Source organism: Martelella sp. FOR1707 (assembly GCF_053484265.1).
Genome location: NZ_JBAKFP010000003.1, coordinates 574,564 through 632,234 on the forward strand (window position 1 = coordinate 574,564; position 57,671 = coordinate 632,234).

General features: G+C 62.5%; 46 protein-coding genes and 1 tRNA gene (1 of these 47 running past the window's edge). 20 read left to right on the forward strand and 27 right to left on the reverse strand.

Annotated features, from left to right (window positions below):
- From V6765_RS10555 to V6765_RS10570, 4 genes are all read left to right on the forward strand, one after another.
- Nucleotides 1-18, forward strand: partial view of a tyramine oxidase subunit B gene (locus V6765_RS10555; protein WP_448428474.1) — the end only. The gene continues 1,122 nt to the left of window position 1, outside the view; only the last 18 of its 1,140 coding nucleotides appear in the window; its start codon lies beyond the left edge, outside the window; the stop codon is at nucleotides 16-18.
- Nucleotides 19-98: 80 nt separating this feature from the next.
- Nucleotides 99-521, forward strand: a complete 423-nt coding sequence (locus tag V6765_RS10560) for a Rid family hydrolase (RefSeq protein ID WP_448428476.1) — start codon at nucleotides 99-101, stop codon at nucleotides 519-521.
- Nucleotides 522-581: 60 nt separating this feature from the next.
- On the forward strand, nucleotides 582-1,877 hold the full coding sequence (locus tag V6765_RS10565; RefSeq protein WP_448428478.1) for an NAD(P)/FAD-dependent oxidoreductase: 1,296 nt from the start codon (nucleotides 582-584) through the stop codon (nucleotides 1,875-1,877).
- A gap of 102 nt (nucleotides 1,878-1,979) precedes the next feature.
- Nucleotides 1,980-3,488: an aldehyde dehydrogenase family protein gene (locus V6765_RS10570; protein WP_448428480.1), complete on the forward strand. Its 1,509-nt coding sequence runs from the start codon at nucleotides 1,980-1,982 to the stop codon at nucleotides 3,486-3,488.
- A gap of 39 nt (nucleotides 3,489-3,527) precedes the next feature.
- Here V6765_RS10570 and V6765_RS10575 read toward each other — a convergent pair whose 3' ends face one another.
- From V6765_RS10575 to V6765_RS10600, 6 genes are all read right to left on the reverse strand, one after another.
- The gene (locus V6765_RS10575) at nucleotides 3,528-4,565 is read right to left on the reverse strand and encodes a zinc-dependent alcohol dehydrogenase family protein (RefSeq protein WP_448428482.1); all 1,038 of its coding nucleotides are present in this window, start codon (nucleotides 4,563-4,565) and stop codon (nucleotides 3,528-3,530) included.
- Nucleotides 4,566-4,744: 179 nt separating this feature from the next.
- Nucleotides 4,745-5,248 carry an acetone carboxylase subunit gamma gene (locus V6765_RS10580; RefSeq protein ID WP_448428484.1) on the reverse strand — a complete coding sequence of 168 codons (504 nt, stop codon included), beginning with the start codon at nucleotides 5,246-5,248 and terminating at the stop codon, nucleotides 4,745-4,747.
- Nucleotides 5,249-5,315: 67 nt separating this feature from the next.
- Entirely contained in the window at nucleotides 5,316-7,625 is a 2,310-nt protein-coding gene (locus tag V6765_RS10585) for a hydantoinase B/oxoprolinase family protein (RefSeq protein ID WP_448428486.1), read from the reverse strand.
- Nucleotides 7,626-7,647: 22 nt separating this feature from the next.
- Entirely contained in the window at nucleotides 7,648-9,801 is a 2,154-nt protein-coding gene (locus V6765_RS10590) for a hydantoinase/oxoprolinase family protein (protein ID WP_448428488.1), read from the reverse strand.
- Nucleotides 9,802-9,928: 127 nt separating this feature from the next.
- Complete coding sequence (locus V6765_RS10595; RefSeq protein ID WP_448428490.1) at nucleotides 9,929-11,686, reverse strand: sigma-54-dependent Fis family transcriptional regulator; 1,758 nt, start codon at nucleotides 11,684-11,686, stop codon at nucleotides 9,929-9,931.
- Between the two features lie 214 nt (nucleotides 11,687-11,900).
- Nucleotides 11,901-12,464, reverse strand: a complete 564-nt coding sequence (locus V6765_RS10600) for a LuxR C-terminal-related transcriptional regulator (protein ID WP_448428492.1) — start codon at nucleotides 12,462-12,464, stop codon at nucleotides 11,901-11,903.
- Nucleotides 12,465-12,546: 82 nt separating this feature from the next.
- Between V6765_RS10600 and V6765_RS10605 the strand changes: the two genes are divergently transcribed.
- Genes V6765_RS10605 through V6765_RS10615 form a run of 3 tightly spaced genes read left to right on the forward strand, consistent with a single transcriptional unit; the run spans nucleotide 12,547 to nucleotide 15,091 of the window.
- The gene (locus tag V6765_RS10605; protein ID WP_448428494.1) at nucleotides 12,547-13,260 is read left to right on the forward strand and encodes a CoA transferase subunit A; all 714 of its coding nucleotides are present in this window, start codon (nucleotides 12,547-12,549) and stop codon (nucleotides 13,258-13,260) included.
- Nucleotides 13,260-13,919: a 3-oxoacid CoA-transferase subunit B gene (locus V6765_RS10610; protein WP_448428496.1), complete on the forward strand. Its 660-nt coding sequence runs from the start codon at nucleotides 13,260-13,262 to the stop codon at nucleotides 13,917-13,919. The genes V6765_RS10605 and V6765_RS10610 overlap by 1 nt, the downstream gene beginning before the upstream one ends.
- Entirely contained in the window at nucleotides 13,916-15,091 is a 1,176-nt protein-coding gene (locus tag V6765_RS10615; RefSeq protein ID WP_448428498.1) for an acetyl-CoA C-acetyltransferase, read from the forward strand. The genes V6765_RS10610 and V6765_RS10615 overlap by 4 nt, the downstream gene beginning before the upstream one ends.
- A gap of 130 nt (nucleotides 15,092-15,221) precedes the next feature.
- On the opposite strand, the gene V6765_RS10620 is transcribed toward V6765_RS10615, so the two are convergent.
- The 4 genes from V6765_RS10620 to V6765_RS10635 form a co-directional block, all read right to left on the reverse strand.
- Nucleotides 15,222-16,097, reverse strand: a complete 876-nt coding sequence (locus V6765_RS10620) for an NAD(P)-dependent oxidoreductase (protein ID WP_448428500.1) — start codon at nucleotides 16,095-16,097, stop codon at nucleotides 15,222-15,224.
- Nucleotides 16,098-16,256: 159 nt separating this feature from the next.
- Entirely contained in the window at nucleotides 16,257-17,021 is a 765-nt protein-coding gene (locus tag V6765_RS10625) for an ABC transporter ATP-binding protein (protein ID WP_448428502.1), read from the reverse strand.
- Nucleotides 17,018-18,055 carry a FecCD family ABC transporter permease gene (locus V6765_RS10630; protein ID WP_448428504.1) on the reverse strand — a complete coding sequence of 346 codons (1,038 nt, stop codon included), beginning with the start codon at nucleotides 18,053-18,055 and terminating at the stop codon, nucleotides 17,018-17,020. The genes V6765_RS10625 and V6765_RS10630 overlap by 4 nt, the downstream gene beginning before the upstream one ends.
- A complete protein-coding gene (locus V6765_RS10635; protein WP_448428506.1) occupies nucleotides 18,052-19,068 on the reverse strand; it encodes an ABC transporter substrate-binding protein in 1,017 nt (338 codons plus the stop codon). The genes V6765_RS10630 and V6765_RS10635 overlap by 4 nt, the downstream gene beginning before the upstream one ends.
- A 227-nt stretch (nucleotides 19,069-19,295) precedes the next feature.
- Here V6765_RS10635 and V6765_RS10640 point away from each other — a divergent pair, with 227 nt between their 5' ends.
- The 9 genes from V6765_RS10640 to V6765_RS10680 all read left to right on the forward strand — a co-directional run bounded on the left by V6765_RS10640 (nucleotide 19,296) and on the right by V6765_RS10680 (nucleotide 28,832).
- The gene (locus tag V6765_RS10640; protein ID WP_448428508.1) at nucleotides 19,296-20,450 is read left to right on the forward strand and encodes a Gfo/Idh/MocA family protein; all 1,155 of its coding nucleotides are present in this window, start codon (nucleotides 19,296-19,298) and stop codon (nucleotides 20,448-20,450) included.
- Nucleotides 20,451-20,452: 2 nt separating this feature from the next.
- Complete coding sequence (locus V6765_RS10645) at nucleotides 20,453-21,610, forward strand: dihydrodipicolinate synthase family protein (RefSeq protein ID WP_448428510.1); 1,158 nt, start codon at nucleotides 20,453-20,455, stop codon at nucleotides 21,608-21,610.
- Between the two features lie 13 nt (nucleotides 21,611-21,623).
- Entirely contained in the window at nucleotides 21,624-22,442 is an 819-nt protein-coding gene (locus V6765_RS10650) for a sugar phosphate isomerase/epimerase family protein (RefSeq protein WP_448428800.1), read from the forward strand.
- A 161-nt stretch (nucleotides 22,443-22,603) separates the two neighbouring features.
- A complete protein-coding gene (locus V6765_RS10655) occupies nucleotides 22,604-23,614 on the forward strand; it encodes a Bug family tripartite tricarboxylate transporter substrate binding protein (RefSeq protein ID WP_448428512.1) in 1,011 nt (336 codons plus the stop codon).
- A 316-nt stretch (nucleotides 23,615-23,930) separates the two neighbouring features.
- Entirely contained in the window at nucleotides 23,931-24,431 is a 501-nt protein-coding gene (locus V6765_RS10660) for a tripartite tricarboxylate transporter TctB family protein (protein ID WP_448428514.1), read from the forward strand.
- Entirely contained in the window at nucleotides 24,428-25,966 is a 1,539-nt protein-coding gene (locus tag V6765_RS10665) for a tripartite tricarboxylate transporter permease (protein WP_448428516.1), read from the forward strand. Before V6765_RS10660 ends, V6765_RS10665 begins: the two co-directional genes overlap by 4 nt.
- 12 nt (nucleotides 25,967-25,978) lie before the next feature.
- On the forward strand, nucleotides 25,979-26,635 hold the full coding sequence (locus V6765_RS10670) for a TetR/AcrR family transcriptional regulator (RefSeq protein WP_448428518.1): 657 nt from the start codon (nucleotides 25,979-25,981) through the stop codon (nucleotides 26,633-26,635).
- Nucleotides 26,635-27,480 carry a sugar phosphate isomerase/epimerase family protein gene (locus tag V6765_RS10675; protein WP_448428520.1) on the forward strand — a complete coding sequence of 282 codons (846 nt, stop codon included), beginning with the start codon at nucleotides 26,635-26,637 and terminating at the stop codon, nucleotides 27,478-27,480. The genes V6765_RS10670 and V6765_RS10675 overlap by 1 nt, the downstream gene beginning before the upstream one ends.
- Nucleotides 27,477-28,832 carry an enolase C-terminal domain-like protein gene (locus V6765_RS10680; RefSeq protein WP_448428522.1) on the forward strand — a complete coding sequence of 452 codons (1,356 nt, stop codon included), beginning with the start codon at nucleotides 27,477-27,479 and terminating at the stop codon, nucleotides 28,830-28,832. Before V6765_RS10675 ends, V6765_RS10680 begins: the two co-directional genes overlap by 4 nt.
- A 93-nt stretch (nucleotides 28,833-28,925) precedes the next feature.
- On the opposite strand, the gene V6765_RS10685 is transcribed toward V6765_RS10680, so the two are convergent.
- The 15 genes from V6765_RS10685 to V6765_RS10755 all read right to left on the reverse strand — a co-directional run bounded on the left by V6765_RS10685 (nucleotide 28,926) and on the right by V6765_RS10755 (nucleotide 47,279).
- Nucleotides 28,926-30,011 (reverse strand): ABC transporter ATP-binding protein, encoded by a 1,086-nt coding sequence (locus V6765_RS10685; RefSeq protein WP_448428524.1) that lies wholly within the window; start codon nucleotides 30,009-30,011, stop codon nucleotides 28,926-28,928.
- A gap of 8 nt (nucleotides 30,012-30,019) precedes the next feature.
- Entirely contained in the window at nucleotides 30,020-32,254 is a 2,235-nt protein-coding gene (locus V6765_RS10690) for a glycoside hydrolase family 2 protein (RefSeq protein ID WP_448428526.1), read from the reverse strand.
- Between the two features lie 9 nt (nucleotides 32,255-32,263).
- Complete coding sequence (locus tag V6765_RS10695; protein ID WP_448428528.1) at nucleotides 32,264-33,088, reverse strand: carbohydrate ABC transporter permease; 825 nt, start codon at nucleotides 33,086-33,088, stop codon at nucleotides 32,264-32,266.
- Nucleotides 33,085-33,981 carry a carbohydrate ABC transporter permease gene (locus V6765_RS10700; RefSeq protein WP_448428530.1) on the reverse strand — a complete coding sequence of 299 codons (897 nt, stop codon included), beginning with the start codon at nucleotides 33,979-33,981 and terminating at the stop codon, nucleotides 33,085-33,087. The genes V6765_RS10695 and V6765_RS10700 overlap by 4 nt, the downstream gene beginning before the upstream one ends.
- Before the next feature lie 87 nt (nucleotides 33,982-34,068).
- Nucleotides 34,069-35,340: an ABC transporter substrate-binding protein gene (locus tag V6765_RS10705; protein WP_448428532.1), complete on the reverse strand. Its 1,272-nt coding sequence runs from the start codon at nucleotides 35,338-35,340 to the stop codon at nucleotides 34,069-34,071.
- A gap of 115 nt (nucleotides 35,341-35,455) precedes the next feature.
- Nucleotides 35,456-36,520, reverse strand: coding sequence for a LacI family DNA-binding transcriptional regulator (locus V6765_RS10710; protein ID WP_448428534.1), 1,065 nt, complete (start codon nucleotides 36,518-36,520; stop codon nucleotides 35,456-35,458).
- Nucleotides 36,521-36,638: 118 nt separating this feature from the next.
- Entirely contained in the window at nucleotides 36,639-38,039 is a 1,401-nt protein-coding gene (locus tag V6765_RS10715) for a sulfatase family protein (RefSeq protein WP_448428536.1), read from the reverse strand.
- Entirely contained in the window at nucleotides 38,018-38,980 is a 963-nt protein-coding gene (locus V6765_RS10720) for a carbohydrate kinase family protein (RefSeq protein WP_448428538.1), read from the reverse strand. Before V6765_RS10720 ends, V6765_RS10715 begins: the two co-directional genes overlap by 22 nt.
- 9 nt (nucleotides 38,981-38,989) lie before the next feature.
- Nucleotides 38,990-39,991, reverse strand: a complete 1,002-nt coding sequence (locus V6765_RS10725) for an ABC transporter ATP-binding protein (RefSeq protein ID WP_448428540.1) — start codon at nucleotides 39,989-39,991, stop codon at nucleotides 38,990-38,992.
- A 4-nt stretch (nucleotides 39,992-39,995) separates the two neighbouring features.
- Nucleotides 39,996-40,829 (reverse strand): carbohydrate ABC transporter permease, encoded by an 834-nt coding sequence (locus V6765_RS10730; RefSeq protein WP_448428542.1) that lies wholly within the window; start codon nucleotides 40,827-40,829, stop codon nucleotides 39,996-39,998.
- Nucleotides 40,826-41,770 carry a carbohydrate ABC transporter permease gene (locus V6765_RS10735; RefSeq protein WP_448428544.1) on the reverse strand — a complete coding sequence of 315 codons (945 nt, stop codon included), beginning with the start codon at nucleotides 41,768-41,770 and terminating at the stop codon, nucleotides 40,826-40,828. Before V6765_RS10735 ends, V6765_RS10730 begins: the two co-directional genes overlap by 4 nt.
- A gap of 67 nt (nucleotides 41,771-41,837) precedes the next feature.
- Entirely contained in the window at nucleotides 41,838-43,106 is a 1,269-nt protein-coding gene (locus tag V6765_RS10740; RefSeq protein WP_448428546.1) for an ABC transporter substrate-binding protein, read from the reverse strand.
- A 181-nt stretch (nucleotides 43,107-43,287) separates the two neighbouring features.
- A complete protein-coding gene (locus tag V6765_RS10745; protein ID WP_448428548.1) occupies nucleotides 43,288-44,847 on the reverse strand; it encodes a hypothetical protein in 1,560 nt (519 codons plus the stop codon).
- Nucleotides 44,844-46,109 (reverse strand): Gfo/Idh/MocA family protein, encoded by a 1,266-nt coding sequence (locus tag V6765_RS10750; protein WP_448428550.1) that lies wholly within the window; start codon nucleotides 46,107-46,109, stop codon nucleotides 44,844-44,846. The genes V6765_RS10745 and V6765_RS10750 overlap by 4 nt, the downstream gene beginning before the upstream one ends.
- A gap of 78 nt (nucleotides 46,110-46,187) precedes the next feature.
- Nucleotides 46,188-47,279, reverse strand: a complete 1,092-nt coding sequence (locus V6765_RS10755) for a GntR family transcriptional regulator (protein WP_448428552.1) — start codon at nucleotides 47,277-47,279, stop codon at nucleotides 46,188-46,190.
- Nucleotides 47,280-47,870: 591 nt separating this feature from the next.
- Between V6765_RS10755 and dnaE the strand changes: the two genes are divergently transcribed.
- Both dnaE and V6765_RS10765 read left to right on the forward strand, forming a co-directional pair.
- Nucleotides 47,871-51,338: a DNA polymerase III subunit alpha gene (dnaE, locus tag V6765_RS10760; RefSeq protein ID WP_448428554.1), complete on the forward strand. Its 3,468-nt coding sequence runs from the start codon at nucleotides 47,871-47,873 to the stop codon at nucleotides 51,336-51,338.
- A 424-nt stretch (nucleotides 51,339-51,762) separates the two neighbouring features.
- The gene (locus V6765_RS10765) at nucleotides 51,763-52,845 is read left to right on the forward strand and encodes a porin (protein WP_448428556.1); all 1,083 of its coding nucleotides are present in this window, start codon (nucleotides 51,763-51,765) and stop codon (nucleotides 52,843-52,845) included.
- A gap of 243 nt (nucleotides 52,846-53,088) precedes the next feature.
- Here the strand turns inward: V6765_RS10765 and V6765_RS10770 are convergent.
- Nucleotides 53,089-53,175, reverse strand: a tRNA-Leu gene (locus V6765_RS10770).
- Nucleotides 53,176-53,772: 597 nt separating this feature from the next.
- Between V6765_RS10770 and V6765_RS10775 the strand changes: the two genes are divergently transcribed.
- Entirely contained in the window at nucleotides 53,773-54,507 is a 735-nt protein-coding gene (locus tag V6765_RS10775) for a tetratricopeptide repeat protein (protein ID WP_448428802.1), read from the forward strand.
- Nucleotides 54,508-54,558: 51 nt separating this feature from the next.
- On the opposite strand, the gene xth is transcribed toward V6765_RS10775, so the two are convergent.
- Nucleotides 54,559-55,350, reverse strand: a complete 792-nt coding sequence (xth, locus tag V6765_RS10780; protein WP_448428558.1) for an exodeoxyribonuclease III — start codon at nucleotides 55,348-55,350, stop codon at nucleotides 54,559-54,561.
- Nucleotides 55,351-55,836: 486 nt separating this feature from the next.
- Here xth and V6765_RS10785 point away from each other — a divergent pair, with 486 nt between their 5' ends.
- On the forward strand, nucleotides 55,837-57,186 hold the full coding sequence (locus V6765_RS10785; protein ID WP_448428560.1) for a uracil-xanthine permease family protein: 1,350 nt from the start codon (nucleotides 55,837-55,839) through the stop codon (nucleotides 57,184-57,186).
- The last annotated feature ends 485 nt before the right edge of the window (nucleotides 57,187-57,671 follow it).

The following is a 57,671-nucleotide window of genomic DNA, read 5'->3' on the forward strand; positions in this document are numbered from 1 at the left end:
GTTCCGGTTCTGCGCTGAGTGCGTAAACGGCGGGCGCGCGCAATGCCGCCCGCCAAGACAGAAGCCCTCTAACGGAAAGCGCAATGACGGGAAACCACATGACCAAAGTTCTGAAAATCAAGACCGGATCGAAATTCGAGGAGCATGGCAGCTATTCGCGCCTGGTCGCCGTCGATAACTGGATTTTCGTGTCCAACACCGCCGGCCGCAACCCCGAGACAAAGCTGATACCCGAGGATGTCAGGGCGCAGACCGAACAGGTCTTCGCCAATATCGGCGCGGCGCTGGCGGCCGCCGGTTCCGGGCTCGAGGATGTCGTCGCCTCCCGCGTCTTCATCCAGGATCCGGCCGATACCGCAACGGTCATGACCATTGTCGGCGAGAAATTTCGCGGCGTCGACCCGGCCTCCACGGTCATATGTCCGCCGCTCGGCTCGGCCGTCTACAAGGTCGAGATCGAGGTGACCGCCTATCGCGGCGCGGGCGCTGCCGAAATCGAGCGCAAACAGATTTCTCTTTGACCCGACGCTGCGCGGTCGCCGCGCATCATACCTGTCTTTCAATTCCTTCAGGTGACCATCATGGCTCCCGCATTGCCGCCCGTGAATACCGCCGAAACATTTCCCGCCAGAACCACCGTCGTGATCATCGGCGCAGGCATTGTCGGCTTGAGCGCCGCGCTGACGCTTGCCGAACGCGGCGTTCCCGTCGTGGTGCTGGAAAAGGGACGCGTCGGCGCGGAACAGTCGTCCCGCAATCTCGGCTGGGTGCGCAAGATGGGGCGCGCAGCCCCGGATGTGCCGATGTCGCTTGCAGCGGACCGGCTCTGGGCCGGAATGCCGGAGCGCATCGGGGTTGATGTCGGCTACCGCCAGACCGGCATCATGTATCTCGCCCGCACCGAGGCAGAGATAGACATGCACCGGCAATGGCTGAAGACGGTCGACGGGTTGGCCCTCGATTCAAGGCTGTTGAGCAATCGCGAGATCGGCGATCTGGTGCCGGGCGGCAAGAACGACTGGGCCGGCGGGATCTACACCCCGTCCGACGGGCGCGCCGAACCGACGCTGGCGCCCTCCGCCATCGCCAATGCGGCGACCGCAAAGGGTGCGGTGATCGTGGAGAACTGCGCCGTGCGTACGCTCTCGCGCGCCGGCGGCCGTGTCTGTGGCGTCGTGACCGAGCGCGGCGAAATACGTTGCGAGGAAGTGCTTCTCGCGGGCGGGCTGTGGTCGCGGAAATTTCTCGGCAATCTCGGCATTTCGCTGCCGACCCTGCCGCTGCTCTCGTCCGTCATCCGCACGGAGCCGATGGAGGGACCGACGGAGATCGCGGTCGGCGGGCCGGATTTCTCGTTCCGCAAGCGCCATGACGGCGGCTACACCATCACCCAGCGCGGCGCGCTCGGCGCACCCTTAATGCTCGATCACCTGCTGATCGGCATGCGCTATCTGCCGATGCTGCGCGGCCAGCGGGGGCTGTTGCGCATCAGGCTCGGGAGGGATTTCATCCGCGATCTCCGCCTGCCGCGCCGCTGGGGGCCGAAGGGACCATCGCCGTTCGAGCGGGTCAGGACCATGGACCCGGACGCCGATGCCGCCATCAATGCCGAGGCGATGCGCAACATCACGGCCGCGTGGCCGGCCTTCTCCAACGCCGTCATTGCCGAGGTCTGGGCCGGGATGATGGATATCACGCCGGATTCGCTGCCGGTCATGGGGGCTGCGCCGAAACTGCCCGGCCTGACGCTGGCAACCGGCTTTTCCGGCCACGGCTTCGGCACGGGGCCGGCCGCCGGCGCTCTGGCCGCCGATCTGGTGACGGGCGCGCCGCCGATCATCGATCCCGCGCCCTATCGGCTGGAGCGTTTCTCGTGAGGATCAGGCGCAAGGTGCGACGAAACGAACTTCAGATTTCGTGACAGCGAAATTCGGGAGCGTTTTCGCAGGAGAAATTACCAAAAATGAGGAGGAGAACAGATGAAAATTGAGCAACCCGACACGATTGTCGAGGACGTATCGGCCGTCGTCACGGATTTCCTGGCGGCGCCAAAGGCCGTGATAGCCGGCAGGTCCGAACCCGCCGAAAGCGGCGAGACCTATCCCGTCTACAATCCCGCGACTGGCGGCGTCCTTGCCGCGGTTCCGGCCTGCGGCGAGGCTGATGTCGATCGCGCGGTGAAAGTGGCGCAGGCCGCGCTCCAAGGGCCATGGTCGAAAATGCTGCCCATCCAGCGGCAGGGCCTCTTGCTGAAGCTTGCGGACCTGATCGAGGAAAACGGCGAGGAACTCGCCCAGCTCGAAACGCTGAACCAGGGCAAGTCGATCATGCTGTCGCGGCTGGTCGAGGTGCAGTCTTCCGCGGAATATTTCCGTTACATGGCCGGCTGGGCGACCAAGATTGAGGGCTCGACGCTCGATGTGTCGATCGCGATCCCGCCGGGCATGCGCTATCAGGCCTATACCCGCAAGGAGCCGGTCGGCGTCGTCGCCGCGATCACGCCGTGGAATTTTCCCCTCAACATGGCGAGCTGGAAGATCGCGCCCGCGCTTGCCGCCGGCTGCACGGTCGTCCTGAAGCCCGCCGAGGAGACGCCGCTCACCTCCATCCGACTTGCCGAGCTCTGCCTTGAGGCGGGTTTCCCCGAGGGCGTCGTCAATGTCGTCACCGGCATGGGCGAAACCGCCGGCGCGGCGCTGGTCGCCCATCCCGGCGTCGCCAAGATCGGCTTCACCGGCTCGACCGAGACCGGCAAGCTGATCGGCATTCAGGCGATGAAGGACATGAAGCGGGTGACGCTGGAACTCGGCGGCAAGGCGCCGATGATCATGTTCGACGACATGGACCTCGATCTCCTGGGGGCTGCCGCCGGCATCGGAAGCTTCTTCAATACCGGACAGACCTGTTGCGCGGGCGTGCGCATCTATGCGCAGAAGGGCATTTACGAAAAGGCGCTGGAGGTGATCGCGAATGTGACGCGCAGCCTCGCCATCGGCTCGGGGTTTGATCCGCGCAACCAGATCAATCCGGTCGTTTCAGCCCGCCATCAGGCCCATGTTAAGGCCTGTATCGCCCGCGGTCTGGAAGACGGCGCAAAGCCGGTGATCGGCGCCGAGGCGCCGGCGGAAGGCTTTTTCGTCGCGCCGGAACTGTTCACAGACGTCCGTCAGGACATGGCGCTGATGCAGGACGAGGTGTTCGGGCCGGTGATCACCATGACGCCGTTCGGCGAGCCGGACGAGGCGATCGCCATGGCCAATGACAGCCGCTACGGGCTCGGCGCATCGCTGTGGACCAACGATCTCAACAAGGTCATGCGCTATGTGCCGAAGATCGAGGCCGGCACGGTGTGGGTCAACAGCCACAACATCCCCGACCAGAACATGCCCTTCGGCGGCATCAAGCAGTCGGGCATCGGTCGCGAACACGGGCGCGGCGCGCTCGACAACTACCTCGAAACCAAGTCGGTCTGCGTGGCCTATAGATAGGCCGGAAAGGGCGGCCGAGGGGCCGCCCTTTCGCGTCGATCACGCGTTGAGGATGACCTTCATCGCCTTTTCGCGGGCGGCATTGCCGAAGACCTCATAGGCGTCGATGATGTTGTCGAGGTCGAAGCGGTGGGTCACCAGCTTGCCCGGGTCCACCTTGCCGGCGCCCAGCGTCTTGAGCAGCATCGGCGTGGTGTTGGTGCTGACCAATCCCATCGAGATATTGATGTTCTTGATCCAAAGCTCCTCGATATGCAGCTCCACCGGCGTGCCGTGAACGCCGACATTGGCGACGTTGCCGCCGGCCGAAACGATCTTCTGGCAGATATCGAAGGTTGCCGGCACCCCGACCGCCTCGATTGCTACATCGACGCCATTTCCGTCGGTCATCGCCATGATCTTCTCGACCGCATCCTCGGAGCCGACCTGAACGGTATCCGTTGCGCCGAACTGCTTCGCCAGTTCGAGACGGGACGGGTCCATGTCGACCATGATGATCCGCCCCGGGGAATAGAACTGCGACGTCAGCAGCACCGACATGCCGACGGGACCGGCGCCGACGATCGCGATCGTGTCGCCCGGCTTCACGCCGCCATACTGAACGCCGATCTCGAGCCCCGTCGGCATGATGTCGGAGAGCATCACCAGCGCTTCTTCGTCGGCGCCCTCGGGGATCGGGTAGAGCGAGTTGTCGCCATGGGGTATGCGCACATATTCGGCCTGGGTGCCATCGATCAGATGCCCCAGAATCCAGCCGCCATCGGAACAATGGGCGTAAAGCTGGCGTTTGCAGTTGGCGCATTTGCCGCAGGAGGTCACGCAGGAAATCAGCACCGGATCGCCGGGCTTGAAATTGACCACGGCATTGCCGACTTCCTCGACAATGCCGACGCCCTCGTGCCCGAGCGTGCGGCCCGGGGTCACCGCCGGCACATCGCCCTTGAGGATGTGAAGATCGGTGCCGCAAATGGTCGTCTTGGTGATCTTGACGATGACATCGGTGGGCTTCTGGATGCCGGGTTTTTCCTTTTCGACCCAGTCCTTCTGTCCAGGACCGTTATAGACGAGCGCTTTCATCAAAATGCCTCCCTTGTTTTTCTTAAACGGTTGCAAAGCAACCTTCGAACGGGAGTCTACTCTCCGAAAGCGGGCTGGGCATGTCCGAATTTCGGACAGTTCCGGATAGTGCAAGCGACAAAACGCCGCGCGGAGACTAGCGCGCGGCGTGCTTGTTTATTGGTGTGCGACCTCGTCGGTCAGGCGGCGCGCTCCGGCACCTCAAGCCCCAGCCACTCGGTGTAGAAGGCATCGATATCCGGCTCGAAGTCATGGATCACCGGATACCAGGGCGTCGGCGCCTCGACGTCCAGAAGGTCGCCGGATTTCGGGCAGTAATATTCCCGGATGACCTGCCAGTCGGATGTGGGGGCCATCAGCCGGGGATAGATTTCCTCCATATCCGCCGCTGTTTCGCGCACGCGCATCAAGGCATGCAGTTTCCAGTTCTCGCGCCAATCGCAGAACTCGTGGCCGGCCTGGGATTTGACCACCCATTTCTTGTCCGAGGGGCGCTGCACGATATAGAGCTTCGGGCCGAGCGGCAGGATGATCCTGTCATCCCACGGCACCTGTTCCTGCAGGATTTCGATATATTTGACGAAGCGGTCGGCATCCTTGGGCGTCGAAAGCATCGTCTGCAGCGTGTCGCGGTCGATCTTGCCATCGACCAGGTCTTTGATCTTTGCCTTGGTGTAAGCCATTGTCTTTCTCCTGAATAAAAAGGGGCGCCGCGAAGAATGACGGGGTGTTTCGCGGCGCCCGGCGGGATCATTCCTCGACGAACTGAACGGTCTTCACATCCGGCAGATCGGAAAGATCCATCGAATATTCGCGACCATAGGACGGGATCGGCAGATCCGCCTCCTTCAGCTGCCAGTCGTCGGGCAGATCCCAGAACTTGCGGAAACCTTCCTCCCATTTCGGCCCGAGCTTGAAGCTCGCCGCGAACATCTGCTGGACATGAACGCCGGCATCCTTGGCGAGAATGCGCTTGCGCTCCGTCGCCATCCATTCGCGGGTCGGCTGGGCGTTGGCGAGGCGGTCTTTGCGGATCTTGGCCCGCAAGGCCTCAGAACCCGCCTCATCGGCGGTAAACAGGCCGTCAGCGCCTTTCTTCAGGACGACGCCATAGACCGTTTGGGCGAAGCGTTCGAGCAGGTAGCCGCCGTTGACATCGGCGGCCACGGCCTGTGGCTCGCGATCCAGCGGATCGCCGAAGCCGGGCCCGCCGCGCATGTAGTTGAGGTAGAGGTCGTAATCCTTGAACATCTCCTCGGTGGTGATCGCCTGCTTGTCGCGCTTGATGCCTTCGGGATTGACGAGCGTGTCATAGGTCGGGTGTTCCGGGTCGGTGTCGCCGCCGAAGGGGATCGGCTCGCCATTGGCGATCTTTTCCTTCAGCCCGGTATCGTGGGCGGCGAAGCGATAGCCGGACGCCGCCGGATAGCCGCCCATCAGGCCCCAGTCGGAGCTGATATGGCCGTTGCCCATGAAAAACATCGTCCAGTCCTTGGCGTTCCAGACCATGCGCAGAGACTCAAATCCGCAACCGCCGCGATATTTACCGGCGCCGCCCGACGACGCCTTGATCTGGCGTCCGAGATAGACCAGCGGTTCCGCCAGTTCCCAGATCTCCATGTCGCCCATGTCGCCTTCCGGGTTCCAGATGGCGGCGGCATGGCTGATGCCGTCGGCAATGGCCGAGGCGCCGACGCCGTTGGCCGCGCATTCGAACGAGTTCACCGCATGAATTTCGTCATACTGGTTGAACCCGCCGCCCTGCAGCCAGTTCGAGGTGTTGGCGTTGCCGGCATTGACCTCTTCCAGGTAGCCGCGCCCGAAATAGGATCGTGACAGGCCGCGCCACAGCGCCGTCCACGAACTGACGAGGAAGTGCCAGCTATAGGCAAATGCCACCCGCCGGTCGTCCGGGTTCATCCAGGTGCCCTTCGGCAGACGGAATTCCGTGCCGTAGGCCGCGCCGTCATTGATCATCTCGGTTGGGATCAGCGTCTGGGTCATCATCACCCAGATGCCGGAGGTGAACGAGACGGAATGGGCGTTGTAGGTATGCCAGCCCCACCGGCTCGATCCCTCGAAGTCGAGACGCCATGTGCCGTTCGGACGGATCGTCATTTCCGACGGCGTATGCATGATCGTGTCGACCTTGGCGAAGTCCGACGGCACGCGCACATCCTCATGCGCATAGGGCACGTCGACAAAGCCGACCTGACGGTAGACGCCGGGAATGGTCATCGCCTTGATGCGGTTCTGAAGGCCGACCCGGCCATGTTCGACCGCCTCATAGGCGAATTTCCAATAGGCATCGATGCCTTCCTCGGCGATCACTTCCTCAACCAGCTTGCGGATCATGTGGCAACCGGCGACGCGGGTGCGCTCATCCAGCATCCAGTAGCGCGTGGTGCGCACCGCGCGCTGGCTTTCATGCAGCCAGTCGCGCTTCAGCTCGTCGTTCTCGCCGATCTTGCGGCAGGTGACCGAATAGCCGTCGCCGAAGCGCTGTACCTGACCGGTGGTCATCGAACCCGGACCGACCGCGCCGGTATCGATGACGTGGGTAACCCCGCCGACCCAGCCGATCAGTTCGCCCTCATGAAAGATCGGGACGATGGTATGGATATCGCAGGGATGCACGTTGCCGATCAGGGAATCATTGTTGCAGAAGATATCCTTGTCCTTGATGCCCGGGTTACCCTCCCAGTCGTTCTCGATCATGTATTTGATCGCCGCACCCATGGTGCCGACATGGATGATGATGCCGGTCGACGTCAGGATGCTGTCGCCGGCGGCATTGTAGAGCGTGAAACACAGCTCGCCCTCCTGTTCCACAATCGGCGAGGCGGCGATCTTTTTTGCGGTTTCGCGGGCATCGACAACGCCGGCCCGCAGACGCGAGAACAGCTTGTTGTAAAGGATCGGGCTTTCCTTGTGGAGCGCCCTTTCCGTGAGGCCGGCGTAATGGCCGCTCGCCTTGGTCTTGGCCATGATCTCGTCGCGGTGCTGTTTCAGCGTCTGTCCGCCGCGGACGATGCCCTTGACTTTGCTTTGCATATTCATCGTATTTCTCCTCCCTTGGCGGTTACACTTCTTTCAGGTGGAACAGCCTGTGACCGTCGAGCCAGGTCTCGAAGCCGCCCGGTACGACGAAGGTCGTGGCGTCGGATTCGATGATGGCTGGACCGGTGATGCGGTTGCCGGGCGACAGACGCTCCATCTGATAGAGCTGGGCGTCGACCCACTTGCCCTTTCGGTAGAATTTGCGGGTCCCGAGCCTGGCCTCTTCTGCCGGCGTCGGGCTGCCTTCCTCCTCTTTGGGAATCCTGGGTTTCGGGATTGGCACCGTGCCACGCATGATCGCGCCGGTCACGGAATAGCCGAGCTCCGGCGAACGCGCCGAGGCGGCATAAACGCGGCCATAGGTGTCATTGAAGGCGTCGACCAGCCTGTCCCAGTCTTCGGCGGTTTTGGCCGAGCCGATGGGGCTGTCGATCTCCAGATCGTTGAGCTGACCGCGATACTGCATCCGGTAGCCCGGCTGCAGGCGCACCTGATCGCGCGAATAGCCGTTCAGCTCGAATTCCTCGAGCACCCGCTCGGCCAGTTCGCGCCAGGCGTCGTTCAAGGTTTTCGCCTCGATCACCTTGGCATCGTCCGACGCGGTCTCGCCGATATTGACGTCGAGCGACTTGTCGTAGCGATACTCGAAATCCGCCGCAGCGCAACCGAACGCGGAAAAACCCGCAGCCCAGGCCGGCACGATCACATCCTCGAAACCCAGTCCTTCGGTATATCCGTAGGTATGGACCGGACCCGCGCCGCCATAGCTGAAGCAGGTGAAGGAGGATGGCGAATAGCCCTTGCCGGAAATCATCGAGCGCAGATAGTCGCGCAGGTCGCTGTCCAGCAGTTCGATCACGCCAGCCGCGGCCTCTTCCACGGTCAGACCCAGCGGATCGGCGATCTGTTCCTTCATCGCGTTATAGGCGCGCTGCCGGTCGAGCTTCACCTGACCGCCGAGGAAGTTGTCGGGGTTCAGATAGCCGAGAATGACGTGGCAGTCGGAGATCGTCACCGTCTCTATGCCGGATTCCGCCCAGCAGACGCCGACGCGGTAGCCCGCCGAATCCGGCCCCAGCTTGATCGCCTTGGTATAGGGGTCGAGACGGATGAAGGAGCCTGCGCCGGCACCGACGGAATCGAGCCCGACCAGCGGAAGCGACAGAACGAGACGCGCCATGTCCGGGTCGTTCTGAATGGTCAGCTCGCCCTGAGTGATCAGAGCCACGTCGAACGACGTTCCGCCGATATCGGAGCAGGCGATGTTCTTGTAGCCCAGTACCTCGCCGAGATATTTGGCCCCGATCACACCGCCGATCGGGCCGGAGACGATGGTGCGCGCCAGTTCCTTGGCCTTCCAGGAAATCGTGCCGCCATGGGTGGCCATGACGCGGAAATCGAATCTGGAGCCATTATCCTTGAACTCCGTCGAGATTTTCCGAAGCGTCTGGCGCGACGGTTCGGCGGCGAAGGCCTCGAGGATCGTGGTATTGGTGCGGTGGGTTTCCTTGCGCACCGGATAATAGTCGGTCGAGGCGAAGACGGGGATGGTCTTGCCGGCCTTTTCGATCTCCTCGGCCACGATGTCGCGGACTCGGCGCTCATGTGCGGGGTTCTTGTAGCTGTGCAGAAGCGAAATCACGATGCCTTCGACATCCTGCGCAATGAGATCCTGCGCCGCCTGGCGTGCGGTTTCCTCGCGCAGCGGAATGACAACCGTGCCGAACATGTCGACCCGCTCCATCACGCCGCGCGTCAGGTGGCGGGGCACCAGCGGCTCGTCGTAATAGTGGGTGTTGAGGTGGATGCGGTCTTCATAGGCCATGCCCAGATAGGCCTGGCAGGCGCGCCCCATGCGGTGGAAGTCCTCCATCCCCGCATTGACGATCAGCCCTGTCCTCAGACCCTTGCGCTGGACCACGCGATTGAGCATGGCCGTGCCGGAATAAACCCCGGTCTGGATCGAACCGAGCGCCTCTTCAAGCGACAGGCCCCAGTGCTCCAGCCCCTCACGGCTTGATTCGAGCAGGCCGCGCGCCTCATTGTCCGGCGTCGACTGCGCCTTGCCGACCACAAAATCCCCGTCGGAATCGACGAAGAACGTATCGGTCATCGTTCCGCCCGCATCGATGCCAAGCACCTGCACGGAACGGCTGTTTTTCTCGATGATTGTCACGAAAAACTCCTCCCATTGTTCCGGCCATCCCGAGAGGGGACGGCCGCGATGGAGAGGATGCACCTTTTATGAATGCCGAAAGTGTCCGGTTTTCATCCGTCCGGACGGACATGTTGCGGACGCGTAATCAATCCCTTCGCTCGCGCGAAATGCCATAGCTGTCGAGCTTGAGATAGAGCGTCGAGCGGGCAATGCCGAGGCGTTTTGCCGCGCGGGAGAGATTGCCGTCTTCCGCCTTCACCGCGCCGAGGATTTCGACGCGTTCGACATCGCGGAGCGTCTCCGTGCGATTGATCTGAGCGGGCTGATGAAACTCGCGGGGAAGCGTGCGCTCGGAGATCAGCCCGCTTGGCGACAGCGCGTCGAGTGCGGTGATCAGATTGCGCATTTCGATCAGGTTGCCCGGCCAGGCATAGTTCTGCAATGCGGTCATGGCGCCGGATGTAAAACGCAGTTCGCGTCTGCCGGTCTCCGTCGCATGGCACTGGATGAGCCATCGTAGCAGCGGCCCGATTTCTTCCGGGCGTTCGCGAAGCGGGGGGATGTGGAGACGCGCACCGGCGATCCGATAGTAGAGGTCGCTGCGGAAATTGTTGGCGCGCATCTCGTCATAAAGCGAGCGGGCGGACAGGGCGATGATCCTGCCCCCGCCTTCGGACACCAGTTCCACGAGCGTGAACAGCAGTTTTTGTAGCGATGGCGAAACCGCGCCCGGGCTGGAAAGACACAGAATGCCGCCGCCCTCGGCGTCGCGGGCGGCGGCGATCAAGGCGCGCAAGCTTTCCTCGGTCAATTGGGCGCAGTCGATCACCTCGAAGGGGTCTTGCGACTGCCTGCTGGCATTATGGATCGCCTTGGCCAGAGAACTCTTTCCCGTTCCGGTCTCGCCTTCGATCAAGATCGGGATCGGCGTCTCTGCCAGTCTCTCGGCCTGCGCGCAGAGTTCGGCGGAAACCTGTCCGGCGCGCGCGATCTGCCGTAGCTCCATCCCGGTCCAGCTGCGGGCCTGCGGACGCGAACGGCGCAGAGAGACCATGACGCCGATCGCCTCGCCCTGATTTTCAATCACCTCGAAATCGGCGCCGTTCAGGCATTCGCCCAGAACCTCGCCAATCTGCTTGGCAGGTTGGTCTATCAGCGCGGGCAGGAGCTTCGGCAATTGTCGAAGGGCGTCGTCATCCTCGCAGAACCGGGCGAAGTCCTCGGTGGAGAACACGCTCGCGCCATTGCGATCCATGACAAGCGTTTGATCATTGCCGCGTCTGAGACGGCGAATATGAGAATATTCCAGCAGCCGTTCGCGCTCGCGGCCAAGCATCTGGGTCAGCTCGGTTTCAACCTGCAAGGCGAGCGCGGATGAAAGGGCGACGGCATTGGGCTGCATAATGCCGCCGGGCCAGGAAATGTCGAGCACGCCCATGACCCGCCCGGTTCCCGGTTCGATGATCGGCGTCGCCGCGCAGTTCCAGCGCTGGATCGCCTCGCAGAAATGCTCGGCATCGCGAATGAGCGTCGGCACGCCGAGATAAAGCGCGGTGCCGATGGCGTTGGTGCCGATCGCCTCCTCGACCCACTGGCCGCCCGTGTAGAGATGATTTTCCTGCGCCTCGGCAAGCGTATGCGGGTCGCCGGCCGCTTCGATAACGACGCCGGAATCATCGCTGAGCAGAAGAATGTCGCGAGTGCCGATCAGCAGGCTTCCGGCTCGGTTTATCGCTTTTTGCGAGGCAAGCTCAAGCCTGCGCGCCCGGGCGCGGCGACCCTCAAGGCGCTCCTCATCGAGCACCGGAGCGCGCGTGCGCTCGCCCACCGCGTGGCGCAGAGAGCGTCGCCAGCTTTCCAGAACGTCATGGCGCATGGCCGCGGGCGCCTGTCCCGTGGACATGAAATCTTCCCATTCCTTTTTCCGTGCAATGCGCTCCATCTTCTCCTCCCGAAAAGACAGCCCGCCAGAGAGCTGTAACCATTGAGGCTTACACTCTGATCGCGACCTCCATGAAACCATTAGAGCGAATTCCCGATAATACCAATTGCGCGCGTTCTGTAGTGTATGAATTTCGGACAGTCCAAGAGGAGGCCTTCCAGCCTTCTTCCGGCACCTACTGCTCGCTGTTCAGGAACCAGGCGAGGAGCTCGGCGCTGTTGGCGAGGCCGAGCGTACGGGTGAGCCGCAGCCGGTGGGCCTCGACGGTGCGCGGCGACAGGCCGATCTCGGCGGCGATCGCCGCATTGGTCTTGCCCTGGGACACCAGCGTCAGGATCTGGCGCTGGCGCCCGGTCAGCTTCATGGTCGCGCCGGTCACCGGCCGGGTCATCGGTTCGAAGCAGTAGAGCGCTGCGGCGAAGGGATCGGAAAGGTCGTAGGAGCGACCGCGCACCTGGCACCAGAAACGCCGTCCGCTGCTGTCCGCCATGATGCGCTCGTCGTAATAGACCGCGTGTTCCGGCAGGTTGAACCGCCACATTTCGCCAGTGCGGACGAAATCCTCCAGCCCCGGATAAAGGCGCGAGAAACTGCGGTCGATCAGGTCGTCCCGCTCGTAGCCGAACACGGCGGCGAATTCGTCGTTGCAGTCGCGAATGATGCGGTGCGTGGCATAGACCATGGGCACCGGAATATCGGCGAGCGGAAAGCGATGTGGCGGGTTTGACGGTGCAGACATATGGTAGAAATACGACTAACGCCCGCGAAATATCAAGCTTAACCTATGCCTCCAGAACGGTTGAGAACCGGGAGGAGATATCATGAAGAAGCAATTTTCGTCCGCAGCGGAAGCGCTTGCGGGCCAGTTGAAGGACGACATGGTGATCATGTCGGGCGGGTTTGGCCTTTGCGGCATTCCCGAGGCTCTGATCGAGGCGGTCGAGGCATCGGGCGCGCGCAATCTGACGGTGATTTCCAACAATGCCGGCGTCGATGGCATCGGCCTTGGCCGGCTGCTGGCGACCAAACAGATCGCCAAGATGATCTCGTCCTATGTCGGTGAGAACAAGCTGTTTGCCGAGCAGTATCTCTCCGGCGAACTGGAGCTGGAGTTCAATCCGCAGGGTACGCTGGCCGAGCGCATTCGCGCCGGCGGGGCGGGCATTCCGGCCTTCTTCACCAAGACCGGCGTCGGCACCATGATTGCCGAGGGCAAGGAGGTGCGCAGCTTTAACGGCGAGGACTACGTGATGGAAAGCGCGCTTGTTGCCGATGTCGCGCTGGTCCACGCCTTCAGGGGCGATACCGAGGGCAATCTCGTCTATCGCAAGACCGCGCGCAACTTCAATCCGATGATGGCGACGGCGGCGAAGCTGACGGTGGCCGAGGTCGAGCATCTGGTGCCGGCCGGCGAGATCGATCCCGATCACATCCACACGCCCGGCATCTTCGTCTCGCGCATCGTCGAGGTGAAGAACCCGAAGAAGCACATCGAGCAGCGCACCACCCGCAAGCGCGCAGAGGAGACCGTCTGATGGCCTGGACACGCGAACAGATGGCGGCCCGCGCGGCCCGCGAATTGCAGGACGGTTTCTACGTCAATCTCGGCATCGGCATTCCGACGCTGGTCGCCAATTACATTCCCGACGGCATGGATGTGCGCCTGCAGAGCGAGAACGGCATGATGTCGATGGGCCCGTTCCCCTTTGAGGGCGAAGAGGACGCCGACCTCATCAATGCCGGCAAGCAGACGGTGACCGAACTGCCGGAAACAAGCTATTTCTCCAGCGCCGACAGTTTTGGCATGATCCGCGGCGGCCATATCGACCTGTCGATCCTCGGCGCGATGCAGGTCGCCGAAAACGGCGATCTCGCCAACTGGATGATCCCCGGCAAGATGGTGAAGGGCATGGGCGGCGCGATGGACCTCGTCGCCGGCGTCAAGCGTGTCGTGGTGGTGATGGAACACGAGGCCAAGGGCAAGTCGAAGCTTCTGAAAGAGTGCGACCTGCCCTTGACCGGCAGCCGCGTCACCGATCTGGTGATCACCGATCTCGGCGTCTTCACCGTCGCGCGCACCGGGCCGGCAAAACTGATCCTGATCGAACTTGCCGACGGCGTCAGCCTTGACGAGATCCGCGCGAAGACGGAGGCCGACTTCGATGTCGCCCTCAAGACGGGAGAAACGGCATGAGCGATATCGTCATCGCCGGCGCCTGCCGCACGGCCGTCGGCGCCTTCATGAAATCGCTATCGACGGTGCCCGCCCATGATCTGGGGGCGGCCGTGATCCGCGAGGCGCTTGTCCGCGCGGGCGTTTCCGGCGACGAGGTGGACGAGGTCATTCTGGGCCAAGTCCTGACGGCCGGGCAGGGGCAGAATCCCGCCCGCCAGGCCGCGATGAAGGCCGGCATCGCCGAGGCCGCGACCGCTTTCATCGTCAACCAGGTCTGCGGCTCGGGGCTTCGCGCCGTCGCACTCGGCGCGCAGCAGATCGCCACCGGCGAGTCCCGCATCGTGGTCGCCGGCGGCCAGGAGAACATGTCGCTCTCGCCCCACTGCCAGAATGCGCGCGCCGGCACCAAGATGGGGCCGATCTCGCTGGTCGATACGATGGTGAATGACGGGCTGATGGATGCCTTCAACGGCTATCACATGGGCATCACGGCGGAAAACGTCGCCAGCCGCCATGAGATCAGCCGCGGCCAGCAGGATGCCTTCGCGCTTGCCAGCCACCGCAAGGCCGCCGCTGCGCAGGAGCAAGGTCGCTTCGCCGACGAGATCTTGCCAATCACCGTCAAGGACCGGCGCGGCGAAACGGTGTTCGACCGCGATGAGCAGATCCGCCCGGATGCAGATGAGTCGAGCCTTGCCAAGCTACGCCCGGCCTTCGACAAGGACGGCACGGTCACCGCCGGCAATGCTTCGGGGCTGAACGACGGGGCCGCCGCCATGGTGCTGATGTCTGCCGACGAGGCGACGCGGCGCGGTATCCAGCCGATGGCGCGCATCAAGGCGTTTGCGACGGCGGGCGTCGATCCGGCGATCATGGGGGTCGGCCCGGTGAATGCCTCGAAAAAGGCGCTGGAGCGGGCCGGCTGGTCCGTCGATGATCTCGATCTCGTCGAGGCCAATGAAGCCTTCGCCGCCCAGGCCTGCGCGGTCAATGGCGCTTTGGGTCTCGATCCCGACAAGGTCAATGTCAATGGCGGCGCGATCGCGCTCGGCCACCCGATCGGCGCATCGGGCGCGCGCGTGCTGGTGACCCTGCTCCACGAAATGAAGCGCCGCGTCGCCCGCAAGGGGCTGGCGACGCTCTGCATCGGCGGCGGCATGGGCGTCGCGATGTGCATCGAGAGAGATTGACCACGCGCAGGATGACGAGGATCCGGTCCGTGCAGCACTATGGCCGGATCGGCAGACGGACGGTCAGAAGGTCGTCCGTCATCGAAAGGATTAAACCGCACAGATCCCGTTCTTCTGACGGTTGCCAGTCTCACCGGGCCAGGTTGTTGCGGTCGAGCAATTCCAGAAACAGGGCGGCGTGATCCAGATCGCCGCCTCCAAGCCGGTTCACCAGATCGGCGAAACGGTCGCGCTGAAGGGTGGTCAGCGGCAGGGAAAGACCCATGGCCTCGCATTCCGCCAGGACATTTTCGAGGTCCTTCAGTTGTAGCGAGGAGCGCCCGCCGAGTGCGAAATCGCCCGCCTGCATGCGGGCGCCATGCTGCTGGAGGATGACGGAATCGGCAAAGCCGCCCTTCAGAACGGCCCGGAAGCGCTCGGGATCGATGCCGCTCTGGCGCACCAGCAGGGTCGCCTCTGCGACCGCTCCGACGGTGATGGCGACAATGGCCTGATTGGCAAGCTTGGCGAGCTGGCCGCTCCCCGACGGACCGAGCAGAATTGCATGACCCATCGCGTCGAAAACCTTCTCGACCCGGGCGAAAACCGCTTCCTCACCGCCGGCCATGATCGCCAGGCTGCCCGCTTCTGCGCCCCGGGTTCCGCCGCTGACGGGCGCATCGATGTGGCCGATGCCCATCTCCGCCAGGCGGCGGGCGTGATCGCGCGCCTCGGCCGGCCGGATCGAGCTCATATCGATCACGGTCGCTCCGCGCGACATATGTTCGGCCGCTCCTCTCGCGAACAAAACGTCGCGGACGGCGGAACCGTCCGTGACCATGGTGATCACGACATCCTTGTCGGCTGCGGCCACGGCGGGTGTTTCTGCCCCGACAGCGCCCGCCGCTTCAAGTGCCGCGGTTTTGCCGGGGCTGCGGTTCCAGAGTGTTACCGTGAAGCCCGCCTTTATCAGGTTGAGCGCCATGGGCGCGCCCATCAGTCCGGTTCCAAGAAATGCTATTTTCATCGTCTGCCTATCCTGGTTTGAAGCCATTCGCGGTAACATAGATGGCATTAAACGATGTTGTCGCCCTCATGAAAAGCCGGCTTGGCTTTTCCCAACCCATCGGCAAGATGGCGGAGGACTCCATCGCCCTTCGCTTCCCGCACGATGCCATCGACGGGTTCACCGGGGTCGGAAGTGGATTTGCGGATGGCCATGATGCGGGGAGGGGCTTATGGTCGCTGAAACCCGAAACACGCCTTCGATCATCTCCTCCGTCAACACGGTTTCCGGCGCGCCGGAGGCGACGATGGCGCCATCCTTCAGCACGATGATCCGGTCACAGAACATCGCGGCGAGATTGAGATCGTGTAGCGCAACGATGCTTGTGAGGTCGAGTTGTCGCACGGTGTGCAGGATTTCGAGCTGATGGTGGATGTCGAGATGGTTGGTCGGCTCGTCGAGGAACAGAACCCGCGGGCTCTGGGCCAGCGCGCGGGCGATGTGCACGCGTTGCCGCTCGCCGCCCGAAAGCGTCTGCCACGACTGGTTTTGAAGCGGCTCCATGCCGACGCGCCGGAGCGCGCCGGAGACCGCTTCCTGATCGGCAGTGCTCCAGCCGGAAAGCGCCGAGCGATGGGGCGTGCGTCCCAGGCGGACGACGTCGCGGACTGTGACATTGGTATCGGTCGCCGCATTCTGCTGAACGAAGGCCACTTCTTGCGCGAGCATGCGTCGGGGCACATGCGCGATGTTGCGGCCGTGGATCTCGACATGGCCGCGATCCGGCCGCTTCAGGCCGGCAAGGAGCCTGAGCAGCGAAGACTTGCCGGAGCCGTTGGGCCCAATCAGTCCGAGGGTTTCCCCCTCCTGCACATCAAGACTGACATCCTTGACGATGACCTTGCGCCGGACGCCCCAGCTTAACTGGTCTGCAACGACGCTCATGTCCGGGGCCTCGCGCGATAGAGGATGATGGCGAAGAACGGTACGCCGACCAGCGCGGTGACAACCCCGATCGGAATGGTCTGCTGCGGCACCAGCACGCGGGAGGCGATGTCGGCGACGACCATGAAGACGGCGCCGAGGATCGCCGAAGCGGGCAGGAGGCGCATGTGCACCGGCCCCACGACATAACGCGCGGCATGCGGCACCACGAGCCCGACAAAGCCGATCGCGCCGACCTGGCTGACGATCGTCGCCGTCATCAGCGCCGTGACGCCAAACAGGATCAGCCGCGTGCGGGCCACAGGTATGCCGAGGGCTGCGGCATCCTCGTCGCCGAAGGTGAACGCATCGAGCGTGCGCGCCATCCATATGCAGATCGCGAGGCAGATGCACAGCACGACGGCCAGCAGTTGAAATTCTGGCCAGCGAACGCCGCCGAAACTGCCGAGCAACCAGAACATGACATTGCGCGCCTGCTGGGCATTGGCGGAGGTGGTGACGATATAGGCGGTGAGCGCATTGAAGAGCTGCGAGGCCGCGACGCCGGCCAGAATCGTATGGCTCGGACCGCTGGTTGCGCCGTTCGAGAGCAGGGCCACCAGAGCGAAGGCGGCAAAGGCGCCGACGAAGGCGCCGAGCGACAACGATACGGCGCCCGCTCCAATGCCCAGCACGATGACGCAGACGGCGCCGGTTGAAGCGCCCGCCGACACGCCGAGCACGAACGGCTCCGCCAGCGCATTGCGCAGCAGCGCCTGCAGGATGGCCCCGCAGATCGCCAGACCCGCGCCGCAGAGTGCGGCAACAAGGCTCCGGCTCAGCCGGAGGTTCCAGACCACGCTCTGTTCGATCCTGGGAATATCGGCGGTCGTCAGGCCGAAATGGTTGGTGACCGCCAGAAAGACGGATCTGACAGGTATGTTGTAGTCGCCGATCGCGGTCGCCAGAGCGATCACGCCGACAAGGACGATGGCCGAACCGGCCAGCAGCAGGGCCAGCCTGAGGCCGGCCCGTGTGTCATCCGCGGTATTCATTTCGAAAGGTCGATCGCCTCGAGTTGTCCGGCGATTTCCTCCGCGCCGTAGAGCGTGCGGATGCTGGGGTTCATAGCCGCCCCGCTCATGACCACGATGCGCCCCTTGCTAACGGCGTCCATCTGGCTGACGGTCGGATCGGACTCAAGGAATTCGATCTTGTGTTCGGCCGTGTCGAGATCCCATCGGTTGCGGTCGACCTGCGCGGCGACGATGACGGTGGGGTTGGCCGCCATGATGCCTTCCCAGTTGGAAGTCGGCCACTCCGCCTTGGTGTCGAGCGCGTTGCGTCCGCCCAGGAGATCGGCGATGAAGCCGGAGGGACCGTTGCCGCCGCCCAGATAGGCGTCGTCGGCGGGCGACGGGCTCGAGAACCAGAACAGAAAGGTCAGATCCTCGTTTTCGGAAAATCGATCGCGCAGCGCCTGTTCGCGTGCCTTGAAGTCGGCGATGAGGGCCTGTCCGCGATCCTCGACATCGAAGATGCGGGCAAGATCGTCGATCTCCTTGTAGAGGAGATCCATGTTCCAGAGCTGGTCGCGGCTTCCATAGGCGTCTCCGGTGTCCAGCTTGGTCGAGCAGGCGCTCGGAGAGAGGTAGGCGGGAATGCCCAGGCTTTCGAAGTCGTCGCGCTTGGCCAGCTTGCTGTCCGGGCCCATCAGGATCGGCAGCATTGCCGCAACGAAATCGGGCTGCTGTTCCAGGACGGACTCCAGCGTGGGGAACTCGACGTTCAGCAGCTTGACCTTCGCATTGGCCTCCGCAAGTTCGGGCAGAACCTCGTTGGGCCAGAAGGCGGTGGCCGCCATCCTGTCTTCAAGGCCCAGCAACAGCATGATTTCGGCGCTGTTCTGGCCAAGCGCAACGGCATGTTCAGGTGCCTTCTCGAAGACCACGGTTGCGCCGCAGTTTTCGATCGTGAGCGGGTAGGAGGTGGACGCGGCCAGCGTCGGCACAGACGTCAGGGCCACCATCAGGCCGGCGGCAAAACCAAGTTTCTTATACGATTCCATCTCTGACTCCGTGCATTTGTGTCGTTGGACCGCTCTTTAGAATTGGTGCGTCGTTAAATCAAGACTAAACAACTCATGTTTGTGTCTGTCGGTGCCGGAATGGTTTTACGACCGCTATCATCGTCTCCACTGGATCGCCCATCCGTTTCACCAAAGGTCACGAATAAAATCGTTTGACGCGTTTATTACTAACTGGTAGGTAATAACCAAGTTCAGGGAGGAATTCTATGGCTGATACCAATCGTATCGGGATCATCATGCACGGCGTCACCGGCCGTATGGGAATGAACCAGCACCTTATCCGCTCGGTGCTCGCGATCCGCGATCAGGGCGGTCTGCGCTTGAGTGACGGCTCGCTGGTGATGCCGGACCCGATCATCGTCGGCCGCAACGCCGCCAAGATCGAGGAACTGGCCAGGCGCCATGGCGTCGAACGCGTCACCACCGATCTCGATGCGGCGCTTGCCGATCCCTATAACGTGATCTTCTTCGATGCCGCCTCCACCAAGCTGCGCCCGACGCTGCTGAAGAAGGCGATCGATGCCGGCAAGCATGTCTATTCCGAGAAGCCGGTCTCCGAGGGGCTGCAAGAGGCCGTCGAGATCGCCCGCTATGCCAAGGAAAAGGGCGTCAAGAACGGCATCGTCCACGACAAGCTCGACCTGCCGGGTCTCGTCAAACTGAAGCGCCTGCGCGACAACGGCTTCTTCGGCAAGATCCTGTCGGTGAAGGGCGAGTTCGGCTACTGGGTCTTCACCGGCGAGGATCAGCCGGCGCAGCGCCCGAGCTGGAACTATCGCGCCGAGGATGGCGGCGGCATGGTTTCCGACATGCTTTGCCACTGGCGCTATGTGCTGGACAACGTCATCGCCCCGGTCAAATCCGTATCCTGCACCACAGCGACCCATATCCCGACCCGCATTGACGAAGAGGGCAGGGAATATCAGGCGACCGCCGACGATGCTGCCTATGCGACCTTCATGCTGGAAGGCGATATCGTCGCGCACATTAATTCGAGCTGGTGCACCCGCGTTCGCCGCGACGATCTCGTGACCTTCCAGATTGACGGCACCCATGGCTCGGCCGTTGCCGGTCTGCACAAATGCTATAGCCAGCACCGCGCCAACACGCCGAAGCCGGTCTGGAACCCCGACGAGCCGCAGAAGATGAACTTCTTCGAGGACTGGCAGGAAGTGCCGGATAACACTGTGTTCGACAACGGCTTCAAGGTGCAGTGGGAACAGTTCCTGCGCCACGTGCTGGAAGACGGCCCCTGGGCCTATACGCTGACCGAGGGCGCAAAGGGCGTGCAGCTCGCCGAAGCCGGCTACAAGAGCGCCCGCGAACGCCGCTGGGTCGACCTCGAAGATTTGGGGATTTGAGCATGACTGCAATCAAGCTTCCGACCGCCTCCGGCGGCATCGAGACCTTCTCCTTTTCCGGCGCCAGCGTGACGCCTGACCGTGGTGAATGGAACCGCAAGGTGTTCGCCGCCGCCCATGTCGTCGTCGATCCTCTTGCCGACAACAATCCGTGGTCCGACTGCAATGTCGACTGGGACAAGACGCTTGCCTTCCGTCATCATCTCTGGTCGCTCGGCTTCGGCGTTGCCGAGGCCATGGATACCGCCCAGCGCGGCATGGGCATGGACTGGCCGACCTCGCTGGAGCTGATCCAGCGTTCCGTCAAGGAAGCAAGGGCCGGCGGTCATTCGATCGCCTGCGGCGCGGGCACCGATCATCTCGACCCCGCCGATGCCAAGTCCATCGACGATGTGATTGCAGCTTACGAAATGCAGTGCGAGGCGGTTGAGGCCACCGGCGGTCAGGTGATCCTGATGGCCTCGCGCGCGCTCTGCAAGGTCGCAAAAAGCGCCGATGACTATGCCCGCGTCTATGGCCGCATTCTTTCCGGCCTGAAGCAGCCGGCCGTGCTGCACTGGCTCGGCGAGATGTTCGATCCGGCGCTGGAAGGCTACTGGGCGAGCGCCGATCACATGACGGCGATGGATACCTGCCTGAAGATCATCGAGGACAATGCCGCCAAGGTCGACGGCATCAAGATCTCGCTGCTTTCGGCGGAAAAGGAAATCGCCATGCGCCGCCGGCTACCGGACGGCGTGAAGATGTATACCGGCGACGACTTCAACTATCCGGAGCTGATCGCCGGCGACGACCAGGGCTACAGCCATGCGCTGCTTGGCATCTTCGATCCGATCGCGCCGGTTGCCGCCACCGGGCTTGCGGCCCTTGCCAAGGGCGACATGCAGCGCTGGGGCGCGGTGATGGAGCCGACCGTGCCGCTGTCGCGCCACATCTTCAAGGCGCCGACCCGATACTACAAGACCGGCGTCGTGTTCCTTGCCTATCTGATGGGCCATCAGGACCACTTCACCATGCTCGGCGGCCAGCAGAGCGCCCGCTCGGCGCAGCATCTGGCCGATGTCGTTCGCCTTGCCGATGCGGCTGGGCTGATTGCCGACACCGAGATGGCCGCAGCCCGCACCGCGCGGGTGATGGCCACCCACGGCATCGGGGTCTGACGGCATGGCGGTGATCACCCCCGAACGGCTTTCGCTGAACACCGCGACCACGCGGGCGCAGTGGAAGCTCGATCAGGCGATCGAAGGCTGCGCCCGTCACGGCTTTGGCGGTCTCTCGCCATGGCGCGACCAGTTACAGGCGCTTGGCGCGGAGAAGGCCGCCCGGCAGATCCGCGATGCCGACCTTGTTGTCTCGGGCCTCTGCCGCGGCGGATGGTACACGGCCGAAGGCGCGCTGACGGATGCCGTTCTGCAGGACAACCGACGTGCTGTCGACGAGGCTGCGACAATCAACGCCGAGTGCCTCGTCATGGTCGTCGGCGGTCTGCCCAAGGGCAGCCGCGATATCGCCGGCGCCCGGGCCATGATCGAGGAAGGTCTTGCAAAGACGCTCGAATACGCCCGCACCGTGAACGTGAAGATCGCCATCGAGCCGCTGCATCCGATGTATGCGGCCGACCGCGCCGCGGTTAACACGATGACCCAGGCGCTCGATATCTGCGACCGGCTCGGCGACGGCATCGGCGTTGCCGCCGACGTCTACCATATCTGGTGGGACCCGGCGGTGACGGCTGGGATCGTCCGCGCGGGGAAGGAACGGCTGATGGCCTTTCATCTGTGCGATTGGCTGGTGCCGACCACCGACATGCTGAACGACCGCGGCATGATGGGCGATGGCGTGATCGATATCCCGGACTTGCGCGCCACTGTCGAGGCGGAAGGCTTTTCGGGGCTGAACGAGGTTGAGATTTTCTCGGCGGAGAACTGGTGGAAGCGCGATCCGGACGAGGTGATGGAGATCATCATCGAACGCGCAGCCAGCTGCTGCTGAGCTTGAATTACCTGTTTGCGCAGGCAGGCGGCCGGAAGGTCGGGGGAAGTGCAAGAGGAACGCTTCCCCGGCGGATCGGCCGGAAACTGCGGACACCGGTCACTTGACACGAGGTCGGGTGCCCGTAACCTACTATCCAGTAGTCAAGGGAGGAGACTATCATGTGCATGCTTTCGAAACTGGCTGTTTCCGCAGCCGCAATCGCTCTTTTTGCCGCCGGTTCCGCCTCGGCGCAAACCTGGCAGCCCGATCGGCCGATCAACATCATCGTGCCGTGGTCGGCGGGCGGTTCGACCGACCAGGTCACCCGCGTGGTCGCGCCGATCCTCTCCGAGGCTCTCGGCACGGAAGTCGTCGTGGTCAACCAGCCGGGCGCATCGGGCTCGATCGGCACCAAGGCGGCGATGGACGCCCCGCATGACGGCTATACCTGGACGGCGAACGCGATCGCCAACAACGCCACCTACGCCGTTTCCGGCCTTCTGGAAGAATCCAACATCGACGACTACCGGATCTACCTGCACGTCGCCAACGCGCCGCTGATCTCGGTCAACGCCGATGCGCCCTACAAGGACTTCGGCGAACTGATGGAAGCGATGAAGACCGGCGACGTGACCGTCGGCACCGCCGGCGTCACCTCGTCGGGCGGCACCGCCTTTGCCACGCTGCAGGATGCGATGGGCGGCGAATTGTCGGCCCGCATGGTCGCCTATGACGGCGGCAACCCGGCCGTTATCGCCGCGGCTTCCGGCGAGGTCGACATGACCACACAGCTTGCCGTGGAGCAGACCGAAATGATCAAGGCGGGGCGCCTGCGTCCGCTCGCCGTGCTCTCCGATACGCCGCTCGAGATCGAAGGCATCGACCCGGTTCCGCCGGTGACCGAATGGCTCGATATCGATGTCGCTCCGGACTATTTCGGCGTCTTCATCCCGAAGGGCGCGCCGCAGGAGGTCTATGACACGGTCGATCAGGTCTGGGCCGACAAGGTGATGAACTCCGAGGCGCTGAAGAAATACGCCAACGAGCGCGGCGCGAGCTTTGCGCCGAGCTATGGCGACGAGGCCCGCGCCCGCGCCATCCCGGTAGCGACCAACGAGGCCTGCGCCATGAAGGCCCGCGGCGAGGCGGTGAAGGACCCGGCCGAAGTCGGTCTGACCTGCCCGGAATAAGGCTGGCTTAGGAGCTACATCATATCTCCTCCCTGCGGGGGAGATAATCGCAGATGGCCTTTGGGCTCGCTCCCGATATTCTCTCCCGCTTGCGGGAGAGATGCCCCGAAAGGGGCAGTGAGGGTGATGCAGCATTTCCGTTCGTGAGGGCGCCCGTGTGGACAAGTTCCCCCCTCACTGTCGCTGTCGCGACATCTCTCCCCTCCGGGGCGAGAAGATCGGGGGCTGTGCGGAGAGACCAATTCGGGCGTTGCGACCACAAACAACAAACCGGGGCGGCGGAGCCGCCGCCCCATCCCGTTTCCTCGGAGGCTTCATGCTGAAAATCCGCTCCGTCGACATTGCCGTCTCGACCATCCTGCTCGCCGTCGGGATCGCCCAGCTTATTGGCGGCTACACCATGGACCGGCTGGAAGTTCGGCACATTCCGCCGGCAAGCATTCCGGGCCTGCTGCCGATCGTGCTCGGCATCGCCATGACGATCGTCGCCAGCCTTCAGCTCATCGGCCTGTTGCGCAGTCGGGACGGAGACGACGAGCGCCGGGCGAGCGGCATCGTGACCCGCGAGGAACTGGTGCGGCTTTCCGGGCTCATTGCCCTTTGCGCGATCTACGCGATCGTGCTCGTCGGGCGCGTGCATTTCTGGGTGGCGAGCAGCCTGTTCGTTGCCACCTTCATATTGGCCTTCGAGTTTTCGCCCGGCATGCCGCGGCGCGCCATGATCATCACCATCGTTCGCGCGCTGGTGATTGCGATCGTCTTCGGCGGCGCGGTGTCATACCTCTTTGAAGATCTGTTCCTGGTGCGCCTGCCATGACCCCTGTGATCGATGCGCTCGCCAGCGCCTTTTCCGAACTCACCACGCCGATGATGCTTTTCAACGTCGTCTGGGCGACGCTGCTTGGCATTTTCGTCGGCGCGCTGCCCGGCCTGACGGCGACCATGGGCGTGGCGCTGCTGACGACGCTTACCTATTCGCTCGACCGCAACACCGCGATCATGGTGCTGATCTGCATGTATGTCGGGGCGATTTATGGCGGCTCGCGCAGCGCCATCCTGCTCAATATTCCCGGAACCCCGGCGAGTGCCGCCACCGCGCTCGACGGCTTTCCGCTGGTGCGCAAGGGCAAGGGCAGCCTCGCCATGGCGATCGCCACGCTCGGCTCGATGCTCGGCACGCTGGTCGGCATTGCCATGCTGGTGATGATCGCGCCGCCGCTGGCGGAAGCCGCCTTCGGCTTCGGCTCCTACGAGTTCTTCTGGCTGGCGCTGTTCGGCATCATCATTTCCGGTCAGCTCACCCATTCCGGCGAGCCGCTGAAGGGCTATATGGCCGGCCTGATCGGGCTGTCGGTCGCGATGATCGGGTCGGAAGGAATTCATTCCTATGTCCGCTTCAATTTCGGCATCCAGCAGATGAATGGCGGGATCGAACTGATCCCGGCCATGGTCGGCGCCTTCGGTTTCGCCGAGGTGCTGTTCGCGATGACGCTGCCGGCGGCCGAACTTGCCCGCAGCAAGTCCGTGCCCGCGCCGCTGAAGGAGCTTTTCGGGAGCGTTTGGCGCTACAAGCGCACCGTGCTCGAATCCGGCGTCATCGGCACGCTGGTCGGCATCATTCCGGGCGTGGGCGAGGATATCGGGGCCTGGGGCTCCTATGCCGCCGCCAAGCGCCACTCGAAGGAACGCGATGAGTTCGGCAAGGGCAGCCAGGAAGGGCTGATCGCGGCCGAGACCGGCAACTCCGCCGTCGTTCCCGGTTCGCTGATCCCGACGCTGACGCTCGGCGTGCCGGGCTCGGCATCGGCGGCCGTGCTGATCGCGGCGCTGTTCCTGCATGGCGTGCGCCCCGGTCCGATGATCATGTTCGACCAGCCCGACATGATCTACACCATCGCCGTGATGCTGATCTTCGCCACCATTGCGATGGGCGTGTTCGGCATGGCGCTGACCCCGCTGTTCGTGAGGGTGCTTCAGATCCCCCGCACGATCCTGATGCCGATGGTGTTCACGCTCTGCGTCATCGGCCCCTACGCACTCTCCCAACGGATTTTCGATATCTGGGTGATGTTCGCCTTTGGCGTCGGCGGCTATATTCTCCGCCGTCTCAACTACCCGATGGCGCCGCTTGTGCTTGGCATCATCCTCGGGGCGCTGCTCGACAAGAGCCTCCGGCGCGGGCTGATCCTGTCGAATGGCGACATCACCGCCTTCTTCACAAGGCCTGTTTCGGCCGGCTTTGCGGTGCTGATCGCGCTCACCATCCTGTTCTCGATTCCCGCCTTCCGCCGGTTTGCAAGCTTCAAACGCTGGCGCGGCGATGCTAACGGGGAAGACGCGAAGACGAAGTAAGGAGAAACGGGCGTGGCAAGGCGGACAGCGGTAAAGACGAGACGGGGAACGCGCGATGCGGAGGCCTCGCGCGCGGCCATCCTCCAGGCGGCGCTCGATGAGTTCTCGTCGGTCGGCTATGACGGCGCCCGCGTCGACCGCATCGCCGCCGAGGCCGGTCTCTCCAAGCCGCTGCTCTACGACTATTTCGGAGACAAGGACGAGCTCTACAAGGCGGCACTGCGCGAGGCCTATGTGCAGATCCGCGCCGGCGAGGAGAAGCTGGCGCTCGAAGCGCTGTCGCCGGAGGAGGCCGTCGGGGCGCTGGTGATGTTCACCATGACCCACTTCCGCACGCGGCCCTGGTTCATCACCATGCTCAATACCGAAAACCTGCGGCAGGGCTCCTCCGTCGGCAAGATCGGCGACCGGCGCGAGATCCAGTCGAAGCTTCTGATAAAGCTTGAGGAAGTGCTCAAAAGAGGCTGGAAAGACGGCGTTTTCCTGCGGAAGGCGGAGCCGGTGGAAGTCTATCTGATGATCGCTTCGCTCTGCTATTTCCCGGTCTCCAACCGTTTCACGCTCGCCGAGGTCTTCGGCTTCGACGCGAGCGAGGAGGGCCTCAACGCCCATGCCCGCCGCGCCACGGAAGCCGTTGTCGGCTGGCTCAAGCAGAAAGACGCAAGCTGATGCCCCGCCTAGTCTGCTGCAACGAGTTGCTGAGCCGGCAGGGGCTCGATCTTCGCGCGCAGTGCCGGTTCGCAAAGGCCGTCGGCTATGATGCGCTGGAGCTTGCGATCGAGAGCTTTCCCGCCGATCCACGCGCGCTTTCGGACGGGCAGGTGAGGGCGATGCGGCTAACGGCGGCCGATGAGGGCATGGAGATTGCCGGGCTGCACTGGCTGCTGTCCTCCGCCCCGGCGCTTTCGATCACCGATGCCGCGGTGGCCGCAGAGACGACGGATTATCTGCTGAAACTGGTCGAAATCTGCGAAGGGCTGGGCGGGCATGTGCTCATCCATGGCTCGCCCCAGCAGCGCCAGCCCGTTCCCGGCACGCCGGATGCGGCGACCTATGACCATGCGGCGAAATTGTTTGCGCCCGTCGCCCGCGCCTGTCATGACGCCGGCCTTGCCTATTGCATCGAGCCGCTTTCGCGCGACCAGACGCCGTTCATCAACACGCTGGAGGATGCCCGCCGGCTTGTCGAGATGGTGGGCTCGCCGGCGTTCAGGACCATGCTCGACTGTTCCTCGGCGGCGCTTGCCGAGGCGGAAAGCGTGCCGGCGCTGATCGAAAAATGGATGCCGACAGGACTGATTGCCCATGTTCATCTCAACGACAGCAATCGCGGCGCGCCGGGCACCGGAGCCGATGACTTTTCCGCGATCATCGCCGCGTTGATCGCGAGCGGATATGGCGGGGACCTGTCGGTCGAACCGTTTACCACCTGCGTCAGCGCGGAGGTGACTCTTGCCATTGCCTCGGCCACCACGCGGGCCCATCTGCAAACGCACGGGAGGAAAACGCCATGAGCGCCGCACGGATTTCGCTGAAGGCGATTGCGTTTCGGACCCGGCCCGTCCGGTTCCGGCTGCCGTTCCATTTCGGCAATACCGTGGTCACGGAAACCGATCAGGGCTTCGTTTCGGTGACTGTCGACGTCGATGGTCGGATAGCGGAGGGCCATGCGGCCCAGCTCATGGTGCCGCGCTGGTTCGACAAGCGCCCCAGCCGGACGAACGACGACACCGTCGCCGACCTGAAGCGCTCGCTGGAGTTGGCCTGTCAATCAGCCGAGGATATCGCCTCCGAGACCATCGCCGCCGCCACGACGCGCATGCGCCGGGAAGTCGAGGCGGCCATGCCGGAGGGCACGCCAAGGCTCGCCGCCCATTTCGGCCCGGCGATTGTGGAAATGGCGTTGATCGACGCGGTCTGTCGCGCGCATGACTTCAATTTTCCGCAGGCCGCAAGGGCCGACGTGTTCGGCGTCAGCGCGCTTGGCGCGCCCGATATTTCGCCTGCCGCGATCACCGGCGCGCTTTCTGGCATCACGCCGCTGCCGGCGATCGCGCCGCGCCAGACCGTCGGCTTCGACGCGCCGATTTTCGAGAGCGAGGCGGACCCGGGGAGGGTCGATGACGGGCTGCCGGTAAGCCTCGAAGCCATCATCCGCGCCACCGGCATCCGCGCCTTCAAGATCAAGCTCAAGGGCGACCCGGATGCCGATATCGACCGGCTGGCGCATATCGCCACGCTTGTGGACCAGATGGGCACTTACCGCGTCACGCTCGATGCAAACGAGCAATATCTGCCCGACCGTTTCGCAATCTTTCTCGAAAGCCTGCAGGGCGATCCCAGGCTTTCGCGTCTGCGCGCCGCAATCGCCTTCATCGAACAGCCCTTCGCCCGCGAAACAGCGCTGACGCTTGAGATCACGCCGGCGCTTTCCGTTTTCCCGCTGATCATCGATGAGAGCGATGACCACGATGACGCCTTCGCAACCGCGATTGCCCATGGCTGGTCGGGAACTTCGATAAAGAGCTGCAAGGGCGTGCTGCGCGCGCTGCTGAATTATGCCCGCATGGTCGATGGCTGCGCCCGCGGTAAACGGCTGTTCATCTCGGCGGAAGACCTGACCTGCCAACCCGGTCTCTGCTGGCAGCAGGATACGCTGGTGGCGGCAACGCTCGGCTGCCGGGATGTGGAGCGAAACGGCCACCATTTCGGCGGCGGGTTGCAGGGCTATGACGATCTCGAAAAGGCCCGCCTCCTCGCCGCCCATCCCGATCTCTACCGCCGTCAAGGCGATCGCATTGACCTTGTGATCGAAGACGGCACGGTCGCCATCGGCTCGCTGTTCGGGCCGGGCTTCGGGCGGTAGTCGCCGGAGGCTAAATTTCCAGAGGCTGGCTCGCCGCGCTGCGGCAGGGCGATGCCATGTCACGGCGTCCACTCCAACCGCCGTATAACGGCATCAACGCGCGATGCGATTGCCGGCGTCGTCGAAGATATGCACGTCGGCGGCGTCGAAGGTGACGAGGATGGTGGTGCCGGTTTTGAGCGCGTGCTGGCCGGCTAGCACGGCCATGACCCGTTCGCCGTTTCCGGCTTCTCCGTAGACCACGGTTTCCGTTCCGAGAGCCTCGACCAGGGTGATGGCGATTTCGAAGCCTGTCTGGCCCTCCGCCGCCAGCCTGATGTGCTGCGGGCGCACGCCAAGCGTCACTTTGGCGCCGGCGGCCGGCCTTGCGCCGGTGATCGCCAGACTGAGCGTCTCCTGGCCGAGGAGGTTGATCCTGAGGCCGTTCTCATCGGCATCGGCAACGCCGGCCGGCAGGAAATTCATGGCCGGCGAGCCGATGAAGCCGGCGACGAACAGGTTGGCCGGCGTGTTGAACAGCTCCAGCGGCGTTCCGATCTGCTCGACCTTGCCTGCGCGCAGCACCACGATCCGGTCGGCAAGCGTCATCGCCTCCACCTGATCATGGGTCACATAGACCATGGTGGTCTTCAGCCGGTCGTGAAGGGCGGAGAGTTCGGCGCGCATATGCACGCGCAACTCCGCGTCGAGGTTGGAGAGCGGCTCGTCGAACAGGAAAACGTCCGGGTGGCGCACGATCGCGCGGCCAATTGCCACGCGCTGGCGCTGGCCGCCCGAAAGCGCCTTCGGCTTGCGGTCGAGATAGGATTCGAGCTCCAGCATCCGGGCGGCTTCCATCACCCGGGTCTCGATCTCCTTTTTGTTCATGCCGGCGAAGCGCAGCGCGAAGCCCATATTCTCGCGCACCGTCATATGCGGATAGAGCGCATAGGTCTGGAACACCATGGCGATGCCGCGCTTTGCCGGGTCCTCGTCCGTCATGTCCGTCCCGCCGATCGAGAGCGAGCCGGATGTGATGTCCTCAAGCCCCGCGATCATCCGCAACAGGGTCGACTTGCCGCAGCCGGAAGGCCCGACGAAGACGACGAACTCGCCGGACCTTATGTCTAGATCGACGCCCTTGATGACCTCGATCGCGCCGAAGGACTTGCGGATTTGGTTGAGCGAAACATCTGCCATGGCAAACCTCAGCTGATCGTGAAGGCGATAGTATCATCGGCAAAGGCGGCGCAGCGGACCGCCAGTGTCAGCGCGCCCGGCTCATCGCCCGCCTCGATATAGAGCCCCGCCGTGCCGCCCCGGAAGCTTGTAATCTCCGGCCCGACGATCCGGCCGGGCCCATCAAGCGAAAGCGCGACCGGCTCATCGAAGAACGGCATGATATTGCCGCACTGGTCGAGCGCGCGCAGGATCACGCGCACGCAATCCTTCTCGCCCGCCCTCAACTCGGTCGCATCCGGCGCGATCTCGAGCGTGGTCGGCACGGGGTTGCCGGAGAGCTTCATGGTCCTGACCGGCTTGCCGTTGATATAGCCCGTCAGCGTGCCGTCGAACCACTGGCGGCCCCAGTCTCCGAATTCTTCCGCAGACACATTGTTGACGTCGAGAATGACCGGCGGGTGAGGAAGGTGCGGATATGCCGCGCGGGCAGGCTCCACCCGCTTCGGCGCGCTGTCGCCGACGGTGAGTTCGATATAGTCGCAGTTGGTCAGGATGATCAACGGCAGCACGCCGCCGATATTGCGCTCGCCGCGGGCCCAGAAGGTGACCGGCTGGAGCACCACGCCGTTTTCAGGATCGCCTTGCGAGGCATAGGCATAGGCCGCGAATTTCGGTTCGCGGTACATGTCCATCACGCCGTGATAGCAGATCCGGTCGCCGGAGCCGAAATCGCTGTGGGTGTTGTAGTCGAACATGCACCATCCGGTGCTGCCCGCAATCGTCGGGTCGCCGGCAACGGCGTTCAGCATCTGAAGGTGGCGGGTCACATGCTCGGCCTGGCGGCTCTCCTGATCGAAGCGCTTGGTGGGGAACATGTGGCCGTTATATTCGGTGATCATGTAGGGCACGGTCTTTGTGAGTCCGGTCACCTGCTTCTGGTCGCGGGTGCAGATCCGCGCGTGATTGCGGCCCGGCTGCTCCTCGTCGCCGAGAACGAAGTCGTTCATGGTGTAGACGTCTTCCAGCATCTCGCTGTTTTCGATGCAGCGCACGCCGCCGGTCTGGCGGGTGGAATCGAGTTCGCGGGCGACCCGGTTGGTCTCGGCGTAGAAGTCATGATCGTCGGCGGATTCGTTGATGCGCACGCCCCATATGATGATCGAAGGATGGTTCCAGTCGCGGGTGATCATCCGGCGCACATTCTCGACCGATTCCCGTTTCCACGCGTCGCCGCCGATATGCTGCCAGCCGGGAATTTCCTCGAAAACCAGAAGCCCGATCTCGTCGCAGCGGTCGAGGAAATATTTCGACTGCGGATAGTGCGAGGTCCGGGCGATGTTGCAGGCCAGATCGAATTTCAGGATATCGGCATCCTTCTCCTGCCCGCGCCTGCCCATGGCATATCCAAGATGCGGCCAGCTCTGGTGGCGGTTGAGGCCGCGCAGTTTCAAGAGCCTGCCGTTGAGGCGGAAGCCGTCGCTGGCGAAGGACGCGGTGCGGAAACCGAAGCGGTGCGCAACTTCGTCCGTGCCGGCCTCGGTTTCGAGCGTCACGGTGAGGGTATAGAGCGCCGGGTCATCGATATCCCACAGCCGGAGACCTTGCAGGTCGGAAAGCGCAAGGCGCGTCTGCCGGTCCGAAACGGAAGCCTCGGTGGCGGCGATCACATTGCCTTCGGCATCGCTAAGCGTCGCGGCGAGCCTGCCGGTGGTCTCGTCGGTCAGGAACACGTCGGCGGTCACGCTCTTGGCGTCGGCGAGCGCGTCGGGCGTTTCGATCTTGACGTTGTCGATCGCGACCGGGGTCGTCACCTTCAGCCAGACATCGCGGTAGATGCCGGCGAAGGTCAGATAGTCGATGACATTGCCGAAAGGCGGGATATCCGGGTTTTCGGAACCGTCGATCTTCACCGTCAGCAGGTTGTCGCCGTCCTTCAGATGCGGGCCGATCTCGACCTCGAAAGGAGTATAGCCATCCTTGTGGGCGGCGATTTCTTTGCCGTTCAGGTAGACCACGCTGTCGGCCATCGCTGCGTCGAAGACGAGCGCGACCCGCTTGCCGGCGAAACCGGGCTCGCTGGCAAAAACCTTCTGATAGGTGAAGGCACGCTGATAGCGTTTCTCGTCGAAATAGTTGAAGGGCAGTTCCACCGCGGTATGCGGCAGGCGCACCTTTTCGCCATCGCGCAGGACGCTGGTCGCCGCATCGTCGAACCCTTCGGAGGATACCCAGCCGGCATTGAAATTCTGAACTTTACGCATGTGTATGACCTATTTGACGGAACCGAGCATGCCCTGGACGAACTGGCGCTGCATGGCGAAGAAGATGATAAGCGTGGGAAGGGTCGCGAGGATCGTGCCGATCATCACCGTGCCGTAATCAGGATAATAGGCGGAGGCGAGCGAGGAGACGACCAGCGTGATCGTCTTGGTCTCATTCGATTGCAGCACGATCAGCGGCCACAGATAGTTGTTCCAGTAGAGCATGAACACGATGACGAAAGCCGCCGCATAGGTGGAGCGCATCACCGGGAAATAGATATGCAGGAAGATCTGCCACTCCTTCAGTCCGTCGACCTTGGCGGCGTCGCGCAGCTCTGACGGGAACGCCTTGGTGGCCTGGCGGAAATAGAAGATCACGAAGGCCCAGGCGATGAACGGCAGGATGATGGCGATATGGGTGTCGATCAGCCCCGCCTTGGCGGTCATCATGAACAGCGGGATCATGATCGCCGCAAACGGCACCATCAGCGTCAACAGCACGATGGCATAGATCCGGTCGCGCAGCTTCGAGCGGAACACCTCGAAGCCGTAGCCGGCAAGCGAGGTCACCGTGAGCGTGAGGAAGGTGCCGAGGCCCGCGATCTTGATCGAGTTCCACATGATCAACGGCACATCGACCTGCGAGACGAAGGCATTGATGTTCGCCATCAGCGCGTTGCCGAAGGTGACCTTGCCGATGACGATATCGGCGGTGGTGTTGGTCGCGCCGATCACCATCCAGATGAACGGAAATACCGAGATGAAGGCGGCAAACCCCAGCAGGATGTATTTCAGCGAACCGCCGGCGAGGCGGACGAGGCGGCGGGCGGTCATGTACGTTCCCTCGCGGCGTAGAACTGCAGGAAGGACAGCACCGCGACGATCAGCACGATGACGTATGAGACCGTGGCCGCGTAGCCGAAATTGGGCATGAAGCGGAAGGTCAGGTTGTAGATATAGAGCGACAGGGTCAGCGTCGCGTTCGCCGGCCCGCCCTTGCCCTCGGTCAGGTTGTAGACTTCGTCGAAGAGCTGCAGCGTGCCGATGGTGGAGGTGATCGTGGTGAACAGGATCACCGGTTTCAGCATCGGAATCGTGATGTGCAGGAAGCGCCGCCATGAAGGCACGCCGTCGATGCGGGCGGCCTCGTAGATCGACCTGTCGATGTTCTGGAGCGCTGCCAGATAGAAGATCATGTTGTAGCCGGTCCAGCGCCAGGTGATGGCGAGGATGACCAGAACCTTGGCCCAGAACGGATCGGTGAACCATTCGATCGGCGCGTCGGCAAGGCCCACCGCCATCAGCGTGCTGTTGATGATGCCATCGGTGGCGAACATGCTCTTGAACAGGATCGAATAGGCAACCAGCGAGGATACGCAGGGCAGGAAGATCGCGGTGCGGAACAGGCCGGAAAATCTGAGCCGCGGATTGTTGAGCGCATTGGCGAGGATCAGCGCCAGCACGATCATGACCGGCACCTGGATGACAAGGAAGGTCAGCGTGTTGGTCAGCGCCTGCCAGAAGATCGCGTCATACCAGAGACGCTCGATATTCCCGAAACCGACGAAATTCATCATCATGCCGCGGCCGGAATAAAACGACAGCACCAGCGAGCGGATGATCGGATAGAACATGAAGGCGGCAACGAGAATGAGGGCCGGCGCCACGAACAGCCAGCCGTTGACGTCGTAGAACCGCTTCAGATTGCCGGGTCTTGCATTAGCCATGGTCGGTCCCAGTTGCCGGCGGGCCGGCTTTCCAACAATCATGATGGCGAAAGCCGGAGCAGGCGGGCCCGCCCCGGCGGATCGCCGTTACTGGATCTGGAACTTGGCCTGATCGTTGATCGCCTTCAGCACCTCGTCGACCGGCTTGCCGTCGATCAGCGATTGCAGGTTGGAGGTCACCGCGACATCGAGCTCGTTGGTGAAGATGCCGTAATCGACCGCCGGGATCTGGTTCAGCCAGTCGGAGAACTTCTGCCAGACCTTCTCGCCGCCGAAGAACGGATCGGCCTCCTGATAGGCCTCGCCCTCGCGCGCGGCGAGCAGCGAGCCGACCGCGCCGCGCTCGACCAGGATCTTCTGGTAGAATTCGGTGTCCTTGGCATAGATCTCGTTGAGGAAATCGATCGCCTCGTCCTTCACGTCGGAACTGTCGAGCACGTACCAGCTCGACCCGCCGAGGTTCGAGGCGTTGCCCGCGCCCTCGACGCCCTCAAGCGACGGAATCGGCGCGACGCCCCATTTGCCGGACTGGTCTTCCTGCGCCTTGATCGTGCCGGTGATCCAGACGCCGGTGATGACCGAGGCGACATTGCCGGAGGTGAACGCGTTGACATAGTCCGACCAGCCGGTCGCCGGATAGATCAGGCCTTCCTCGGCAATCTTCGCCTGGGTTTCGAGCGCTGCCTTCAGCGCGGCGTTGTCGAGAACATTGAGATCGCCGTTTTCATCGAAATACCAGCTGCCGGCCGACTGCATCATGATCCGGGTCATGCCGCCGTCATTGAGGTCGAGCGTGGTCATCTTGTGGCCGGTCTTTGCCTCGACTTGCTTGCCGATCTCGATGAACCGATCCCAGGTGATGTTCTGCATATCCTCGGGTTTGAAGCCGGCTTCCTCCAGATAGTCGCGGCGGTAATACATGCCGGTGACGCCGGTGTCGAAGGGCATGCCGTAGACCTTGTCGCCAACCGTCATCAGCGACACCTTGTAGGGCGCGAAGGCATCGTAGTCGACAACGCCATCCATGGCCGCGAACGCGCCGGGGAAGGACTGGAGATATTTCTGCGCGCCGTAATCCTCGATCAGCACGATATCCGGCAGCGCGTTGGTCGCGCCGGAGGCCAGCGCCGTCTGGAGCTTCTGCTCGACATCGGCCTTGGCGAAGTCGACGACATTGAAGGTCGTGTCGGGGTGAGACTTGGTGTAGATCTCGCCCGCTTCCTTCATGATCGCGACGTTGAAATTGGGGTCCCAGCACCAGATGGTGATCTCACCCGCGAAGGCGGCGGTGGCGCCGAAGACACATGCTCCCGACAGAGCCACACCCGTGATGCGGCCCAGCACTTTCTGCTTATCCATTGGTTTCCTCCCGTTTGGACATTTGCCCGACGGCGCTCCCTGCCGTCCCGAGGGAAGCTAACTACAATTTGGAAAACTTGACAATAAAATTTTTAGTAAAAATCAGTAAATAAATTTACCCGACAGGCGGATGGCGACAGCTGTCGCGCCAGATCATCTCGCCCGGAATTGTCACCCGCTTGGTGTATTCGCGCCCGTTGATGCGCTCGACCAGCAGGTCGACCGCGCATTCGCCAATGGCCTCGCCGGGTATCTTCATGGTGGAAAGCGCGGGATTGAGAAACTGGGCGACCGGTATGTCGTTGAAGGAGGCGATGGCGATATCGTCCGGCACCGAAAGCCCTGCCTCGGCAAGCGCCCGCCCGGTTCCAATCGCGATATTGTCGTTCGCGGTCAGGATCACATCCGGGCGTTCGGCGCGGTCTAGCAGGTCACGGGCATGCTCGTAACCGACCTCGAGCCGCAGATTCTGCCCGTCATTGCAGTCATTGTTCAGGGCGATCAAAGTGGGGTCGAAGGTGCCACGCGCCTTTTGCCAGTCGACATAGGCCCGGCAGCGCGCTTCGCTATAGGGCACATCGCCAAAGCTGATCCTGTCCTCCGCGCCGATGAAGGCGATGCGCCGATAGCCGGCAGCGGCAAGGCCATCGAGAATCTTCGTGGTCGCCAGAGCCAGGTCGCTGGAAACGCAGTCAAACTGCTCGTCCGAAGGCTGGAAGTCGGCGAACACCAAGTGGTCGCAGCATTCCTCGAGAAAGGCGATCTCCGCCGGCCTGTGCTTGCCGATGGCGATGATGCCGGCGACGCCCTGCAGCAGGCTGCCCTCGTTGAAAAGATCGGCGTGAAACACCTTCACGATCTCGCTCTGGTAATGTTGCGACCGCCGTTCTATGCCCAGCCTCACCCCGATATAATAGGGGTCGATCAGTTCCTCATCGCGCTCCAGGAAGTGAACCGTGGCAATGCGAGGCATGGCGGCGGCCGGTTGCGGCTGGCGGAACGGCGCGGGTTTGCGGCGATTGCGGTTGCGCGGCGTTGCGTAATCGAGTGCTTCGGCGGTCTCGATGATCGCCTTGCGCTTGGCCTCGCTCACCGAAAGCGTGGGATCGTAGTTCAGCACGCGCGAAACCGTGCCGGCGGAAACGCCGACCGCCTTGGCAATTTCTCGAATTGTGACCATCAACTCCCCCGAAGCAGCCGGGACCACAATGGTCTGGCACGTCTAGTAAATTTTTACCGAAACGAGGATGAAGCGCAACCCATTCCTGAAATGTTTCGCTTCGCCCACGGCGCGAGCGCTATCGCGAGCCGGGCTTATCCGGGTCGAAATCGAAGCGCTCCGGCACGGCGAGGCCGTTTTCGAGGTGCTTTTCGATGGCGCGGAGCGATAGGCCGTCGCGATAGAGCCAGGGGTCGCGGGTCTCGTGCTGCCAGGCCTCTGTCGCGGCGCGCATTTCCAGCAGGCGATCGCGGTGAGCGGGGTCGTCGGCCAGATTGTTTACTTCGTGCGGGTCGGCTTCCAGGTCGTAGAGCTCCTCCGGCGGGCGGCGAACATAGTCTTTGACCGACCGCCTGCCGATCATCGCCGGGTTTTGATTGCGGACCCCCTCCCATGTTAGCGAACCGTAGAGATCGCCCGAGAAGGGGAAATCGAGCTGCCAGGCGACGTTGCGGTGATATTTGTAGCGCGTGGTCCGCATGAAGCGCGTCGGCCAGTAATTCGTCACCTCGTGGAAGGTGTGGGAGCCGAACACCGCCTGCCAGTCGTCCTCAAGCGTTTCTGATTCGAGGATCGGAAGCAGCGAGCGCCCCTTGCGCTGGCCAGGCGGGGTGGCGTGGCCCGCCCAGTCGAGAAAGGTCGGCAGGATATCGGTGAAGGACACCAGATTGGGATTGGCGACGCCACCGCGTCCGCCCGGCTTGCGGATGATCAGCGGCAGATGCACGCCGGCATCGTAGAGCGTGGTCTTGGAATTGAGGAAGGGCGAACCATTATCGGAGAGGAAGACGACGAGCGTGTCATCGGCAAGCCCTGCCTTTTCCAGTTCATTGAGAACCATGCCGACGCCCTGATCGAGGCGGTGGATCGAGCGGTAATAATCGGCGAGTTCCTGGCGCACCTCCGGCAGGTCGGTCAGGAAGGGCGGTACGGTGACGTCTTCCGGCGCGAAGACGCGGTCCTCGACGCCGGGATAGGCGCGGTCATTGCCGAAGCCGCCGCGAGTCTCGTCGCGATGCGGATCGATGAAGCCGATGGTGAGGAAGAAGGGTGTCTCCTCCGCTTTCGCGTCACGGAAAAAGGCGGATGCCCGGTTGGCCGCCCGGCGCACATCGCGTTCCCAGCTTTCATCGCGCACCTGCCAGGGATAGACGGCATCCGGCCCGACATGGATCTTGCCGATGATCCCGGTCTTCATCCCGGCCGCGTTCAGAAGCCCCGGGGCGGTTTCGACGTGATCGAAGGTCATGAAATGGTGGTGGTCGTGGTTGAGGCCGTATTGCCCGGTCTCGTGGGTGTGGAGGCCGGTATAGATCACAGAGCGGCTGGCCGAGCATGAGGCGGTTGACGTGAACGCCATGTCGAAGCGCGTGCCGGTTTCGGCAAGCCGGTCGATATTGGGCGTCGCGATCGCGGTCTCGCCATAGCAGCCGGTCATGCGGCCGAGATCGTCGGCGATCAGGAGGAGGATATTGCGCATGAGACATCGCTCCGTTCGATCGCAGCGCCACTGCGGGGAAATTCGCTGATCACGGCGGAGGCGACATCGATGCCGCGCCTCAACGCCGCGCGTTCGGTTTGCCCTTCCGCGATGGCGCTCAGATAGCCCGCGTTGAAGGCGTCGCCCGCGCCGACCGTGTCGATCACATCAAGGGAGCGGGCCTGTTCGATGATATAGTTGCGGTGCCGGTAGCAGGCGGCGCCCTCGGGGCCGCGCTTGACCACCAGCGCGGCATCGGGGCGCATATGGGGGGCGAGCGCCCGGCAGGCGGCGTGGACGGCGTTTTCGCCGGAAAGGCCGAGCGCTTCCTTGTCGTTCAGCAGGATATGGTCGGCGAGACCGACCCATGCACGGGCACTGGCGATGGCGGCATCGGTCCAGCCATCACCCGGCCAGCCGGGGTCGATGGCAATGGTTGCGCCGCGCGCCCTCAGCCGCTCCAGAAACGCTGTGTGCTCCGCCATCAGGCCGGGCAGGGCGAAGCCGCCGGAGACCAGCGCGATCGCGCCTGCAAGCGGCCAGTCTTCCAGGGCGGCGGAGAAGAAGGCGGCATCGAGCCCGTCGAGATGACCGTTGGTGGAAAAGAAACTGCGCTCGCCGCCCGTTTGCAATATGCCGACGGACATCGATGTCGGGCCGGGCCGGGCGGCGATCCTGTCGAGCCCGCCGGCGAACTGGTGGGTGATCATTGCGCCCGCCGCATCGCTGCCGGTCGCCGAGACGAGGCCGACGGGGTGGCCGAGCCGCTGGAGCACGAGTGCGGTATTGGCCGCCGATCCGCCGATGCGGAAATCGGAGCGTTCGAGAAACACCTCCGTTCCCCATTCCGGCCAGTCGTCGATGCTGCCAGTAACGAGATCGAGATTGGCATTGCCGATCACGCAGATCGGGCGCGGCGGTTCGCTTGGTCTGCTGTTCATGCCGGTCTCCTAGATCGCCGCGCCGGCAGCGTCGAAGCGATGCAGCGCCGTCTCGTCCGGCGTCACGAAGACCGTCTCGCCGGCTTCAAAATCCTGCGCGCCCGGCGCGCGGACATTCAGCATGCCGGCATTCTCTGTTTCCACGTGGATATAAGTATCGCTTCCAAGCTCCTCTGAAAGCAGAACTTTTCCTTCCCAGCGGCCACCCGCGCGCGAGATCGCGAGATGTTCCGGGCGGATACCGCAGGCCGCCGCGCCGAACCCGTCAGCAATCTCGCCCTCGATCACATTCATGCGCGGCGAGCCGATAAATTCGGCGACGAAGCGGCTGGCGGGTTTCATGTAGAGTTCCATCGGCGTGCCGACCTGTTCCACATGGCCGGCGTTCAGCACCACGATCCTGTCGGCAAGGGTCATCGCCTCAACCTGGTCATGGGTCACATAGATCATGGTGACGCCCTTCATGCGTTTGTGGAGCGCTGCAATCTCGATCCGTGTATCAACCCGGAGTGCCGCGTCGAGGTTCGACAGCGGCTCGTCGAACAGGAAGATGCGCGGCTGGCGGGTGATCGCCCGGCCGATGGCGACGCGCTGGCGCTGGCCGCCGGAAAGCTGGCGGGGCTTGCGGTCGAGATAGGGCGTGATCTGCAGCATCTCGGCCGCCTCGCGGATGCGCTTGTCGGCCTCGGCCTTGTCGAGCTTCGCCTGTTCCAGACCGAAGGCCATGTTCTCGTAGACCGTCATGTGCGGATAAAGCGCATAGGACTGGAACACCATGGAGATGCCGCGCTTTGCCGGCAGCACGTTGTTTACGCGCTCGCCGTCGATCATCAGGTCGCCGCCGGAAATGTCCTCAAGGCCGGCGATCAGCCGAAGCAACGTGGACTTGCCGCAGCCGGACGGCCCGACGAAGACGACGAACTCGCCCTTTTCGAGGTTGAGGTCGATATCCTTCAACACCTCGACATGGCCGAAGGACTTGCAGATTTTCTTCAGTTCGATGGAGGCCATGAGATTATCCTTTCACGGCGCCGGCGGTGAGGCCGGAAACGATTTTGCGCTGGAAGACGAGAACGAGCGCGATCAGCGGCACGGTGACGATCACAGAGGCCGCCATGATGTTGCCCCACGGCACCTCGAATTCCGAAAGGCCCGAGATCATCGCGATCGCCACCGGCACGGTGCGCTGGCTGTCGGTGGAGAGGAAGGTGAGGGCGAACAGGAACTCGTTCCAGGCGTGGATGAAGGCGAGCAATCCGGTCGTCACCATCGCCGGCCACATCAGCGGCAGGAAGATGCGGCGGATGATGGTGAAGGACGAGGCCCCGTCCATGATCGCCGCCTCCTCGATCTCGATCGGCATGTCGCGCATGAAGGTGGTCAGCACCCATACCGTGAAGGGCAGGGTGAAGATCATGTATGAGAACACCAGCGACCAGAGCGAATTGAAGAGGCCGAAATTGCGGATCAGCTCGAACAGGCCGGAAAGCACCGCGATCTGCGGAAACATCGAAACCGACAGGATGGTGAACAGCAGCAGCCCGCGACCCCGGAAGCGGATGCGGCTGAGCGCAAAGGCCGCGGTGACGCCGAGAAACAGCGAGAAGATCACGACCACGGTGGCGACGAAGATCGAGTTGAAGATCTGGTGGCCGAAGACGCCGTCGGTCAGCATGTGCTGGTAATTGTCGAAGGTGACCGCCTTCGGCAGATAATTGACTTCGAACAGCGCCTGGCCGTTTTCCAGCGAGGTCAGGATTGCGTAGTAGAACGGAAACAGCGCCTGGACGAGGATGACCAGAACGAGCGCGTAAAACGCGATGCGTTTGACGGGAGCGGGGATGGTCATCTGTCGCCTCCAAGGTTCATGCGGGTGGCGCGAATGAAGCCGATCGTGAGCAGCGCGATGATCAGGAACAGCAGCGTCGAGGCCGCCGAGCCATAGGCGAACTGGTCGAAATCGAAAAGGTTCTCGCGCGCGAACACCGACATGGTGGCGGTATTGGCGTTGTTGGGGGTGAGCACATAGACGATGTCGAAGACGCGCAGCGCATCGAGCGCGCGGAACACGATCGCCACCAGCACGGCCGGCATGATCAGCGGCAGGGTGACCTTGCGGAACACGCGGACGGGATGAATGCCGTCAAGCTTTGCCGCTTCATACATGTCCTTCGGCACCATCTGCAGGCCGGCGAGGATCAGCAGCGCCATGAACGGCGTGGTCTTCCAGATGTCGACGATCAGCACGGCGAGAAGCGCCGTATCCGGATTGGCCGTCCAGGCCACCGGCTCGGCGATGACGTGCAGTTTCATCAGGATATCGTTCAGGATGCCGAACTGGTCATGCATCATCCAGGCCCACATCTTGGCGGAAACGATGGTGGGGATCGCCCAGGGGATGAGGACGGCGGCGCGCACCAGCGCGCGGCCGGGAAACTGGGTATTCAGCACCAGCGCGATGATCATGCCGAAAATGGTTTCGAACAGAACCGAGAAGAAGGTGAAGCGCAGCGTGTTCCAGACGGCCCGCCACCAGTCGGGATCGGCGAGCAGACCGTAATACTCACCGGTCCCGTCGCCAAAGTCGAGATATTCGAGATAGTTGCGGAAGCCGACCCATTGCGCTTCGCCCGGAAAATCAATCGAGGCATCGGTGAAGCCGAAATAGATCGTTCTGACCAGCGGATAGACCGCGACCACGGCCAGCACCGCCAGCATCGGCGCCAGGAACACCCAGGCCGAGACGACGCGCTGTTGCGACAGGGTCGATTTTTCGACCGGTTCTGCCATGTTCCGTTCCCTTCTTCTCTTGCGAAAAACGGCGCCGCGCCGGCAATGCGGGCGGCGCCGTCTTGTCTTACCAGCCGTTGCCGCGAAGGCGCTTCAGCTTGGCTTCCAGCTTGGCGAGGTTCTGCTCGGCGGTGCCATCGCCCGAAAGCGTATCATGCACGGCGGTCCAGAACTCCGAGGAGACCTCGTTATATTTGCGCTTGGTGGCGGCGGAAGGACGCGGCAGGGCGTTCAGCACCACCGGCTTCCAGCGCGGGATGAAGGGCTGGGCCTCGGCCACTTCCGGATCGTCGTAGACGGCGGTCACCGTCGGCGGGCGCGAGGTCTCGATCGCGCGTTCCTTCTGGTTTTCGAAGTTGTTGAGGAACTTCACCAGTTCGATCGCCTCGTCCGGATTGGGCGAATATTTGGAAACGGCGAGATGCCAGCCGCCCAAGGTCGCCGCAGAGCTGTCACCTTCGCCGCCGACCGGCAGCGTGGTCACGTCGAACTTGCCCTTGACCGGGGAATCCTCGCCATCGGCCAGCGCATAGGCATAGTTCCAGTTGCGCATGAACACGGCGTTGCCCGACTGGAACACGCCGCGCGCATCCTCTTCCATGTAGTTAAGCACGCCCTGCGGCGCGATGGTGCCGACCCAGGACTTCGCCATGCTCAGGGCCTCAGCCGCCTCCGGATTGTTGATCGCGATCGAGCCGTCGAGTTCGACGATGCGGCCGCCGCCATAGGAATAGATCCATTCCTGGCCGTTGCAGGTAAGCCCCTCATAGGGCGCGCCCTGGAACACGAAGCCCCACATGTCGCCATTGCCCTCGGCCCGCTCGCCATCCATGATGATCTGCGCGGTCTCGGTCATTTCATCCCAGGTCTCGGGAACCGGCCGATCGTATTTTTCCAGAAGGTCGCTGCGGTAATAGAGCGCCGGGGCGCCGAGGAACATCGGCAGCGCGACGAGCTTGCCGTCGACGGTCTGCGATTCGACGGCTGCCGGAACGAACTGGTCGATGATATCGGCGGTTGCCTCCGTCAGGTCGACGAAATGGCTGGCGAGCTGCGGCGCGCCGATGACATCGATGCGGTAGACGTCGATATCCGGCGACTTAGCCGAAAGCCAGAGCTTGTACTGGCCGAACTGGTCGGTCGTCGATTCCGGCATGGAGACGATGTTGACGGTGTTGCCGGTCATCTCCTCATAGCGGTCGAGCTCCTTGCGCAGGACTTCGTTATCCTTGCCGATTGCGCCGTGTACGATGTTGAGTTCGACGGCGCCGGCCGATACCGACATCAGCGCGCTTGCGGCGAGCAGAACGCCCGTGAATTTTCCAAGATGTTTCATTGCCTGTTCTCCCTCCGGCCTTTGTCAGGTCCGGTTTTCAAAAGTTCCCGCGTCTGAAAGCCGGTCCATCGGGGGCCGCTTTCCTGTTGTCTGGGCAATCCGGCGCGCAGCCGTATCGCGGCCTTGCCGTCATTGCCCGCATGGCCGGATTTTGAGATCCGGCGGTTTCGCCTGTTTCGTCTCACGCCTCCCTTCTGCAGAAAATCGGCGAGGTCCAGGCCATCTGCCCGGTCTTCTCGCGCAGTCGCACATAGATGTTTTCGCCCTCAGCCAAGGCGCCGAGCGCGACCGCGCCATGCCATTGCCACTGGTGCGGCCGGGGCAGGGCGTGGAAACGGTAAGCGGGGCTGTCGATCGGGCCGAGATTGCCCGACAGTGCGCCCTCGAAGAGCTGATCGAGCGGAACGTCGAGCTGCTTGCCCGAAAGCCTCGCCTTCAGCCGTGCCCCCGGCGCGGCTTTCAGCCGTATGGCGAAGCCCTGGGTGGCGGAGGTGACGTTGTTGGGATTGGCCGCGGCCGTGACCGAGAATTGAACAGTGCCCTCTTCAAGGCTGAGCGTCGGCAGCCTCGCGGCCTCATCCTCGCCCTCCAGCGGGGAGACGATCTCCGCTCCGCGGAAACGGGGTTCGACGCCGGTGATCTCGCCGCCTTCCAGCGTGATGTCACCGGCCCAGTCATGGCTTCTGCCACGCGCGCCCCAGCCGAGCTCGACAAACAGGATGGTCTCCGTTTCCGCGCCGGTACCGGCCTCGATCGGCGCGGGGCTCAGCTCGGGCGAGATGCGCTCGGTCAGCGCGCCGTTGCGGAAGATATCGATCGCGTCGATGAAACCGCCGCCGATGGCCTCTATCTCCAGCGCGGCCTCGGGCGCGGGCGGTGTGATGCCGCCCTGCACGGCTTCGCCGATCGCCATCAGCAGGTGAATATTGTCGCCGGTCAGCGCATTGGTGCGGCGCGCGCGCATGGCCGAGAAGATGGCGTCACGGCTGTCATCTCCGGCATAGACGGCCATGCGGCCATGGCCATAGGAGCCGGGAAAGGCGGAATGATGGTCCGTATTGCCGACCACGCCGAAGACCGCGCCGCGCTTTAGTCCCGCTCGCATGGTCGAAGCGCCGTTCACCGGACCCATGGAATGCAGGTAGGAGCGTTCGGATTCCGATTCTTCCGCGCAGCCATGCATCGAGAACATCTCGACAAAGGGCGACAGTTCGGGATCGAACGTATCCCAGTTGATGCCGCGCGCGCCCTGCCGGTAGCCGATATGATGCGGAAAGGCGAGGGCGCTGTCGCCCTTGGCGGTGTGAAGCGCCTGCTTTAGTTCGGCCGGGCTATCGGCAAGTTCCGGTTCGGCGACATCGAGGTCGCCATAGACGATCGTGTAGTCGCCATGTTCCGACGAATGGATCTCGTAGCCGGGAAATACGGCGAAGCGGCCGGGATTCTCGAAGGCCTTCAGAACCGCGAAATGGTCCTTCCAGTTGGCCTTCAGCTTTGCAAAACCCTTGACGTGGAAATCGACGATATGGGCCACCTCCGGCACGTCGACCGGCATATCGGGCCAGGCCGCGTGGCCGGTGATTGAGACGAAATCGAGCTGTGAGGCGGCGCGGGACAGCGCATCCTCCAGCCGGCCATGGCCATAGGAGAGGGCGCAGTGATTGTGGATATCGCCGAACAGCGGCTGAAGGCCGAGCCGGTTGGCAAGCGGGGTCAGGCGTTCGGGAAAACGGCGCGTCATTGCGCAAACTCCTGGGTTTCCGGATTGACGGGCATGCCGCCATTTTTCATCGATTTCTGCGCCGCCAGGACGATCCTGAGCGAGCCAACGCCGTCATCAATGCCGACGGGCGGGTTTTCGCCATTCATGAAGCGGCGGAGCGTGCGCACGAGTTCGAGATCGGCGCCGAAATGGGTCGAGCTGCGGTCCGGGCTGGTGAAGCCGAGCGTGCCGTGCTTGCGGCCGTAATCCTCGACGATGTCGATTTCGCCCGAATGACGCTCCATCCGGATGCGGCCGGAAGAGCCGACGATTTCCAGCGTTTCCTGATCCTCGGCCCAGGGGCCGAATATGGCGAAGAACAGACAGGCCGATACGCCGTTTTTGTAGCGGATGGTGACGATTGCGTGGTCATCGATATCCGCTCCCGGTCGATAGACGCAGGTATCGTTGCGGTCTTCCGGCAAAGCTGCCTCGCCCCAGCTCGGGTTGGCGATGGCGCCGGCGCCCTCGAACCGGTCCACCAGCGTCTCATGACGGCGATAGGGACAGTCGCGGTCGCAAAGCGAACAGCGTTCCGGCGCATTCGGATCGGGCGGGAACACATTGCTGCGGCCGCCGACAGCGGTGACGGAAAGCGGACGCGACCGCGCCACCCAGTTCAGCACATCGAAATGGTGCGAACACTTGTCGTTGAGCGCGCCGCCCGACAGCGCCTGCTTGCGGTGCCAGAGCTGGAGGTACCGGGTATAGGGAATGACCGAGCGCAGCAGGATCATCTGCGGATCGCCGATGCGGCCGGAATGGGCAAGCTTCACGGTCTCGATCCACGGCTTTTCGTAGCGCCGGGTGAAGGCCATCAGCACCGGTTGTCCGGAACGCCTTTCAGCCGACTGAATGGCTTCCGCGTCATCGAGCGTCACCGAGATCGGCTTGTCGAGATAAACGCGCTTGCCGGCCGCAATCGCCGCCTCGACCGGCGCGCGGTGGGCATTGGTATGAGTGGTGACGATCACAAGGTCGACGGACGGATCCTCGACGGCGGCCTCAAGGCTCTCGAATATCCGCACGGCATGGCGGATGCCGGCCTTGCCGTAGAGCCCGTTAAGATGGTCGGCGGCATAGCCGGCACGGTCTTCCAGCCGGTCGAACACGCCGATGATGCGAAAGCCGGTCTCCGCCGCGATTTCGGCCATGCGCGAGCCGACATAATAGATGCCGCGCTCGCCGGCGCCGACAATGGCGACGCCCGTGGTTTTCTGCTGGACCGGCTCCTGGAGCATTCAATGCCTCTGAACTTGTTCTTGTTATCGGCATCGGATGCTATTTGAGTATATATATGTGTACAATAATTGATGTACTCAATCGGTGTGGAGATCGATCACCGATCCATGGCGGACGTAGGAAATGGGGAGATAATGGGTTTGCGGCTCCTTCGGCCTGTCGGCGATCCGTTCACGGATGATCCGCTCGAACACGGCGAGCTTCTCGTCATGGCTGTTGCCGACCACATCGAACCGGCCGAGATGCTCCGACTGAAAATCCGTGCTGCCGAGCATGATGACGCTGAGGTCGCGGCCCGTCTCGAGGCCGAGCCTGGCGAGTGCGCGCTCGAGAATGAAACCTTCGACGACGCCCCAGGCGATCAGCGCCGTGAACGGAAGCCGCCCTTCGGCATCGGCATGACAACCGATGGCCGCAGCGATGTCGTCGATCTGATAGCTGCCGGGCAGTGCGTTCAGCTCGATCAGAAAGCACTGATCCGGATGGGGCAGGAAGCTGCCGAGCAGGTGGAACTCGCGGCGCGCCATGGCGATCTGGCGGGCATGATGCGCTGACGTGAGAAACGCGATCCGCTCGTGGCCGCTTTCCCTGAATGTCCGGAAGGCGATCGACAGCGCCTCGCGCCAGTTGGTGCCGATAGCGTCAACATCGATGCCGGTGGCCGACACGCCATCGATGACGATATGGTCGGCCTGCCGGTGAAGCGCTGCCAGGAACGCGACCGTCAGGATCTCGAAATTCACCTGAATGAGGCAGGCGCGGAACCGCCCGATCCGTTCCAGCACGTCGATCGCCTGGGCGTCGCTTGAAAAGCCGAGCTGCAACACCGAAAAGCCGGCGGACTTTATCCGGGTCGCGACCTCCTGCAGCGTCACCCGCGCCAGCCTGCTGTCGGAATTGCGGTAGAGGATCAGGAGATCCGCGGCATAGCTGTCGGGCGCCTTCTCCTCGCTCTTGCCGCCGACCACGATGCCCGCGCCGGGGCGGGCAATCAGGCGGCCGTCTTCGAGAAACGGCTTCAGCGCCGCCTCCACGGTGCGTTGCGCCGTTCCGAATTCGCGCATCAGATGGCGAACGGTCGGAAGCCTTTCGCCGGGCGATGCCTTGTCGATCCGCTCTTCCGCCCACCGACCGATCGCGGCGACGACCTGCTTGGTCTTGTTCTGCATCCGGGTATTATGAGTATAATTTATACCCGACGCAAGTCCGACCACAGTTTGGGATTGCTTTCGATCGGGGCTATCCGAAAAGGCAAAATCGGGTTCGTCTGTCGCGCTTTCGCGGCCGACGGCTTTGGGCGAAGTCTTCAGCCTTGTCGAGCCCGGATTACGGCGCCGGGAGCGTACGCATGGCGGATCGAGTTGAGCATGAAACCTGAATACAGGTGCCGGAGAGCGGCCTCGCTCGAGTTTTTTCAGGAACGGACTTCTATCAATATAGTACATATTTTCAGATGCTTGCCCGGATTCCGAGTCTCTCCGTGCGCTGTGGTCCGTCTTCGCCGGCAATAAACCGGCTTGCAAAGAGAACAAAAATAGAACATAAAAGGACTATAAGCAAAACGGAGGCAATCATGACCGATATTCTGCGTGACATCGCGGCTTTCTTCTCAGTCAGCCTGTTCCTGGCCAGCATGGCGTTGATCGTGAGCTCGCTATAGGTTTCTGTGCATTGCGAGACGAGCGTTTGCACCGGCGTTGCTCGCCTGCCAAAATCGGGTGGCGTATCTGATTTGGCGGCGATGAAGGAGTGATCTCGAGATGCAGGCTGAAGGCAAAGAGCAGGCGGTTCGTTTCGTGCATTTGCGCGTTCACTCGGCTTATTCGCTGCTCGAGGGCGCACTGCCGCTGAAGACGGTGATGAAGCTCGCCGTGGCCGACAGGCAGCCTGCAATTGCGGTGACCGATACAAATAATCTCTTCTGCGCCCTGGAGTTTTCCCAGAAGGCCGTGGGCGAGGGGCTCCAGCCGATCATCGGCTGCCAGTTGTCGATCGATATGGAGGATGGCGGCGACGGCGAGCGCCGCAGCGGCGGGCATCTGCCGCCGAAGAAACCTTCGATCGTGCTGCTCGCCGCCGATCCGACCGGCTATGCCAATCTGATGCATCTTGTCAGTGAGGCCTATCTCGGCGGAGAGGGGCATGACAGCACATATATAACGAAGTCATGGCTCAGCGCGCATTCGGACGGTTTGATCGCGCTCACCGGCGGGCGGACCGGGCCGATCGACGAGGCCGTTATTTCCGGCTTCGAGGCGAAGGCCGCCGAAAGGCTCGCATTCCTGAAATCCGCTTTCGGTGACCGGCTCTATGTCGAAGTTCAGCGGCACGGCAACTTCGACGTCCAGCACGAGCGTCGGGTCATCGCTCTCGCTTATGAACTCGATCTGCCGCTGGTTGCGACCAACGAGGCGTTTTTCCCGACCCGCGATGATTTCGAGGCGCATGATGCGCTGATGGCGGTGGCGCACAACGCTATTGTATCGGATGATCGCCGTTTCAGACTGACGCCGGATCACTATCTGAAGTCGCAGGATGAAATGGCGGAGTTGTTTGCCGATCTGCCCGAGGCGATCGAAAACACCGTGGAGATCGCGCGCCGATGCAGCTTCGTACTCGATACCCGCATGCCCATTCTGCCGCGCTTCACCGGCGCGTCAGATGATCCCGAGGAGGCGGAGCGGGCGGAAGCCGCGGAGCTGCGCCGGCAGGCGCGCGAGGGGCTGGAGGCGAGGCTTGCCCATGTGGGCATGAGCCCGGGCCATACGCGCGAGGACTATTTCGAGCGTCTTGACTACGAACTCGGCGTGATCGAAGGCATGAAGTTTCCGGGCTACTTCCTGATCGTTGCCGACTTCATCAAATGGTCGAAGGAGCGCGATATACCGGTCGGGCCCGGCCGCGGCTCCGGCGCGGGCTCGCTGGTCGCCTACGCCCTGACGATCACGGATGTGGATCCCCTGCGTTTCTCGCTGCTGTTCGAACGCTTCCTCAATCCCGAACGCGTGTCGATGCCGGACTTCGATATCGACTTCTGCCAGGACCGGCGTGAGGAAGTCATCCGCTACGTGCAGGAGAAATACGGCCGCGCGCAGGTTGCCCAGATCATCACCTTCGGTTCGCTGCAGGCCCGCGCGGCGCTGCGCGATGTCGGCAGGGTGCTCGAGATGCCCTATGGCCAGGTCGACCGTATTTCCAAGCTCGTTCCCAATAATCCCGCCAATCCCGTGACGCTCGCTCAGGCGATCGAGGACGAACCCAAATTCCAGGAGGCCGCGGAAGAGGAGCCGATCGTCGGGCGGTTGCTGGCGATCGCACAGAAGATCGAGGGCCTCTATCGCCATGCCTCGACACATGCTGCGGGCATCGTTATCGGCGACCGTTCATTGTCGCAACTCGTGCCGATGTATCGCGATCCGCGCTCCGACATGCCGGTTACCCAGTTCAATATGAAATGGGTGGAGCAGGCCGGCCTTGTGAAGTTCGACTTTCTGGGGCTGAAGACGCTGACGGTGTTGAAGACCGCAGTCGACTTCATTGCTCGCCGCGGAATCACGGTCGATCTTTCGCTCGTCCCGTTGGATGATGCCGAATCTTACGAGATGCTGGCGCGCGGCGAGACGGTCGGCGTGTTCCAGGTGGAAAGCGCGGGCATGCGCAAGGCGCTGATCGGTATGCGACCCGACCGCATCGAGGATCTGATCGCGCTGGTGGCGCTCTATCGTCCCGGCCCGATGGAAAACATCCCGGTCTATAATGCCCGCAAGCATAATGAGGAGGAGATCGAGTCTATCCATCCGCTGATCGACCCGCTGCTGGCCGAGACCCAGGGCGTGATCATCTATCAGGAACAGGTGATGCAGGTGGCGCAGGTGCTGGCGGGCTATTCGCTCGGCGAAGCCGACCTTCTGCGCCGCGCCATGGGCAAGAAGATCAAGGAGCAGATGGACAAGCAGCGGGTTCGCTTTGTCGATGGCGCGGTGGAAAAGGGCGTCAAGAAGCAGCGGGCCAACGAGATTTTCGATCTCTTGGCGAAATTCGCCAATTACGGCTTTAACAAGTCCCACGCCGCCGCCTATGCGATCGTGTCCTATCATACGGCCTTCCTGAAGGCGCATTATCCGGTCGAGTTCCTTGCAGCGTCGATGACGCTTGATATGGCCAATACCGAAAAACTGAACGATTTTCGTCATGATGCAAAGCGCCTCGGCATCGAGGTCGTCGCTCCCTCGGTGCAGACCAGTTACCGGCATTTCGAGCCGGGCGAAGGGCGGATCTTCTATGCGCTCGCGGCGATCAAGGGCGTGGGCGAGGCAGCGGTCGACCATATTGTTACGGTCAGAGGGGACCGGGCGTTCGATAGCCTGGAGGATTTCGCGCGGCGGATCGATCCGAAACTCGTCAACCGCAGAGTGCTCGAAAGCCTGATTTGCGCGGGCGCCTTTGATTGCTTTGGCAAGGATCGCGCCGCACTTCTGGCCGGGCTCGATCGCATCATCGGCCTGGCGCAGCGCAGCCAGGATGACAAGACCAGCGGCCAGGCGGACATTTTCGGCAGCGCCGGCGACCTGCCCCAGATCACGCTGCCGGATTATACCCCGATGCCGGATTCGGAGCGGCTGATGCGGGAGTTCCAGATGCTGGGCTTTTATCAGACCGCGCATCCGCTTGACGCCTATGCCGATATATTGTCGCGCATGCGCGTCCAGAGCTTCGCCGATTTCTCGCTTTCGGTGAAGAATGGCGCCGGCCGCGGGCGCCTGGCCGGCACGGTCGTGGCCAAGCAGGAGCGCAAGACCCGCACGGGCAACCGTATGGGCATCATCACGCTTTCGGATGCGACCGGCCAGTTCGAGGCGGTGCTGTTCTCCGAGATGCTTTATCAGTACCGCGATCTCCTGGAGCCGGGAACTTCCGTTGTCATCACCGTGGCGGCCGATGTCCGTCCCGAAGGCATTGGCATGCGGATACAGACGGTCCAGTCGCTGGAGGAAGAGGCGGTGCGCCAGCAGAGCGCGATGCGCGTCTACCTGCGCGATGATTCGCCGTTGGCGTCGCTTTCCAGGCATCTGAACACCAGCGGAGACGGAATCGTGTCCTTCGTGGTCATCCAGAACGAGGGGCTGCGCGAGGTGGAGGTCGAGCTGCCGGGCAAGTATAGGCTCTCCCCGGAAGTGGCGTCAGCCATGCGCGCGGTATCGGGCGTGGTCGACGTCGAACTCGTTTAGCTCTCTTAGGAGCAGAAAGCTGGTCCGATTCGCTTTTGCGGCGGTGGAATGCAGGTCTCCGCTTCGTTCTTTTGCGGATATTGGGCGCGTTTTCACGTTGAAGTCGCGGAATATGCGCCGTCTTTATTGCGTTCGAACTGTCGTGGCTGGGTGGAATCGCCCCGTTGGCGCTTGTTTTCTTTACCTTTTGTAAAGATTTGACCGCCTCACAGCCCCAACTTGTTGCGTATCGGCAACAGCAAGCCGGTAAGGAAGCCTCGGCGGCGGCTGTGCGGGCGATTGATGATTGCGATCGGGCGGCGGTCTTGTATGTTCACACTCAGAAGCGAGGGACTAGACAACCCGATCTTCTTGAAACCCGGAATGGGGCAGGGAACGCTCAGGCGAAAAACCCATTCCGCTTTAAAACCTTTTGGAGGTCATTATGAACGTGAAGAGCCTTCTTCTCGGCTCCGCTGCAGCAGTCGCAGCAGCTTCCGGCGCCCAGGCGGCCGACCCGGTTGTGGTCATCGAGCCTGTAGCTGCCAACTATGTAGAAATCTGCGACGCCTTTGGTGCCGGCTACTTCTACATCCCGGGCACCGACACCTGCCTCGATATCGGCGGTTACGTCCGTTTCCAGGTCGACGCTTCGCGTGGCGGCAATGTTCCTGATGCGTGGGACGTTTACACCCGCGGTCACATCGACATTTCCTCGAAGACCGAAACCGAACTCGGCGTTCTTTCCGGCTTCATCTCGCTGAACGCGGACTACTACTCCGATAACGGCTACACCGACGTTTATCTCGACGAGACCTACCTGTCGCTCGGTGGCTTCCAGGCCGGTTACTTCAACAGCTACTGGGATCAGGGCCTCCTCGGCGAAATCGACGATCTGAACGGCCAGACCAAGTTCAACTCGGTCCGCTACGTTTACACCGGCGAAGGCTTCGTAGGCGGCATCTCGCTCGACTTCCTCGAGCCGAAGATGATCGGTCTGATGAATTCGGGCAACAACGTACCGCACCTCGGCGTGTCCGGTCGTGTTGGCTTCCAGGCCGGCGGTGTTGGCGCCAAGCTCGATGTCGGTTACGACACCTACAACGAAGAAGCCGCTTTCCGCGCCATGACCTCGCTGGCGCTTGGCCCGGGCGCTCTTGACCTCGGCGCTATCTACGCCACCGGTTGGAACGCTTATGCCGTGACCTACGGCGGCAACGACTTCCAGGACTTCTCGCTCGCGACCCCGACGGCTGTTCCTGGCGTTTACGCCGAATGGGCGCTGGCTGCTGGCTACAAGCTGAACGTATCCGACAACTTCGCGATCACGCCTGCTGCTCAGTGGACCTCGGCTAATATTCCGGGCGCTGACAATGAGGACTTCTGGTCCGCTGGCGTACTCTTCGACTACACCATTGTCGAAGGCCTGAGCGCAAAGCTGAACGTTCGTTACACCGACCTGCCTTCGCAGTACTACCAAGACGATCAGTACTGGGCCGGTTGGTTCCGTCTGCAGCGCGACTTCTAAGAAGACGCCTCCACAGATCAGGAAAGGCCCGGCCGTTTGGTCGGGCTTTTTCGTTTTGCGGCGCGGCTCAGTTTGCGGTATTTCAAACGATCAGGCGCGTGCGATGCGTGCGATACGCATGGGTGCCTGAGCGGAGCGGGACTGTTGAAGCACGCGAAAGCTGATCCGGGCACGGCGCACCGGTTTTCAAAACCGGCTGTCCGGCTCTCGAAGAGACAACACAGCGCTTGATTTCGGATCGATTGGTGCGGACGGCGGGGGTCGAACCCGCATGACCATCCGGTCGAGGGATTTTAAGTCCCTTGCGTCTACCAGTTTCGCCACGCCCGCAGCAGGTTGTTCCCGAACAAGGGAATGGCTCGACTTCCGCCTGGTCGCGTCGGAGAGGCGGTATCGACCTTTCCGGAAGCGCTTGGCGACGTTGAACCGCAACCTGTGTCCGCTTCCCCAAAATCGGCGAAGCGGTGAGCGATGTGTAGTATGGCAAAGAGACTTCCGCAATAGAGCAAGGCGATTGTGCCGATGGTTCCACACGGGTTCGGGTGATGAAAGAACGACCTCTCTTGAACGCGCGGTCGCGGCGCTTGGTCGAGAGCGGGTGCACGACGAGGCGTTTGAGGCGAGAGCGGAGGCTTGACTGTATATCAGCATGTTAACGCTTTCCAATGAATCCGGTGACTGTGGCTGTTGTGTCACAGCAATTGTTTCAGTTCTCTCGTACAAACGATCTCGGCGTTAGCGTCTATTTCCCGCCACAAACACGCGGCATGTGAAAGGGAACAGAGCGCGCAGCAGTCCGCCGGACGTGTGATCGCGGTTTTATCCGACAAGATCTTTGCGCCCTCGACAACGTGGTGAAATCGTTTGATGATGAAGGCAATTCTGAGACAGACAGGCGTGTATGTGGTGGCGGCGGGCTTGTTCGTCATGGCCGGCGCGCCGGTATCGGCCTTTGATATCTCCAACGACATACCCAAGGATTCCGGGCGTTTCGATCTGTTCCGCTTCGGCTTCAAGGCCTACAAGAACGGTGACAAGCAAAAGGCGGTCGAAGCCTATCGCTATGCTGCCGAAAAGGGCCATACCGGCTCGCGCTGGGCGCTGGCGAATATGTATGCGTTCGGCGATGGCGTGCCGGAGAACGACTATGAGGCCTTCAAGGCCTATGCCGAGATCGTCAACCACGATGTGGAGCCCGGCTCGCCCGATACCGGATTTTATGTTAACGCGCTTCTTGCGCTTGCCGGCTACTACAAGTCCGGCATTCCGGATACGCCGGTGGTGAAGGACCTGGCACAGGCACGCCAGCTTTATTTCCAGGCCGCTTCGGTCTTCGGCAATCCGGAGGCGCAGTTCCAACTCGCCCAGATGATCCTGAATGGCGAGGGTGGCGCGAAGAATGTGCGCCTCGCCAAGAAATGGCTGAATCTTGCCAGAAAGAACGGCAATATCAGTGCGATGGCCGTTTTCGGCGATCTGATTTTCAACGAAGGCCAGCCGGTGCTCGGTCTAGCCTATCTCACGATGGCGGCCGATCGTTGTCAGATCGGCGATTGCAGCTGGATTCGCGATCTGCAGGAAAAGTGCTTTTCCGTGGTGGACGAGAATGACCGCCGCGGCGCGATCGCGCTCGCGCACAACATGAGCACCGGTTCTCCCTGACGCGACCACGTCTGGATGTGCAGCGCAGCCTGCATCCAGGCCTCAAGGTTTCTAGGCCCAGTCGCACTCAAACTGGCAGATCACCGGCACATGGTCGGATGGTTTTTCCCAGCTTCGGACAGACTTGTCTATCGAGGTGGCCACCAGCCTGTCGGCCGCCTCGGCCGAGAGCAGCATATGGTCGATGCGAATGCCGTTGTTCTTCGGCCAGGCTCCGGCCTGATAATCCCAGAACGTATACTGACCGCCGGCCTCGTCGGCGCCGGCGACGGCATCGTAGAGCCCCAGCCCGAGCAGTTCTGAAAAGGCCTCTCTGGTCTGCGGCAGGAACAGGGCGTCGCCCGCCCACACGGCGGGGTCGTGGCAGTCGCAGGGGCGGGGAATGACATTGTAGTCGCCCGCCAGCACCAGCGGTTCTTCAAGGTCGAGCCGCTGTTTGGCAAGCGTTTGCAAACGCTCCATCCATGCAAGCTTGTAGGGGTATTTCGGCGTGTCGACGGGGTTGCCGTTCGGCAGATAGATGGAGGCGACGCGGATCACCCCGCCCTTCACGCTGAAGACCCCCTCGATATAGCGCGACTGATCATCATCATGACCATCCGAAAAGCCGCGCTGGACGTCTTCCGGCGCTTTCTTCGACAGCAGCGCGACGCCGTTGAAGCCTTTCTGGCCGTGGGTCTCCACGTGATAGCCGAGGTCCTGAAAGGGGGCGGCCGGGAAATTCTCGTCGACGGACTTGATCTCTTGCAGGCAAACAATGTCGGGCGATGCCATTTCCAGCCACCGGACCAGGTTTTCCTGCCGCGCCTTGATGCCGTTGATGTTCCAGGTGGCTATCTTCATGTCAAATTCCGTATCCGCGACCGCGTTGGGGAAACCGTTTCGCCCGTGCCAGGCGTTTTGGAAAAGCCATTGTTCGCGACGCGTGCGTCGCCGGCGGCCGGGTCGCGCGATCATGCCGGATCAAGCACGGGCAAGGAAGCCCCCGACCGGCGATAATCAACATGTCTTTGGCCGGGCGATAGCCTGATGGGCCAACGGCAGGTCGTCAGGAGGCGTCGTAGCCGGCCGCGCCTGCCTTGCGATTTGCCACAGAAATGAGCAGTTCGCGTTCCCGTTGCATGAATTCGCGCCTGATGCGCCGGGTTCGCACGCCGTTCCGCTTCAGCTGTCTCTTGCCGTCGCCGGATGTGAAACGTGTAATGGGTCGCATTTTCACTTCTTGCGCGCATGAAACATTGTATGACACATTTGTGGCACGGATGTTGCTTGGGACATTCGTGTAAGTGCGAGCGATAACAAGCGGCAAGGGCCGCGGGGGATGAATTAATGTCCGATCAACATCACATCATATACAAACTCAACGACGTGCCTTCGCCGGGCGCCTCGTTTCTGGCTGCCATCCAGCACATTCTGGCCAGCATCATCGGCATCGTCACGCCGACGCTCATCATCGGCGGCGCTCTGGGGCTCGGCGTTCACATGCCGTATCTTCTGGCCATGTCGATGTTCGTTTCGGGCGTCGCGACCTTCATTCAGTGCCGGCGCATAGGGCCGGTCGGTTCCGGCCTTCTGAGCGTTCAGGGCACCAGCTTCGCCTTTCTCGGCGTCATTCTGGCAGCCGGTTTCGCGGTCAAGGGCAGGGGCGGCACGCCGGAGGATATTCTGGCGATGATTTTCGGGCTCTGCCTCGTCGGTTGCGTGGTCGAGATCGTGCTCAGCCAGTTCATCACCCGGATGGGCCGCGTGGTCACGCCGACGGTGACCGGGATCGTCATCACGGTGATCGGCCTCAGCCTGGTGAAATCGGGCTTCACGGATTTCGCCGGCGGCGCCGGCGCCGGTGAAGCGCTTGGCGCGCCGGTCAATATCTTCCTCGGCCTGCTCGTTGTTGCGGTCATCATTTTCTTCTCGTTTTCGAAACAGCCCATGGTCAGGATCGCCGCGATCATGCTCGGTCTGCTGGTCGGCTTCATCGTTTCGATCTTCTTCGGCATGGTGAATTTTTCGCAGCTCGGCACACAGCCTGTCTTCGCCGTTCCCGTGCCGCTGAAATTCGGCCTGGATTTCGATCTCGGCCTGTTCATCCCGATTGCTTTCGTCTACCTGATCACCGCGATCGAGACGACCGGCGACCTGACGGCCAATTCGGTTATTTCCGGTGAGCCGGTTCAGGGCGATGTCTATCTGAACCGCATCAAGGGCGGCGTGTTGGCAGACGGCATCAATTCGGGGATTGCGGCCCTGTTCTGCACCTTCCCGAACACCACCTTCAGCCAGAACAACGGCGTTATCCAGATGACCGGCGTCGCCAGCCGCCATGTCGGCTTCTATATTGCGGGCATCCTCGTGGTGCTCGGATTCTTCCCGATTATCGGCGGCGCGTTCCTGCTGGTGCCGAAGCCCGTGCTCGGCGGGGCAACGGTGGTGCTGTTCGGATCGATCGCCGTCGCCGGCATCCGGATCCTGGCCTCCGAGCCGATCGATCATCGCAAGGTCTATATCATGGCGGTCTCTTTCGGCCTCGGGCTCGGCGTCACCCTGGTGCCCCAGTCGATGCAGCAGATGCCCGATATCATTCAGAAGGTATTTGCCACGCCGATCACCCTGTCGGGTATTTCGGCCATCCTGCTCTCGCTCGTCATTCCGGAGCGGGCGGGCAAAACGATCGATGCCTGAAGCTGAGTGGGGGGCTGCCTTGGGGCCTCCGGCTTTTGCAGCGTCCCGGACATCATGTCCGGGGCGTTTTGCTTTGCTGGTGGGGCGGTATCGGTGCGTTTGTAAGCGTTGGTTGTCCAGGCGTTGTTCGCGCATGGCACGCCGATATGGTCGGCCTGAACAAAAAAGAACACCCCGGCGCAGGGATATGCCGGGGTGTTCCTGGAGGTCATCGCGAACGCGGCTGCCTGAAAGGCCAAAGTCGGTAGACGGCCGACTTAACCAACCCACGATGAATTTCGTCGCATAACGCCAAGCGCTATAAATTTAACGTAATCACTTGTCGTCCTTTAGTCAATCAGATGATTAAAAAATAAGTTGTCGTACGGCGGAGGGGGCCAAGATGCCACGCGGCCTCAAGACGAAGATTGCTGCCTAGCCCCTTGGCCCGGCCTTTGAGGTGCATTCGGAGAAGGCGCCGACCGCCCCTGAGGGGCGGAAGGAAC

Coding starts and splice junctions, on each gene's coding strand:
- V6765_RS10560 (WP_448428476.1), top strand. CDS start 99: ATGACCAAAGTTCTGAAAATCAAGACCGGATCGAAATTCGAGGAGCAT.
- V6765_RS10565 (WP_448428478.1), top strand. CDS start 582: ATGGCTCCCGCATTGCCGCCCGTGAATACCGCCGAAACATTTCCCGCC.
- V6765_RS10570 (WP_448428480.1), top strand. CDS start 1,980: ATGAAAATTGAGCAACCCGACACGATTGTCGAGGACGTATCGGCCGTC.
- V6765_RS10575 (WP_448428482.1), bottom strand. CDS start 4,565: ATGAAAGCGCTCGTCTATAACGGTCCTGGACAGAAGGACTGGGTCGAA.
- V6765_RS10580 (WP_448428484.1), bottom strand. CDS start 5,248: ATGGCTTACACCAAGGCAAAGATCAAAGACCTGGTCGATGGCAAGATC.
- V6765_RS10585 (WP_448428486.1), bottom strand. CDS start 7,625: ATGAATATGCAAAGCAAAGTCAAGGGCATCGTCCGCGGCGGACAGACG.
- V6765_RS10595 (WP_448428490.1), bottom strand. CDS start 11,686: ATGTCCACGGGACAGGCGCCCGCGGCCATGCGCCATGACGTTCTGGAA.
- V6765_RS10600 (WP_448428492.1), bottom strand. CDS start 12,464: ATGTCTGCACCGTCAAACCCGCCACATCGCTTTCCGCTCGCCGATATT.
- V6765_RS10605 (WP_448428494.1), top strand. CDS start 12,547: ATGAAGAAGCAATTTTCGTCCGCAGCGGAAGCGCTTGCGGGCCAGTTG.
- V6765_RS10610 (WP_448428496.1), top strand. CDS start 13,260: ATGGCCTGGACACGCGAACAGATGGCGGCCCGCGCGGCCCGCGAATTG.
- V6765_RS10615 (WP_448428498.1), top strand. CDS start 13,916: ATGAGCGATATCGTCATCGCCGGCGCCTGCCGCACGGCCGTCGGCGCC.
- V6765_RS10620 (WP_448428500.1), bottom strand. CDS start 16,097: ATGAAAATAGCATTTCTTGGAACCGGACTGATGGGCGCGCCCATGGCG.
- V6765_RS10625 (WP_448428502.1), bottom strand. CDS start 17,021: ATGAGCGTCGTTGCAGACCAGTTAAGCTGGGGCGTCCGGCGCAAGGTC.
- V6765_RS10630 (WP_448428504.1), bottom strand. CDS start 18,055: ATGAATACCGCGGATGACACACGGGCCGGCCTCAGGCTGGCCCTGCTG.
- V6765_RS10635 (WP_448428506.1), bottom strand. CDS start 19,068: ATGGAATCGTATAAGAAACTTGGTTTTGCCGCCGGCCTGATGGTGGCC.
- V6765_RS10640 (WP_448428508.1), top strand. CDS start 19,296: ATGGCTGATACCAATCGTATCGGGATCATCATGCACGGCGTCACCGGC.
- V6765_RS10645 (WP_448428510.1), top strand. CDS start 20,453: ATGACTGCAATCAAGCTTCCGACCGCCTCCGGCGGCATCGAGACCTTC.
- V6765_RS10655 (WP_448428512.1), top strand. CDS start 22,604: ATGTGCATGCTTTCGAAACTGGCTGTTTCCGCAGCCGCAATCGCTCTT.
- V6765_RS10660 (WP_448428514.1), top strand. CDS start 23,931: ATGCTGAAAATCCGCTCCGTCGACATTGCCGTCTCGACCATCCTGCTC.
- V6765_RS10665 (WP_448428516.1), top strand. CDS start 24,428: ATGACCCCTGTGATCGATGCGCTCGCCAGCGCCTTTTCCGAACTCACC.
- V6765_RS10675 (WP_448428520.1), top strand. CDS start 26,635: ATGCCCCGCCTAGTCTGCTGCAACGAGTTGCTGAGCCGGCAGGGGCTC.
- V6765_RS10680 (WP_448428522.1), top strand. CDS start 27,477: ATGAGCGCCGCACGGATTTCGCTGAAGGCGATTGCGTTTCGGACCCGG.
- V6765_RS10685 (WP_448428524.1), bottom strand. CDS start 30,011: ATGGCAGATGTTTCGCTCAACCAAATCCGCAAGTCCTTCGGCGCGATC.
- V6765_RS10690 (WP_448428526.1), bottom strand. CDS start 32,254: ATGCGTAAAGTTCAGAATTTCAATGCCGGCTGGGTATCCTCCGAAGGG.
- V6765_RS10695 (WP_448428528.1), bottom strand. CDS start 33,088: ATGACCGCCCGCCGCCTCGTCCGCCTCGCCGGCGGTTCGCTGAAATAC.
- V6765_RS10700 (WP_448428530.1), bottom strand. CDS start 33,981: ATGGCTAATGCAAGACCCGGCAATCTGAAGCGGTTCTACGACGTCAAC.
- V6765_RS10705 (WP_448428532.1), bottom strand. CDS start 35,340: ATGGATAAGCAGAAAGTGCTGGGCCGCATCACGGGTGTGGCTCTGTCG.
- V6765_RS10710 (WP_448428534.1), bottom strand. CDS start 36,520: ATGGTCACAATTCGAGAAATTGCCAAGGCGGTCGGCGTTTCCGCCGGC.
- V6765_RS10715 (WP_448428536.1), bottom strand. CDS start 38,039: ATGCGCAATATCCTCCTCCTGATCGCCGACGATCTCGGCCGCATGACC.
- V6765_RS10720 (WP_448428538.1), bottom strand. CDS start 38,980: ATGAACAGCAGACCAAGCGAACCGCCGCGCCCGATCTGCGTGATCGGC.
- V6765_RS10725 (WP_448428540.1), bottom strand. CDS start 39,991: ATGGCCTCCATCGAACTGAAGAAAATCTGCAAGTCCTTCGGCCATGTC.
- V6765_RS10730 (WP_448428542.1), bottom strand. CDS start 40,829: ATGACCATCCCCGCTCCCGTCAAACGCATCGCGTTTTACGCGCTCGTT.
- V6765_RS10735 (WP_448428544.1), bottom strand. CDS start 41,770: ATGGCAGAACCGGTCGAAAAATCGACCCTGTCGCAACAGCGCGTCGTC.
- V6765_RS10740 (WP_448428546.1), bottom strand. CDS start 43,106: ATGAAACATCTTGGAAAATTCACGGGCGTTCTGCTCGCCGCAAGCGCG.
- V6765_RS10745 (WP_448428548.1), bottom strand. CDS start 44,847: ATGACGCGCCGTTTTCCCGAACGCCTGACCCCGCTTGCCAACCGGCTC.
- V6765_RS10750 (WP_448428550.1), bottom strand. CDS start 46,109: ATGCTCCAGGAGCCGGTCCAGCAGAAAACCACGGGCGTCGCCATTGTC.
- V6765_RS10755 (WP_448428552.1), bottom strand. CDS start 47,279: ATGCAGAACAAGACCAAGCAGGTCGTCGCCGCGATCGGTCGGTGGGCG.
- dnaE (WP_448428554.1), top strand. CDS start 47,871: ATGCAGGCTGAAGGCAAAGAGCAGGCGGTTCGTTTCGTGCATTTGCGC.
- V6765_RS10765 (WP_448428556.1), top strand. CDS start 51,763: ATGAACGTGAAGAGCCTTCTTCTCGGCTCCGCTGCAGCAGTCGCAGCA.
- V6765_RS10775 (WP_448428802.1), top strand. CDS start 53,773: ATGGCCGGCGCGCCGGTATCGGCCTTTGATATCTCCAACGACATACCC.
- xth (WP_448428558.1), bottom strand. CDS start 55,350: ATGAAGATAGCCACCTGGAACATCAACGGCATCAAGGCGCGGCAGGAA.
- V6765_RS10785 (WP_448428560.1), top strand. CDS start 55,837: ATGTCCGATCAACATCACATCATATACAAACTCAACGACGTGCCTTCG.